This is a genomic window from Psychrobacter sp. Arc9, from assembly GCF_041431295.1.
Classification (GTDB): Bacteria; Pseudomonadota; Gammaproteobacteria; order Pseudomonadales; family Moraxellaceae; genus Psychrobacter.
In genome coordinates this window covers 1-57671 of record NZ_JASMRK010000014.1, presented here as the reverse complement: position 1 = coordinate 57671, position 57671 = coordinate 1, and the positions used below count along the sequence as shown (strand labels likewise).

46 protein-coding genes and 2 pseudogenes (1 of these 48 running past the window's edge) are annotated in these 57671 nt (G+C 43.9%); 28 read left to right on the top strand and 20 right to left on the bottom strand.

Translation table 11 applies throughout. The features are described 5' to 3' along the window. Positions 1-142, top strand: partial view of a beta-ketoacyl-ACP synthase II gene (gene fabF, locus QO187_RS09135; protein ID WP_102093935.1) — the end only. 1193 nt of this gene lie to the left of the window's left edge; 142 of the gene's 1335 nt are visible here — the last part of the coding sequence; the start codon falls outside the window, past its left edge; it ends in the stop codon at positions 140-142. 130 nt (positions 143-272) lie between these two features. Further along, positions 273-1118 carry a hypothetical protein gene (locus QO187_RS09130; RefSeq protein WP_371548108.1) on the top strand — a complete coding sequence of 282 codons (846 nt, stop codon included), beginning with the start codon at positions 273-275 and terminating at the stop codon, positions 1116-1118. A 138-nt stretch (positions 1119-1256) separates the two neighbouring features. Here the strand turns inward: QO187_RS09130 and QO187_RS09125 are convergent, their stop codons facing one another. From QO187_RS09125 to QO187_RS09105, 5 genes are all read right to left on the bottom strand, one after another. Continuing rightward, on the bottom strand, positions 1257-3074 hold the full coding sequence (locus QO187_RS09125; protein ID WP_371548106.1) for an aminopeptidase P family protein: 1818 nt from the start codon (positions 3072-3074) through the stop codon (positions 1257-1259). A 407-nt stretch (positions 3075-3481) separates the two neighbouring features. Next, entirely contained in the window at positions 3482-5050 is a 1569-nt protein-coding gene (locus QO187_RS09120) for a peptide MFS transporter (RefSeq protein WP_371548104.1), read from the bottom strand. A gap of 300 nt (positions 5051-5350) precedes the next feature. Continuing rightward, positions 5351-5794 carry a hypothetical protein gene (locus QO187_RS09115; protein WP_102093922.1) on the bottom strand — a complete coding sequence of 148 codons (444 nt, stop codon included), beginning with the start codon at positions 5792-5794 and terminating at the stop codon, positions 5351-5353. Between the two features lie 192 nt (positions 5795-5986). Further along, positions 5987-7561, bottom strand: coding sequence for an apolipoprotein N-acyltransferase (gene lnt / locus QO187_RS09110; RefSeq protein WP_371548102.1), 1575 nt, complete (start codon positions 7559-7561; stop codon positions 5987-5989). 275 nt (positions 7562-7836) lie between these two features. Then, complete coding sequence (locus QO187_RS09105) at positions 7837-8736, bottom strand: CBS domain-containing protein (RefSeq protein ID WP_057761902.1); 900 nt, start codon at positions 8734-8736, stop codon at positions 7837-7839. A gap of 288 nt (positions 8737-9024) precedes the next feature. Here QO187_RS09105 and QO187_RS09100 point away from each other — a divergent pair, with 288 nt between their 5' ends. Further along, positions 9025-10374, top strand: a complete 1350-nt coding sequence (locus QO187_RS09100) for a DUF4105 domain-containing protein (RefSeq protein ID WP_371548100.1) — start codon at positions 9025-9027, stop codon at positions 10372-10374. Positions 10375-10381: 7 nt separating this feature from the next. On the opposite strand, the gene QO187_RS09095 is transcribed toward QO187_RS09100, so the two are convergent. Then, complete coding sequence (locus tag QO187_RS09095) at positions 10382-10921, bottom strand: YcgN family cysteine cluster protein (RefSeq protein WP_371548117.1); 540 nt, start codon at positions 10919-10921, stop codon at positions 10382-10384. 235 nt (positions 10922-11156) lie between these two features. Between QO187_RS09095 and QO187_RS09090 the strand changes: the two genes are divergently transcribed. The 5 genes from QO187_RS09090 (at position 11157) to mutY (ending at position 18796) form a co-directional block, all read left to right on the top strand. Continuing rightward, the gene (locus QO187_RS09090; RefSeq protein ID WP_371548099.1) at positions 11157-11894 is read left to right on the top strand and encodes a dienelactone hydrolase family protein; all 738 of its coding nucleotides are present in this window, start codon (positions 11157-11159) and stop codon (positions 11892-11894) included. A 173-nt stretch (positions 11895-12067) separates the two neighbouring features. Further along, entirely contained in the window at positions 12068-15334 is a 3267-nt protein-coding gene (locus QO187_RS09085) for a DUF2339 domain-containing protein (protein ID WP_371548097.1), read from the top strand. Positions 15335-15477: 143 nt separating this feature from the next. Then, entirely contained in the window at positions 15478-16434 is a 957-nt protein-coding gene (gene ylqF / locus QO187_RS09080) for a ribosome biogenesis GTPase YlqF (protein ID WP_102092071.1), read from the top strand. 22 nt (positions 16435-16456) lie between these two features. Next, on the top strand, positions 16457-17395 hold the full coding sequence (locus QO187_RS09075) for a GIY-YIG nuclease family protein (RefSeq protein WP_160022141.1): 939 nt from the start codon (positions 16457-16459) through the stop codon (positions 17393-17395). 147 nt (positions 17396-17542) lie between these two features. Further along, the gene (gene mutY, locus QO187_RS09070) at positions 17543-18796 is read left to right on the top strand and encodes an A/G-specific adenine glycosylase (RefSeq protein ID WP_371548094.1); all 1254 of its coding nucleotides are present in this window, start codon (positions 17543-17545) and stop codon (positions 18794-18796) included. Between the two features lie 87 nt (positions 18797-18883). Here mutY and QO187_RS09065 read toward each other — a convergent pair whose 3' ends face one another. Together QO187_RS09065 and rapA are read right to left on the bottom strand one after the other, a co-directional pair. Continuing rightward, complete coding sequence (locus tag QO187_RS09065) at positions 18884-19786, bottom strand: acyl-CoA thioesterase II (RefSeq protein ID WP_057761915.1); 903 nt, start codon at positions 19784-19786, stop codon at positions 18884-18886. Between the two features lie 360 nt (positions 19787-20146). Then, positions 20147-23035: an RNA polymerase-associated protein RapA gene (rapA, locus tag QO187_RS09060; protein WP_371548092.1), complete on the bottom strand. Its 2889-nt coding sequence runs from the start codon at positions 23033-23035 to the stop codon at positions 20147-20149. Between the two features lie 435 nt (positions 23036-23470). On the opposite strand from rapA, the gene QO187_RS09055 reads away from it, so the two are divergent. Further along, positions 23471-24418, top strand: coding sequence for a D-2-hydroxyacid dehydrogenase (locus QO187_RS09055; RefSeq protein ID WP_102093908.1), 948 nt, complete (start codon positions 23471-23473; stop codon positions 24416-24418). Positions 24419-24429: 11 nt separating this feature from the next. On the opposite strand, the gene QO187_RS09050 is transcribed toward QO187_RS09055, so the two are convergent. Together QO187_RS09050 and QO187_RS09045 are read right to left on the bottom strand one after the other, a co-directional pair. Continuing rightward, a complete protein-coding gene (locus QO187_RS09050) occupies positions 24430-25932 on the bottom strand; it encodes a flavin-containing monooxygenase (RefSeq protein WP_371548115.1) in 1503 nt (500 codons plus the stop codon). Positions 25933-26149: 217 nt separating this feature from the next. Then, on the bottom strand, positions 26150-26863 hold the full coding sequence (locus QO187_RS09045) for an RluA family pseudouridine synthase (RefSeq protein ID WP_371548090.1): 714 nt from the start codon (positions 26861-26863) through the stop codon (positions 26150-26152). A 480-nt stretch (positions 26864-27343) separates the two neighbouring features. Here QO187_RS09045 and trxA point away from each other — a divergent pair, with 480 nt between their 5' ends. The 3 genes from trxA (at position 27344) to QO187_RS09030 (ending at position 30011) form a co-directional block, all read left to right on the top strand. Further along, complete coding sequence (trxA, locus tag QO187_RS09040; RefSeq protein ID WP_057761928.1) at positions 27344-27670, top strand: thioredoxin; 327 nt, start codon at positions 27344-27346, stop codon at positions 27668-27670. A 525-nt stretch (positions 27671-28195) separates the two neighbouring features. Next, entirely contained in the window at positions 28196-29464 is a 1269-nt protein-coding gene (rho, locus tag QO187_RS09035; RefSeq protein WP_055125334.1) for a transcription termination factor Rho, read from the top strand. 319 nt (positions 29465-29783) lie between these two features. Continuing rightward, positions 29784-30011: a hypothetical protein gene (locus QO187_RS09030; RefSeq protein WP_057761930.1), complete on the top strand. Its 228-nt coding sequence runs from the start codon at positions 29784-29786 to the stop codon at positions 30009-30011. A gap of 197 nt (positions 30012-30208) precedes the next feature. On the opposite strand, the gene QO187_RS09025 is transcribed toward QO187_RS09030, so the two are convergent. Next, complete coding sequence (locus QO187_RS09025) at positions 30209-31096, bottom strand: neutral zinc metallopeptidase (RefSeq protein ID WP_102092076.1); 888 nt, start codon at positions 31094-31096, stop codon at positions 30209-30211. A 544-nt stretch (positions 31097-31640) separates the two neighbouring features. Here QO187_RS09025 and QO187_RS09020 point away from each other — a divergent pair. Continuing rightward, on the top strand, positions 31641-31997 hold the full coding sequence (locus tag QO187_RS09020) for a hypothetical protein (RefSeq protein WP_057761933.1): 357 nt from the start codon (positions 31641-31643) through the stop codon (positions 31995-31997). Between the two features lie 246 nt (positions 31998-32243). Here QO187_RS09020 and QO187_RS09015 read toward each other — a convergent pair whose 3' ends face one another. From QO187_RS09015 to rpmI, 5 genes are all read right to left on the bottom strand, one after another. Then, on the bottom strand, positions 32244-32543 hold the full coding sequence (locus QO187_RS09015; protein ID WP_057761935.1) for an integration host factor subunit alpha: 300 nt from the start codon (positions 32541-32543) through the stop codon (positions 32244-32246). A 215-nt stretch (positions 32544-32758) separates the two neighbouring features. Further along, entirely contained in the window at positions 32759-35164 is a 2406-nt protein-coding gene (gene pheT, locus QO187_RS09010; protein WP_371548086.1) for a phenylalanine--tRNA ligase subunit beta, read from the bottom strand. 188 nt (positions 35165-35352) lie between these two features. Next, positions 35353-36408: a phenylalanine--tRNA ligase subunit alpha gene (gene pheS / locus QO187_RS09005; RefSeq protein WP_160022127.1), complete on the bottom strand. Its 1056-nt coding sequence runs from the start codon at positions 36406-36408 to the stop codon at positions 35353-35355. Positions 36409-36737: 329 nt separating this feature from the next. After that, a complete protein-coding gene (gene rplT / locus QO187_RS09000) occupies positions 36738-37094 on the bottom strand; it encodes a 50S ribosomal protein L20 (RefSeq protein WP_011281252.1) in 357 nt (118 codons plus the stop codon). 119 nt (positions 37095-37213) lie between these two features. After that, positions 37214-37411, bottom strand: coding sequence for a 50S ribosomal protein L35 (gene rpmI, locus QO187_RS08995; protein ID WP_057761939.1), 198 nt, complete (start codon positions 37409-37411; stop codon positions 37214-37216). Between the two features lie 435 nt (positions 37412-37846). On the opposite strand from rpmI, the gene QO187_RS08990 reads away from it, so the two are divergent. The 7 genes from QO187_RS08990 (at position 37847) to QO187_RS08960 (ending at position 44236) form a co-directional block, all read left to right on the top strand. Then, positions 37847-38290, top strand: coding sequence for a thioesterase family protein (locus tag QO187_RS08990; RefSeq protein WP_102093896.1), 444 nt, complete (start codon positions 37847-37849; stop codon positions 38288-38290). Positions 38291-38485: 195 nt separating this feature from the next. Then, positions 38486-39322, top strand: coding sequence for a bifunctional phosphoribosyl-AMP cyclohydrolase/phosphoribosyl-ATP diphosphatase HisIE (hisIE, locus tag QO187_RS08985; protein ID WP_201571993.1), 837 nt, complete (start codon positions 38486-38488; stop codon positions 39320-39322). A 205-nt stretch (positions 39323-39527) separates the two neighbouring features. After that, positions 39528-39767: a Sec-independent protein translocase subunit TatA gene (gene tatA, locus QO187_RS08980; RefSeq protein WP_201571991.1), complete on the top strand. Its 240-nt coding sequence runs from the start codon at positions 39528-39530 to the stop codon at positions 39765-39767. A 26-nt stretch (positions 39768-39793) separates the two neighbouring features. Next, positions 39794-40504, top strand: a complete 711-nt coding sequence (tatB, locus tag QO187_RS08975) for a Sec-independent protein translocase protein TatB (RefSeq protein ID WP_101204897.1) — start codon at positions 39794-39796, stop codon at positions 40502-40504. Positions 40505-40674: 170 nt separating this feature from the next. Then, complete coding sequence (gene tatC / locus QO187_RS08970; protein WP_371548113.1) at positions 40675-41412, top strand: twin-arginine translocase subunit TatC; 738 nt, start codon at positions 40675-40677, stop codon at positions 41410-41412. 216 nt (positions 41413-41628) lie between these two features. Then, entirely contained in the window at positions 41629-43128 is a 1500-nt protein-coding gene (locus QO187_RS08965) for a UvrD-helicase domain-containing protein (protein ID WP_057761950.1), read from the top strand. A gap of 73 nt (positions 43129-43201) precedes the next feature. Beyond that, the gene (locus QO187_RS08960; protein ID WP_371548082.1) at positions 43202-44236 is read left to right on the top strand and encodes a tRNA dihydrouridine synthase; all 1035 of its coding nucleotides are present in this window, start codon (positions 43202-43204) and stop codon (positions 44234-44236) included. Positions 44237-44453: 217 nt separating this feature from the next. On the opposite strand, the gene QO187_RS08955 is transcribed toward QO187_RS08960, so the two are convergent. Both QO187_RS08955 and QO187_RS08950 read right to left on the bottom strand, forming a co-directional pair. Further along, a complete protein-coding gene (locus QO187_RS08955; protein ID WP_371548080.1) occupies positions 44454-44882 on the bottom strand; it encodes an MAPEG family protein in 429 nt (142 codons plus the stop codon). Between the two features lie 11 nt (positions 44883-44893). Beyond that, positions 44894-45307 carry an OsmC family protein gene (locus QO187_RS08950; RefSeq protein WP_371548078.1) on the bottom strand — a complete coding sequence of 138 codons (414 nt, stop codon included), beginning with the start codon at positions 45305-45307 and terminating at the stop codon, positions 44894-44896. Positions 45308-45782: 475 nt separating this feature from the next. Here QO187_RS08950 and QO187_RS08945 point away from each other — a divergent pair, with 475 nt between their 5' ends. Beyond that, positions 45783-46301: an RNA pyrophosphohydrolase gene (locus tag QO187_RS08945; protein WP_057761956.1), complete on the top strand. Its 519-nt coding sequence runs from the start codon at positions 45783-45785 to the stop codon at positions 46299-46301. A gap of 97 nt (positions 46302-46398) precedes the next feature. Here the strand turns inward: QO187_RS08945 and QO187_RS08940 are convergent, their stop codons facing one another. Continuing rightward, a complete protein-coding gene (locus QO187_RS08940) occupies positions 46399-47274 on the bottom strand; it encodes an NRDE family protein (RefSeq protein ID WP_371548077.1) in 876 nt (291 codons plus the stop codon). Positions 47275-47382: 108 nt separating this feature from the next. Further along, positions 47383-49035, bottom strand: a complete 1653-nt coding sequence (locus tag QO187_RS08935; RefSeq protein WP_102092493.1) for a DUF4139 domain-containing protein — start codon at positions 49033-49035, stop codon at positions 47383-47385. Between the two features lie 460 nt (positions 49036-49495). Here QO187_RS08935 and urtA point away from each other — a divergent pair, with 460 nt between their 5' ends. From urtA to thyA, 7 genes and pseudogenes are all read left to right on the top strand, one after another. Further along, a complete protein-coding gene (gene urtA / locus QO187_RS08930; RefSeq protein ID WP_102092144.1) occupies positions 49496-50800 on the top strand; it encodes an urea ABC transporter substrate-binding protein in 1305 nt (434 codons plus the stop codon). A gap of 214 nt (positions 50801-51014) precedes the next feature. After that, entirely contained in the window at positions 51015-52841 is a 1827-nt protein-coding gene (urtB, locus tag QO187_RS08925; protein WP_371548075.1) for an urea ABC transporter permease subunit UrtB, read from the top strand. A gap of 10 nt (positions 52842-52851) precedes the next feature. After that, positions 52852-53922, top strand: coding sequence for an urea ABC transporter permease subunit UrtC (gene urtC / locus QO187_RS08920; RefSeq protein WP_102092492.1), 1071 nt, complete (start codon positions 52852-52854; stop codon positions 53920-53922). Between the two features lie 98 nt (positions 53923-54020). After that, a pseudogene (gene urtD, locus QO187_RS08915) lies at positions 54021-54776 on the top strand (urea ABC transporter ATP-binding protein UrtD); the annotation flags it as partial. Positions 54777-54854: 78 nt separating this feature from the next. Continuing rightward, positions 54855-55553 carry an urea ABC transporter ATP-binding subunit UrtE gene (gene urtE / locus QO187_RS08910; RefSeq protein WP_101204888.1) on the top strand — a complete coding sequence of 233 codons (699 nt, stop codon included), beginning with the start codon at positions 54855-54857 and terminating at the stop codon, positions 55551-55553. A gap of 304 nt (positions 55554-55857) precedes the next feature. After that, positions 55858-56742, top strand: coding sequence for a prolipoprotein diacylglyceryl transferase (gene lgt / locus QO187_RS08905; protein ID WP_371548072.1), 885 nt, complete (start codon positions 55858-55860; stop codon positions 56740-56742). Between the two features lie 148 nt (positions 56743-56890). After that, positions 56891-57520, top strand: a pseudogene (thyA, locus tag QO187_RS08900) (thymidylate synthase); the annotation flags it as partial. Positions 57521-57671: the final 151 nt, after the last annotated feature.

Below are 57671 nucleotides of genomic sequence, written 5' to 3'. Positions count from 1 at the left end.
TGTCGAGGACAACTGTAACCTTGATTATGTGGCTAATCAATCGCGCAAAGTTGATAACCTGCAGTATGCAGTATCCAACAGCTTTGGCTTTGGTGGTACCAATGGCTCATTGGTATTTGCTCGCTGGCCTGTCAATCAATAACAGCCACCCAACTACCTCGCAGCGCATGGTAATAAATGCGTTGTAACGTTGGTGTCAGATTTGCTACGTTTGTCCACTTGCAGCCCCTTATCGTACTTGCGTATGATAAGGGGTAATTTTTGGAACATTTATGGAAGATACCATGTCAAGCTACTCATTTTCCCATCAGTTTTATCAACGCTGGACGTGTGCACCTGAGCCAGTACGCGCAGCGATTACCCAAGAACTAAAAGACATCACTACCCTGCTGCAATCTGACACCTCATTTGAAGACTTTACTTTTAATACCCATGACTTAGATGCGCATGTAGACGAGCTATACGACAACTACAATGCAGAGCAAGCCATTGCGAAAGCGATCACAGACAAACAAGAGCAAGAAGACGCGGCCGCTGCAAAACAAAAGCTAGAAGACGAGCAGAAGAAAAAAGAAGCAGAAGAAGCCACACGTAAGGCAGAAACGACTCAAAAAGAACAAGAAAAAAATACGCAGTCAGCGTTAGAGACAGACAACGACAAAGAAATGGCTGCTACCGACGTAGCTAAAGTAAACACAGATAAAGTCGTGGCAGATAGCGCTGTTACTGACGATTTTGTTACTGATAACTCTAATGCAAAGACAGAAAAAGATGCATCAGAAGTCGTAAATACTGAAGGCAATGCTAGCGATAATAAAAGTGCTGATAACAAAACCATTGGCGAACAGGCACATGCGCTTAGCGATAACCACATTAAAGATATTAATAATAAAGCCAGTGCAGCGATTAATTTGGCCTTAAAAGATGCGAAGCTAGATGCAACACACCAACAGCTAATCCGCGAGCTAGAAACACAGGTCGATGACTATTTAAGCGAGCAAATGATGCTGATGTCTGAAAATCTAAAGTCTTGGCTACGTGCTGAGGTCACTCAACACTTTAGCGAGCAGAGTGACTCAACTACTAATAATGAAGCTGCTAAGAAAAGTATTCACTAACAGTGCGCCTTTTTCAGTATTAAACCTACAGTTAGAAACAGTCACTCAGTAGTAAGTATTAGATAACAAACACTAAAAAGCCCCGTAAATAATTTACGGGGCTTTTTAGTACTTTTAGTTAATGTTTTGAGCTTGGTATTAAATGGCTTTAGTACGTTCAGTCAACCATTCAAGCGCTGCACCTTCAACACGATCTTTTAGCTCTGCGAAGACTTGGCTATGATAGTCATTTAGCCAATCAATCTCAGTTTGGTCCAACAACGATGGCTCAATCAGACGCGTATCGATTGGGCAGTAAGTGATGGTCTCAAAGTTTAAGAAATCACCAAACTCTGTCTCAGTAGGCTTAGCAACTGGCGTATTTACTACCAAGTTCTCGATACGAATACCCCATTTGCCTTCGCGGTATAGACCTGGCTCGTTACTTGAAATCATACCTTCTTTCATTGCGCGCTCTTTTGGCGTGCTAGCGCTATAGGCGATGACTTGTGGGCCTTCATGTACATTTAAGAAATAACCAACGCCGTGACCTGTACCATGACCATAGTCCATCTGTGCTTGCCACAATGGCGCACGGCAAATAGCATCGATCAACGGTGAGGCGATACCATCAGGGAAATGGGCACGAGCTAGCGCAATGTGAGCTTTTAGCACAATCGTAAAGTCGCGTTTATGCTCAGCAGTAACTTGTCCAATACCAACTACGCGGGTAATATCAGTCGTACCGTTTTGATATTGTGCGCCTGAGTCAATCAGTAGCAATCCGCCTTCGCCCTCGGCCACATCAAGGTAGCTGAATTTTTCTGGTGTTGCGCGATAATGTGGTAATGCGCCATTTTCATTAAAGCCTGCGATGGTTGGGAAGCTTGGCGAGACATAATGCGGCTGACGACTGCGCACGTCTATCAGCATGCTATCAACATCTAGCTCACTCAAACGCTCGCCTGCCGCTAGACGCTGCTCAAATGTCGCAAAAAACTCAGCCAAAGCAGCACCATCTTGACGCATCGCTTCACGGACATGATCGATATCTGCATCTGACTTTACAGATTTGAGTAATGTACTAGGCGCCATTTGTTCAATAAAACCAACATCGTCTGCCATTTTTGAGAGCGTGCCTACTGCGACTTTGCTCGGATCTAACAATAATAAATCGTCTGGCGTCAATGCGCTCAATGCATCTTGCACAGCAGAATAGTCAGCCAATGTGATGCCGCTGTCTTTTAAACTCTGTGCAATATCTTCATTTACTTTATCAGTATCAACAAACAACGTTGCTTTGTCGGCATCAATCAACATATGTGATAAGAATACCGGATTATAATCGACATCAGCACCGCGCAAGTTCGTCAACCAAGCGATATCGTCTAGACTTGAGAGTAAATGATGGGTTGCACCTGCTTCTGCCATGCCTTCGCGTACTGCTGCAAGCTTTGAGGTGGCAGACTGAGCAAGGAATTGCTCATCGTGAGCATATAATTTGGCCGCTGGTAGTGCTGGACGATCTGTCCAAATCTCTGTCAGCACATCACGCTCAGTGATCAAAGTAATGTCATTAGCATCAAAAGCATTTAGCAGGCGGTCTTGCTCAGCGATAGATAGCACGTTGCCATCTACTGCTACGCTGTCCCCTTCTTGCAAATGCTCGGCTAGCCAATCGATATGATTTGGCTGACCTGGCGCAAGCTTTTCTAAAGTAATACCTGTGCCTTCTAACTGGTCAGCGGCATGTACCCAATAACGGCTATCCGTCCATAGACCTGCAAAATCAGCAGTCACAACCAGCGTGCCGACAGAACCGGTAAACCCTGACAGCCATAAGCGTGCTTGCCAGTACTCTGGTAGGTATTCAGATAAATGGGGATCAGCAGAGGGTACGATGATGGCGGTGAGATCTTGCGCGGCTAAGGCACTACGTAAGTTAGCAATACGTTCGTGAATGGCTTGTTTATTCATTGAATGTGTCCTTATAGAAATTATAAAAATATGATGATGGAGCGATCATTTAGAATCGTCTTGTTCTAATAGTCGTCTTATTTGAGTTGTTGATACCGCTTTAGTTTTAATAAGACATTTATTATCGATAGCAATTATTCAAGCAAACAGTCTACTTATTTAGCTATCTAATTATGTTTGTTTGGGTAATTACTTCTACTTATTAAGAATAAAAAATTGAGATTAATATTGCGTCACTGGGGTTCACAGAGCCCTATCATTAGATGTCTGGGCAGATAGTAAGCTTTCAATAGCTCGTGCCAAATATCTCACCAACTAAAACAATAAAACGTGCTACCAGTAATGGTAACACGTCTCATCATATGTCACTTGTGCTGTTGTTAATCACAAATGTACATCAGACTATTTTATTGCTTGGCCAGTTGTTTCTCACGCTCGCTTTCTTTGAGCATCTCATTGATAGGTTTTGCTAGTATCAATAATAGTACAGCGGTAACTACCAAGAAGATGGTCATGGTGGTAAATAGACCTGGTAAGCCTTCGATTTTATCAGCAGATACGTGCCCACCAAAGAAAGCAGCAACCAAGTTACCCATAGCGATAGAAGCAAAGAACAGTCCCATCATTTGACCTTGCATACCTTCTGGCGCCAATTTAGTCATGGCAGACAAACCAACTGGGCTTAATGCTAACTCACCTAGCGTCAATAATAATAAACTACCAACCAACCATAGTGGCGATGCCAAGCCAGCACCAGGCGCTAAAATGCTTTTTGAGGCGAAAATCATCAAGGCGAAACCTGCGGCTGCCAGTAGCATACCGAGTGCAAACTTAGCCATACTGCTAGGCTCAAGACCGCGGTTACCAAGCTTGACCCAGATAATACTAACGATAGGTGCCAATATTAAAATAAATAGTGGGTTCAATGACTGGAACCAGATACTCGGTATCTCAAATCCTAAAACATTCAGATCGGTATAACGATCGGCAAATAAGTTAAAAGATGTTGGCTGCTGCTCAAAACTTGACCAAAATAGCGTCGAGCCAATGATTAAAACAAAGCAAATTAATAAGCGTAGTTTGTCCGTCTTATCCAATCGCGGTGAGATAAACATAATAGCGAAATACAAGATGACGACCGCAGCAATGATATACGTCATATACTCTGCAACCATCTCAGGATTAAACGATATCATGCCAGTAGACACTAGTAGCACTGCGGCTACTAGCAACGCAACGAAACCACCAACCCAGCGACCGATGTTTTTGTAATGGTCGTTAGATTTTTCCCACTCAGCAGAAATACCTTTGGCGCGTGCATAACGCGTTAAGTTCTTTTGCGCGACAAAACGATAGATCAGTAATGAGACCAGCATACCCAAACCACCAACGCCAAAGCCGACATGCCACATGCCTTTTTCTTTGAATACGCCGACGATAAGTGCCGCTAATAACGCACCGATATTGATCCCCATATAAAATAAGGTGAAACCGCCATCACGGCGAGAGTCGCCTTTCGGGTACAAGGCACCAACCATCACTGAGATACAGGTCTTAAATAACCCTGAGCCCAAGACAATACAGATTAAACCAACAAAGAACAGCGTCATGCCAAACATCGCTGAAAGCGCGATACACAAGTGACCAAGGGCAATAATGATACTACCCCACCACAGCGCACGCTCTTGACCTAGCCAGTTATCTGCTAACCAGCCACCTGGTACTGCTGCTAAGTATAACGAACCCGCAAAAATACCATAAATAGCAGAAGCGGTGACTTCACTAAAGCCAAAACCGCCACTGCTCACTGTTGCCACCATAAATAAAACCAATAGTGGACGAATACTATAATAGGAGAACCGCTCCCACATTTCGGTAAAAAACAATGAGCGTAAGGGCGCAGGATGTCCCATAAAGCCATTGTCTAGAGCTTCTAACTCTGCTGCACTAGCCCCCGAATTTGTTTCTGTGCCCATAACTTTATTCCTTTAAAGATCATATTTGTAATGACCAAACCCCTGATTATCCAGATGGACGGTCATATAGGCGGAACATTGTTTCACTTGGTTATAATCAAGTAAAGAAAAAGTTGGTCAAAAATTACACAAATACTCATAAAAAAAAGCCCGCTCTCAATGGTTGAGAACGGGCTCTTTTTATGACTATTTAGAACTGTATCATTATGCTTATAGCACTGTTGATAGAGACTTCATAATAAGACTCATTTTATAATTAAGTAGCACTATTTTAGATCATTTACACAGTCATACTACAGCTTACTGTGCTGCGGTCTCTTCAGTAGCTTCACCAGCCTCTAAGTCACCATCCGCTTGCTCAGCTGTCAAATCAGCATCAGCAACAGCGGCTTGGTTTACAGTGCCAGAGGCAGTCGCTGTACCTGCTTCCGCAGTAACGACTGCACTATCTGCATCTGCCGCTGGTGTTGCATCTGCTGCAGTTTCAGGCGCTGTAGCATCTGACGCCTCTGCTGTTGTTGCAGCTTCTGCATCGGTTGGAGCCGCTTCTTCTTCAGTAGCAGTGGCTTCTGCTTCATCTGCCGCAGCCGACGCTTCAGTCGTCTCAGCAGTGATATGCTCGCCTGCTGGACGCAAAAATGCAGAAACACCAATAAGTAAGACAATACCTAGGAACATGGCAATGCCACCTAAAGCGAATAACAGCTCTTTTTTTGGATTGTTATTAACGATACCTTCTGACATACCTTATCCACCTTGCACAAAATATTTGAAATATTGACCTATTATATCGCAATTTATACTGATTTGTGAAAACCCTTAAGTATTTAAAGGGTTTATTATCCATAATTTAACTATTCATTTTTGGCACTTGTGACAGCTAACCACTTAATCAGTTATCTATTATTCGCTATCGACACATCTTACTTAATAATATTACTTAACCAAACGTACTGGAGACTTAGTACGTTTACCCAAATAGCTAAGTATCAGCAACAGTGCCATGATAAACAAAATAGGATATTGACCAAAACGCATGAATGGCGTGTTGCCAACTCGTGCCTGAATATCGCCGCGCAATACAGTACGCTCAAACTGCGGTGCACGCTCTACGATACGACCTTTATGGTCGATAATAGCTGTCACACCTGTGTTGGTCGCACGCATAAACCAGCGACCATTTTCTAACGCACGCATCTGTACCATTTGTAGATGCTGTAGCGGGCCTGCCGACGTACCAAACCACGCATCGTTTGAAATGGTTAATAGGAAATCTGTGCCAATCGCGTTTTTACGCGTGGTATCTGGGTACGCTACTTCGTAGCAGATGGCTGCACCTAGGTTGTGCCCTCGAACACGCAGCGGCGACTGCTGATCACTGCCGCGACTATAGCTCATGATATCTTGGCTACCTGCTAGATTAGGCAAAATATCGAGCACGCCTTGGAATGGAATATATTCCCCAAATGGCACCAGACGTTGCTTTTTATACAGCCCTTCTGCCTGTGCCCCTAGCGCTACCACGCTATTGTAGAACGGCGGATATTTATCTGTACTGGCATCAAACGCTGCTTCATCCTTATAAGGAATACCTGTCACCCATGTCGTGTCAGTCTCTTTGGCCATCGCGACCATTTCACTGATAAAACCCACAGCTTCTGTCTGAAACATAGGAATCGAAGATTCAGGCCACAGCACGATGTCACGTCCCCACTCGTCACGAGTCAACGTTGCATAGATTTTTAACGTTTCAATCTGATATTCGGTGAGCCATTTTAGATCTTGCGGGATATTACCCTGAATCAAAGATACCGATAGATCAGGGGTTCCTTTTGGTTTGGTCCACTGCGGATTGATCAACCATAGCGTGCTACTAATGATAAGCAATGCTATCGATGGAATCATATAGCCACCGCGGCGACGCAATAGCTCAACGATACTGGCAGCCAATAATACCGCTACAAAAGAAACCGCAAAGACGCCAGCTACAGGCGCGAGCGACGACAGCCAATACTGCTCAGTAAATGCATAACCGACGAATAGCCAAGGAAAACCAGTAAATAGCCACGTTTTCATCCACTCTTGAAGTATCCACAAGGCGGCAAAAGATAACGGCTGCTTGCCGACCACACGATTAAAGATGAGCGCCAAAAAGCCATGGAACAAGCCCATGCCTAGACCCATGAGCGCAATCATAATCAGCGCAAGCCATGCGGGCGTATCGCCATAAACGTGTATCGAGGTGTATAGCCAAAACGCGCCAACACACCACAGTCCCGTACCGTAGGCCTGACCTATTATAAAGGCGCGGCGACCTGTCATCGCTGGTACCAATAACACATATAAGATGGCAGGTGATACCAAGGCAATTGGCCAAATACCATAAGGCGCGAGCGCGAGTATAAAAGCTGCCCCTGCCAGCCAAGCTATTAGTACCGTCAACCCCATATGTAAACCTTTTGGCTTATCGGGGTTCAGACGTTTTTGCAAATCAACAGTAGACAGACGCATAGCAGTTATCCAAAACCATATTTTCTAAAATTTCTCAGCTAAGCGATGAGATAACACTCACGCAAAACCTGACTGCATAATGCTTTATGCAGGGCCACAAATAAAACCCACCCATGATACCAGTCAAAACCTACAAGTGGGTAAATTTGCGTAGCTAAAACCTCATTCTAAAGTTCAAAAGGCAGAAAGCAAAAAACACGATTTTTCATCGTGTTTTTTATTAATTTGCTAACAAGTTTTATTCATTGATCAACTATCATGACACTATACGCAAGCTAATGGCTGCCTATCAATATCTGTTGCTCGGCATTGGTTTTGGTCAGCTCTAGATTTTGGATAAATCGCCCTTCTACATCAGTAATGGTAATTTTCCAATCATCTATCACGACGCTCTCGCCTTCTAGATCACCAACGAAGCCAAGTGCTTGCATGACCAAACCGCCCATCGTATCGACATCGGTATCGTCAAAACGACTACCCAGCTCATCATTACAGTCTTCAATTACTGTAGATGCTTGGACACGCCATGTATTTGGCTTTTCTGGATCAGGGACGATGTTATTGATATCGCTGTCTTCATCAAAGTCATCATGCTCATCAACGATGTCGCCAACGATTTCTTCTAACAAATCTTCCATGGTGACGACACCACCAAAGTTACCAAACTCATCCACGACAATTGCCATATGTACTTGGGTGCGCTGCAATGAGCGTAACAAGGTATCAGAACGAGCCGTTTCACTAATATATAACGGCTGGCGCACCAAGTCTCTGAGACGCTTACTGTCAATTTTGTCTTCTTGGTTGCGAACCATATGTACCAGAATCGGAATCAAGTCTTTTGCCAACAAGATACCGATGACGGCATCATCATCTTGACTGTCAAAAACAGGATAGCGCGAGTGAGTGGTCTCAAGAATGATGTCCATCACTTCGGCAAGACTGGTGCTCTCGTGCAAGCCAATCACTTGCGGACGCGGCGTCATGATTTCGCGGACTTGTGTCGCAGGCAAATCTAGCACGCCTTCTAGCATATCGACCGTATCAGGCTCTAAAAACTGGCGCGAGTCTTGTACCAGACGAATCAATTCATCACGGGTTTCGGGGGCGGTCGATAGCCAGCGTTTTAAGCCGCGCATCGACCAACTACTCGGGCTGGGAGTGTCGTCAGACATGGTGGTGTGATTTAACCTCTTTAGTTAATAAAAATTAGAATAGTATTCAATAAAAAAACGAACAATACTCAATAAAAAAATAAGTAGAGCCTAGATGGGGATAAAAGTAGCAAATAAAACAGCTGGTTTGTTATTAATTACTGCATGAATAACAAACTAGCTAGTACAAATTAGCTTCACTTTATCGCAAGGCTCACCGACATTCAACGACAAATTCACTCAAATTGTATTGTCAGCGTGTTATAAACTTTGCTATGGTCAAAGCCTTTATTTATCAAAGCAAACCCTATGTCGCTACGTTCCGTTTTTTCTCGCTTACTCTCGTCGCGTTCACGCAGTCGACTGTCAGACAGTCGTGGCTTAGAGAGCCGTGGTTTAGAGAGTCTTGACTTAAAACGCGAAACATCAAAAAACAGCCCATCAGATAGCAATCAGCCAAAGCCTACATGGCACCAGCGTCTTGTGACTTTTTTAATTGCCGTTACGTTATTGTTATCAGCGCTATGGTTGTTACTCGCGATTTGGTATCAATACGGCGTCAGCTCAGTATTGACTTGGCTTGCGACAATAGCGATTGTAGGTATATTAGCTGCGCTGCTAAGTACGCGTTATTGGGATACTGTCACAAAAATATTGCAAAGTGACTCATTGTCTAATAAAAAATCAATCAGCAAAAATACAGCAACCAAACTACTTATCGGCATATATGGCACTGTTTGGCTTGTAGGTTTAGGTTGGTTTTTTTCTATCGAACCGAAACAAGATCGAGAATGGATGGCTGAAGTCGACCAGCGAGTCTCCTATGAGCGCGATGCGACCAACCCTGACTTGATTACCTTAACCAATATCCGTAACTTTGATTGGCAAACTGAAGAAGACGCTACCAAGCATTGGGATACCCGTACGATTGATTTGTCTAAACTCTCTGGCGTTGACGTGACTAACTCTTATTGGATGGGTCCGCTGATTGCTCATACCTTGGTTAGCTTTCGATTCGAAGATGATAGACCACTTGCCTTCTCATTTGAGATTCGTAAAGAAGACGGCGAGTCTTTTTCAGCGCTGGCTGGGTTTTTTCGACGTTATGAGCTGAGCCTGATTGCCGCAGAAGAGCGCGATATTATCTATACCCGTAGCAATGCGCGCGGCGAGCAGGTTTATCTGTTTCCTATTAGCAATTTGCAACAGCATGAAGTGAGGTCGCTATTTGAATCTTATCTGACTGCGGCTGATGATTTGAACGCTAAACCTGCTTGGTACAATACATTGCTCAGCAACTGTACCAATATTATCTTTTATATGGCGCGTATCGTCAGTGGCGATCGTTTGCCATGGGATTATCGGATTTGGGTCTCTGGTTGGTTACCGAACTATCTATATGATGTAGGCATGTTGGATGCGGCGCCCGAAAAGAACAACCAGCCTTGGTCAATGAATACGTGGTATGAGCGTACCCATATTAACCCGAAAGCAAAAGGCTTTGATAATCAGGCTAACCAACTAACTAGCGTTAGTAGAGATAAAAACAGCCGTAACTTTTCACAGCAGATTCGTCAAGATATTCCGATACCAGCATTGGCTAACTCGCAAGCCAGTGCTGAAGCGAAGGCTAGATCTACTGCTCAGGCATCTAACTAACTGTAGACTAAGGATTGACCCAGTTAACCACCCGTGTCTCCATTTCTTCATCAGACATACCGATTTCCGTGACACAGCGACCAGCAACGCCCACGTTGGCCGCTCGCATCTGTTGTTGTGTCAACACAGCATCCCCAGTCAATAATAAATGCCAACTTGGTAAGTCCTGCCCTTTATACAGACGTTTGTAGGCGCAGTGCGATGGTAGCCACATCATCTTGGGCAAGTTGTCCATAGTCAGCTGAATACAGTCTGGCACGTGCTCCTGACGCGTTGCATAGTGACTGCAATATCCCGTCGCGCAGTCCATCAACTGGCAGGTGACATCGGTATATTCGACCATCTCCTCATCCACATTGCCACTTTCATCTTCATCGATATACTTAATCAAGCAACAACTGCCGCAACCATCACACAGTGCTTCCCACTCGCTATGGTTTAGTTCTGTTAACGCAAATCGCGACCAAAACTGCGGACGTAGTGGCTCAGACTCATACTTAGAGTCAGAATCAGCATTAGAATCGACAACGGTACTATCAGGGAACAAACTCACCGATTGCGCAGGCGTGGCCGCTGCATCGAGACCTAAGTTCAAGTCTGATTGGTCATTATTTTTGTTTAACAAATTTATAGTCATAAAGTCGCAGTAGCATTTTGATAAAGAGCGTTACAGTATTATAGCTGTTTTTGCTAGACATGGGCGTTAAGGTAGTACGAGTTAGAAAAACGAACCATCACAATGACGAATAATTAAAACTCACAACATAAAAAAGGACAATAATATGTCAATTAAGACGTTTGAATTAATCAGTACTACCGAGAATGGTGTAGAACTTATCAGTTATGTAGCACTACCAGCAAACGCTTCAGATGAAAATCCAGCAGCAGGTATCTTAGTTGCACCAGAATGGTGGGGCGTAGTCGATCATCCAAAATCAGTGGTTGAGCGTTTGGCAGAGGCAGGTTATGCAGCAGTCGCTATGGACGTTTACGGTGAAGGCAAACTAACTACTGATGCAGCGCAGGCAAACATGTGGATGGAGCAAGTACTGGCTGATCAAGACATGCTGATGGCACGCTGCCGCTTAATTCTTAATGACTTCAGCGATCAGTTATCTGTCGATGGTGACAACCTAGGCGCAATCGGTTACTGCTTCGGTGGTAAAGTTGTACTAGATATGGCTCGCGAAGGCATGCCGCTAAAAGCGGTCGCCACGTTCCATGGTAACCCAACGCCAAAACAGCCAGCAGACAAAAACTTTGCAGCAAAAGTGTTGGTCGCTCATGGCCGTGATGACTCAATGGTATCAATGGATGCTATCGAAGGTCTAAAATCAGAGCTAGACGCAGCCGATGTTGATTACACTATCGACGTTTATGACAACGCTAAGCATGGCTTTACTAATCCGCATGCCGATGAGCGCGCAGCCAAAAATGAAGTAGATCTTGGCTACAATGAAGCCGCTGCTAAACAAAGCTGGGAAAACATGCTTGAGTTTATGAAAGCCAATTTAGCATAAGAAACGATTTGGTATAAAGATCATTAAAAAAGGGTAGCTTAATTATTAAGCTACCCTTTTATTTTGAGTGTCATTCTAGCATTTGTCTTTTAGCCCAGTAATCAGAGTAGTCTTGTGCTTCTTATTAAATCACGTCATTATCACTTTACTATAAACTGGATTGAGTGACGAAGATGTTGTATCTAATGGTGACCCAGTTGGGCTGGCTGGCTTTTACGATTTTATTGATCGTAGTGGTCGCGTTATATACTAGGATAGCTCGAAAAATCGAGCATCTACGCCGTGATGTAACGACGCTGCAAGCTGAGCTTGAGCAGCAAAGACATCGTATTATGACGCCTCCATCTGCACCTTTCGTCGATAAAAGCAATTATGCACGCAACACTGCTACTGACGATCATGATCTTAAAGACAATGCTCCTAAAAACAGTGACGCTAAAGACAGTGACGCTAAAGACCATGATGCTAAAGAAATAGCTTTTGACTCACAACACTCTTCTCCAGATAATCAGCTGCCTGTATCGCCACCCCCGCTTCCTACCGTTGCTTCAAACTCGACCATACAGACAGCGTCAAATATATCTAATGATAAACCTATAAACAATAACGCCTCGATAAATACGAAAAATACGGCGCCTACTGCACCGATTGAGCCTGATGAACGCTCATTGCCTATTGTGACCTCGCTCATTCACTCAATCAAAAACTGGTTTTTCGGTGGTAATTTGGTCGTACGAGTCGGCGTATTGGTACTATTGGTAGGCGTAGTGCTCCTGCTTCGCTTATTAAGCGAATATATCGAGATTTCTATTGCCACAAAGCTGATAGCAGTCGGTGTTACAGGGTTAGCATTGGCAGCACTTGGGTTAAAGCTGACCGCAAAACGCTTTTCATATGGGATTACGCTACAAGGTGCAGGCTTAGCGATTGCCTATCTAAGCACCTTTTTTGCTTACAGTGTTTATGAAATCATTCCTAGTATCCCAAGCTTTATCGGGCTTGGGTCATTGTCTGCCATTACCATTGCTCTCGCCGTACGTCAAAACGCTTTTCCATTAGCATTACTAGCATTATCGGGTGGATTTTTTGCACCGATTTTGACCAGCGAAGATACTGGCAGCTTGGTCACCTTATTTAGCTATTATCTACTGCTAAACGTCACCATTGCCGTCATTGCTCATTATCGACCGTGGAAAATATTAAATCTATTCGGTGTGACTGTGACATTTGGCTTGGCATACTATTGTGGTATCAGCGAAAACCTGAGCGCCGTCATTGAAACGCAGCGCTGGTCATTGGTAGCATTAGTAACCTTACACTGGCTGCTTTACTTGTTTGTCGTCATTCGTTATGCGCAGCAAATCATCACCTATAATGCGCTAAACAAAAAAGACCTCAGTCATGCTGATAATGTAGATGACACAAAACACTTGGACAAAGCCCATGTAGGCAGCTCCTATGTATTCCCCATTGATACGGGTTTACTGTTTTCAGTACCGCTACTGGCCTTTGGTTTATTTTCTGCCTTACTAAACGACATCTCTAACGCCCTCACGATTACCAGTGCCATTTTGGCTACGGTTTATCTTGGCTTAGGCTGGCTATTTATCCAGCGCAGTAAACGCTATGCTTTAATCACCGAAGGTATGCTGGCGTTAGGATTAGGATTTTTTGCACTCGTTATTCCGCTGGCGCTAGATGCTGAATGGATTGCTTTTGGTTGGTCTGTACAAGGATTGGCGCTAGTATGGTTTGGACGCCGCTCGCTGCGATCGTGGTCGGTGTTATTCGGCTTACTATTACAGATCGTCAGTATTGGTATGCTAGTGACGACAGCGATATTCTCTATCGAAGACTATCCCGTTTTGGCCTTTAGTATTTCAGCGCTCAGTTATCTAGCGACCGTCTTTATATTACGCGCTAGCAACTCCCCTGCCGCGCTGATTAATACGTTAGACGGTAGTAATAACCTTAATAGCCTTAACAATAAAGGTCCTACAAAATCCTCGGTCATACAATCTCAATCCTCAGTCATACAATCACAAACATTGGACGGCACATCAGATGTATTGACCGGCTATGCACGTGCGCTGGGTGTCAGTACGCAAGCTGCACAGCAATGGCTGACCTCAATCAATAGTCAGAGCCGCGTATTCAAATTCGTTTGGCACAGCCCTAGATTCATCAAATTTTTGACACTGACCGCGATGGCTTGGATGCTACAAGTACTGATGCTTGATTTGCATCATTGGTTTGATATCTGGCAATCAAGCACGACGGTAATTGCACTGGCAGCACTCATCAGCTTGATTGCTTATTGGGTCATCAATCGCTATCGTCCGTGGGCGGAAATTAGACAGCTTAGTCATGGATTATTGGCCCTGTTCTACTTCATGCTAATACTGCAACTGCCACAAAAGTTTGAGCGAAATTTAACATGGTCAACAACGGAATGGTTGGTGTTTGTAGGGTTAATAATCGGCTGGTTAGTCATGGGGCAGCTATGGCTAAAAACATGGTCTGATACATGGTCTGATACATGGTCTGATACATGGTCTGATAATAAGAATACCTCACGCTATACTGATGCAAGCTGGCTAGGTACGGGTATCTTACTCATTGCTGCCGCGGCGCATTATGGCCTACCAGACTCTGATGGCGTAATGGCTTTCTTGTTTTCAGCGGTACTCATATTGTCTGGGTTATGGTTCAACCATCGTTATCTTAGTCAAAATGAAGAAAATACCTCAACCAATAAAACTGTAGGACAAGATCTGCTGTATTGGTTTGATTGGCAGCAAGCAGTATTAGGATGCGCTGCCATTTTTGCTCTCATTGCTTTACTGTGGGTAGTTCTTACCAATTGGTCTTATGACGGTGTGATTTGGGGACTGTCTTATTTTCCATTGTTTAATCTATATGACATCACATCTTGGCTGACACTATCGGTTGGTTTTAGTCTGTATTACATCAGCCAACGCCGACACAATGAAACCATTACCGAGCCGAGTGCAGCTGCCAAATCTAAGCGCGTATTCACTGCTGAGAGTCTGTTAATTGTATTGGGACTGATCAGTTTTTGGTTGACTTCAAGCATGTTAGTCAGAACGCTACACGCCTTTATTGGCACGCCACTTTGGAATGACTATCAAGGCGGCGCATGGCAGAGCGAGCAAGTACAAACAGGGCTGACGATTCTATGGACGCTCTTGGCATTGGTCGCTACCATCAGGGCGAGTCGCTATTGGCAGCGTGCGCTTTGGTTTATGGGTATTGGGTTGTTAGGTATTGTCGTACTTAAGCTGGTCTTAGTCGATTTGTCACAGACTGAGGCAATTTGGCGAGTCATATCTTTCCTTGGCGCGGGCAGTTTGATTCTGCTCATTGGTTATTTGGCACCACTACCACCCTCGCACGATGAAATAACGGATAAGACGTAACCATAACCTGATCACGACCTCGCATCATGGTTAAGTGAAATTGTGCCGTGAGCAATGTGGTTCTGTAGTAAACTGGACACCATTAGAAAGTAAACATTGATTGTTTTACTTTTAGCATTTTTTATAAAAGGTTATGAAAGCAGATGGATAAGAGAGCAAGTATTCAGTGGTTCCCTGGGCACATGAACAAAGCCCGTAACGAAATCAAAGAAGTCATGCCGCAGATGGATTTGGTCATCGAGGTCATCGATGCGCGTATTCCATATAGTAGTGAAAACCCAATGGTCGCAGCACTACGCGGCGAAAAACCTGTTATCAAAATCCTGAACAAAGCTGACCTTGCCGATCCTGAATTAACTCAAGCATGGATGGATTATCTTGAGCAGCAAGATGGGGTCAAAGCCATTGCTTGCGACACCGAAAAAGCCAATGATGTCAAACGCATCATCGCCATCTGTAAACATCTAGTACCTAATAAAGTCGGGACTGGTCGTCAAATCAAAGCGATGATTATGGGTATTCCAAACGTTGGCAAATCAACGCTGATCAATACGCTAGCAGGACGCGCGGTAGCAAGAACCGGTGATGAGCCAGCCGTGACCAAATCGCAGCAGCTGATTAAACTCGACGATGACATCATGCTCTATGATACACCCGGTATGCTATGGCCAAAAGTTGAAAACGAAAACTCTGGTTATCGTTTAGCAGCAACAGGCGGTATTCGTGATACGGCTTTTGACTTCGCTGATGTGGCAAGCTATACCGCTGAATACTTGATGCAAGCCTATCCTGAGCTGCTAAAAACCCGCTACAAAATTGAAGAGCTGCCAAAGACTGACTGGGAGTTTTTTGAAGTGGCTGGACGTAATCGCGGCTGTGTACGCGCGGGCAATCAAGTCGATACTTATCGTATGTCTGAGATTCTCATTAACGAACTGCGTAGCGCGAAGATTGGTCGTATAACGTTAGAGACACCAGCGATGACTGAAGCTGAAGAAATCGTCGTCGCTGAACAACGACTCGCTGCTGAAGAGAAGAAAAAGGCGAAAGAGGAAGAAAAGCGCTTACGTCGTTTGAAAACGCGGAAGAATCGGAAGTAGACATCCAATAATATAAGCTACTATGAATCCTTTAATACCATCAGCTAAAACCATTCAAATTTATCTGCCAAAAGGTAACCCTCGTGGGTTGCGTTTGGCAGAGATGACTACGCGCACAGTAAGATTGATTGAAATCCCACGTATCCACATTGACGACTTTTTTGCGATGCCCGATGCCAATCAAGTTGGTTTGTATTTTTTGATTGGTGATACCGATAGTATAGAGAAGCCGTTACTCTATGTTGGACAAACTGGCGATCTTAAAAGACGTCTTAATCAACATGATGACAAAGATTTCTGGACACGGGCTTTTGTCATGCTCTCAACCAATAACTCTATGACACAAACCCATGCGCTATATATGGAACATAAAGCTATCGCAACTGCCATTGAGGTGGGTCGTTACGAACTAAAAAATGGAAATAATGGTAATAAACCGCATACACCTGACCCATTAAAGGCTGATTGCGAGGAATTATTCCACACCCTTGACGTTTTACTATCCACCTTGGGACAGCCTATTTTCGAATCCTTGGCTATTCATGATAGCCTTCATACCAACAAGACTTACGAAAACAAAACGACTAATTCCACCATTGCTAAAGTTGCTCAAATAATCGATGAAGCTCCAACGAAACCTATTCCAGCTCTGTTTTACTACAAGATAAAAGATGGTGATGCTAAAGGATACTATGACGACGATGGCTTTGTAATATTAGCAGGTTCTCTAATACGGCAAACACAAACTTCATCAGCTCCGCCATTCGTGACTAAATTAAAAGAGAGTCTGCTCAGTAGCGGCAAACTCGTAGCCGTAAACGATAAAAGCTATAAACTCACTGAAAACCATTTATTTAAAACACCCAGTGGAGCCAGTGCTCTAGTATCAGGACGTTCGACCAACGGATGGATTGAGTGGAAAAATAAATCGGGTGAGACTTTAGACAGTGTTTATCGATAAACTCTTACTTCTCTATAGTGATACTATCTATCCCCTTTATTTATAAACAATTAAGCCTCATATATTGGTAAATAGTTTTATCTATTTACCTTTTTTCCTGCCAACTCCAAATCCTATATATCCCTGTTCAACTTACAAGGAATACTCTTGCCTACTCAATTTTCTCAGTCACCTACTTCCCTAAACTCCTTCGCCCCACGCCTACTCGATTGGTTTGCCGAAAACGGTCGCCATGACTTACCTTGGCAACAGCACCAAACCGATATGCCCAACCCTTATATCGTTTGGTTATCAGAAGTCATGCTTCAGCAAACGCAGGTGATCACTGTATTACCTTACTTTGCGCGTTTTATGGAGTCATTTCCAACTGTGCAGGATTTGGCCGCAGCAGAATGGGATTTGGTTGCCGAGCATTGGGCAGGACTTGGCTATTATGCGCGTGCGCGTAATTTGCATAAAGGTGCCAAGCAGTTGGTCGAAGTAATCGATAAAACGGGCGAGTTTCCGCAGACGCTAGCAGGATGGGAAACGATTTCTGGCGTTGGGCCATCGACTGCTGGCGCGATTATGGCGATGGGATTGCATCATTATGGTGTCATCTGCGATGGTAATGTCAAACGAGTGCTGACACGTTGGGCCGCTATCGACGGCGACATCACTAAATCTGCTACCACCAAAGATTTATGGGCATTGGCAGAGCGACTGACACCGACAGAGAACTCAGGATTGTTTGCGCAAGCCATGATGGATATGGGCGCAACATTATGTACCCGTAGCAAGCCTGCCTGTCTGTTATGTCCATTGAAAGAAGACTGCCTAGCCCATGCGCAAGGGCGCGAGACTGATTATCCCGTCAAAGCAAAAAAGCAGCCCAAACCTAGTAAATTCAGTGATGCATTGCTAATCGAAAGTGCAGACAGTGAGATATTGTGGCTACAACGCCCTGACAACGGTATCTGGGGTGGACTGTGGAGCTTACCCTTACAGTTTATAGAAAAAATTGACGTTAAGACAAGTAGTAAAGCCACTGGTAAGACTGATGCTAAAAAACCAGCGAGCGATGATAAGCCAACTAATATACCAAGTGACGTCCGTAGTCATGAAAAAGTATACGAGACAGAATTTACCACTGCTGAGCAAATCATTAATGAATGGCTGATAAAAAATGAACTGGTGGCAAAATCATTCAGCAATACTTTACTCGATGACGACCCTATCAAGCATTCGCTGACGCATTTTCACTGGTATTTGACCCCGCGTAAATTGACGATTGATGCGACTCTGGTAACTGAGCTAAATCAGAAATTAGCAGCGGCTGAAATCGACTTTAAGTGGTTAACCGAACAAAAAGCGCAAGACAGCCTAGGGCTACCTCGCGCGATGGTTAAGATCTTAGAGTAAGAAATTGGAATAAAAAAAGCAACTCATTATTAATAACGAGTCGCTTTTTTATGATGACAATATAAAGGCAGCTGAGCCTACAGTACTCTAAGACTTTGGCACACGTAAACGCATGAGGCCTTCCTGTTGCACAGTAGCGACCAGTTTGCCATCTTGCCAAAACTGACCATGATTCAAGCCTTTCGCATTAGACGTGGTATCACTCCACATGTCATACAGCATCCATTTGTTCAAATCAAAATCACGATGGAAATGCATCGAGTGATCGATACTGGCAGCTTGTAGACCACTAGTCATAAAGCTAACACCATGTGACATTAGCCCTGTGCCAACCAAATAAAAGTCCGACGAAAATGCCAATAATGCTTGCTGAATAGCCACTGGCTGATTGCCCAATTCACGAATGCGTAGCCAGTTTGCTTGCTTGGGTTTCATAGGTTCTGGGCTAATCGGATTACGCGGCTTAACTGGCTTAATCTCGACATGACGGCGGCGCATAAATCTTGCTTTTAGCGCTTCTGGCACTTTTCCGACGTTTTCTTCTTTTAAATCTTGTTCTGTTAGCAAGTCTTCTGGCGGTGGATAGACAGGCATATCTTCTTGATACTCAAGCCCATCTTCCATCGGAGAGAACGAGGCAATCATTGAAAATATTACTTGCTCAACAGGCGGCTTACCACGTACTTCTTTGTACTGAATAGCGGTGACTTCACGTGCAGACAAGCTACGACCATCACGCAATCGACGGACTTGGTATATCACCGGTTGGTTAATATCACCACCACGCAAAAAATATCCATGCAGTGAGTGACAAGGTTTGTCTTTATCTAATGTATGAGCCGCTGCCATAATCGCTTGAGCGAGCACTTGCCCACCAAATATACGACTGCCCACATAGTCATGGCTTTTACCCTCAAATACATCAGGGGTAACTTCAATAAGCGCGATAGTAGCCAGCAGCTCATCAATCAGTTGTAGATTATCGGACATGACGATATGTTTCCTTATTTTTATCAAAAACGCTCAGCATCTGATGATATTGATGCCATATAGCCATCATATTTGAATGTAAAATAATGCGAGATCACTGGTTAAGATCTGTCGAAGGAGACCTTAAAATAAACATACAGACATCGTTAGCGATGTTATCACCGAATATTTATTTTCTATAGAAAAGGTAAACATCTTACCCAATATTGGTGGCTTTGACTAGTGACTGTCGGCTTACTCATAAGTATTGCTTATCAGTTTTTGTCAGACAAATCGCAACTAAAGAGCAAAGCAAGTAATCTCAACCATAAAAAAACGAGATGTATAACAACACCTCGTTTTTGACAAATACGTCGATGTTTATGGCTTAACTGCTACGAGTACACGAATAGAGTCCGGCACTAATGACAAGTTACCAAGTGCTTGCTCACCTTGAGCTTTAAGCTGCTCTAAACGCTCAATCTCTTCAGGACGTACGTTTGGATTGATAGTTTGCAGATGCTTGAGACGTTTGATCTCGCGCGACCATTGCTGACTAAAGCGGCTACTTGCTTGCTCACCAATCTCAGCGATTTGCGCGCGTGCGATATCTTCAGCTTCATAGTAACGCTGCTCAATAACATCGCTGCGTACCTTGATAACTTGGCGGGCACGATTTTTATCCAATCGCTCAACGTGCGGCATGATCATATCAGCACTGATACGAGCAGATAAGTCACTGCCCTGCTCACTGATGAATACGCGGATGTTTTGTGTGGTCAATGTAGCGGGCAAGTTAAGCAGCTTTGGTGCGATGGCTTCAACACGGAAGTTCACCTCTAGCAGTACCATGCCTTGCGGTACAGCGGCACTTTTGAGCATAGCAACTGTCGTATTACCAAAGGTGCTGGTGCTCGCTAGCTCATAAATTGCCCGCATCAATGGATGCTCGTGAGTGATAAACTCAATATCTTCACGCTGAAGCGCTTGCTCACGCTCAAAGGTCAGGGTCATACCGTCTTCATCACCAAGTGGCAAACCATCAATATAGTCACTGATCTCAGTGCTATTGATAGGTGCGATAACCCACGAGCCATCACGCTGGATATTGTGATCGATATTGGCAGACGCAAAGAAACGCTCAATAAAGTGCGGCAGCAAATTATTACCATCAAAGTCACGCATAGCATCGGCGATACGACCTGCGACACGCGGACGGCATGAGTTGTACTCTAGCAGACGGTCACGACCAGCTTGTAGCTGTGCTTCTAGTCCCAAACGTGTCTGTAGCGCCTCGTCAATGATGTCTTGCAAGATGACATTGTTTTCAGCGGTATCAGCACCTTCAAGCATTGGTTTTAGCTCTTGGATATATTGCTCTTGCACGCTTTGTGCGGTTGGCGATATCTGATTGAACATATTCAGCGCATCGTTATACCACTGATACAGACGCTCTTGCGCTGTACCCTGTACATAAGGCACATGTAGCATGATTTGCTGCGTCTGACCGATACGATCTAGACGGCCGATACGCTGCTCTAAGGTATCTGGGTTAGCAGGTAAATCCCATAGTATTAATTGGCTTGCAAACTGGAAGTTACGACCTTCTGAACCAATCTCCGAACACAGTAGTATCTGTGCGCCTTCACTATCTGCAAAGAATGCAGCTGCTTGGTCACGCTCAAGCAAAGTCATCTGCTCAGTAAAGATAGCTGTCTTAATGCCTGCATGCAGACGCAATACTGCTTCTAAACTCTCTACCGTCGCGCCACTACGAGCGATTAATAGCACTTTTTGATGCTTAAGCTCACCGCGTAAGATATCAATCAACCAAGAAACACGTGGATCATCTTCTAGCCAGCCACCGTCTGGTTGGTTTTCTTCGCCCCATAGCTGCTCACGCAACTTGCCATTGGTTTGATAGCTGTCTTTCCATGCTTCAGGAAGTGGCAATGGATATGGCTGACTACTACGGCCATAGAATCCTTTGACACTCTCACGAGTATTACGGAACAAAATACGACCTGTACCATGACGATCTAACAGCTCATTTAGTGCATGCGTTCGTAGTTTTTCATCTTCATTGATTGAGGATAGCTCTTCAATACTAATGTCTAGTAGGCTACTTAAAGCAGCGATTTGACCTTCATTCAATGGCTTTTCTTCTATTAAGACGCCAGCAACTGCTGCTGTTTCTGCAAAAGCTTCTTGACCATCGATAAACTCATCCAAATCATCAAAGCGATCTGGATCAAGTAGACGCAAACGGGCAAAGTGACTTTGCGCCCCAAGCTGCTCTGGCGTTGCTGTCAATAGCATCACGCCTGGCGTTTCTTCTGCGAAATCTGCAATCAAGTCATACTTATCATTGCCGCCCTGTGCTTCATCCCAATGCAGATGATGCGCTTCATCAACGACCAATAAATCAAACCCTGCATCCATCGCTTGGTCATATAAGTCTGGGTGATCGAGCAATAGATCCATACCACCAATGATACATTGCTCAGTGGCGAAGACGTTTTGTTCAGGATCGTGTTCTTTGATAGCCGCAGTACGTACTAGATCAAACAATGCAAAGTTTAGGTTAAAGCGACGACGCAGCTCAATCATCCATTGATACTGCAAACTATCGGGTACTAAAATCAATACACGCTCAGCTTTGCCTGTTAGCAACTGCTGATGAATAATCATGCCCGCTTCGATGGTTTTACCAAGGCCAACTTCATCAGCCAATAGTACACGCGGCGCGATACGCTTGCCAACTTCATGTGCGATATATAGCTGATGCTCGATGATATCGACACGTGCACCCATTAGGCCTTTTAGTGGATGGCCTGCTAGCGCTGACTGCATGCGCAAGATGTCTTGGCGCAGCTCATACCAGTCACCACGTTCAATACGGCCAGCAAGCAAGCGCTCAAGCGGCTTGGCCAACGTGATATTGGCAGCAAGACGGGTTTCCATGATGCCGCGCTCGTGCTCATCGACACCATATTTAAGTACGCCCATCACCTCATCAACAGCATTGACCGTATAGCTTTTGCCATCTTGATCGTAGATGCTATCGCCCACTTTAAACACCACGCGCGATAATGGCGCAGAGTTTTTTGCGTAGACGCGTGTCTCTTCACTTTGCGGAAATAAAATATGCACACATCGGTCGTCAACATCGATGACCACACCTAAGCCAAGCTCAGACTCCGTATCAGATAAATAACGTTGACCAACGGCGAATTCAGTACTGTGCAATGAAGCAATAGAGATAGTCATAAGGCGATGTCTTTTGTACTCAGATAATGAAATTTAGATAGCAATGGTAGATTGTGATAGCGGTAAGATTACAAAGAACATAAATCGTCAATAGACGCAAAATAAATGTCGTAATCTTAGTAGAGCCAGCAGCTCAGTCACACCATTATATAACGTTAGCGGGTAGATGAGTGCGTTAAGTTGAATTTTCAAGAGGCAGCTTGCGATAGCTATGATTTTATAAGTTATTTAATCGATACTATGTCAGACCAGTACACTATTATTAAATAATACAGATTATCCTATTTTATCAGCAGCTTATATCTATTCGATCGATATTTGGCCAATTCGTTTTTGACTAAAAATACCAACGTGCTACATTAAGTCGATAAGGATTCATGCGATAGCCATTTATTCGCTGATTATCTATAAGACAACAATAAGTAAGGACTAGCCATGCAAGCCGTTTTTTTAGACAAAGGTACTTTTTCTGAAGGTATTGACCTGCCTGCACCAAGGGGTGTGAGCGACTACATCACTTATAACGACACGCCAAAAGACACAGCTGTCATCATTGAACGTTGCAAAGATGCTGACATTATTATTACCAATAAAGTCCAGATTGGTGCAGAGGTGATAGAGCAATTGCCGAAACTTAAGCTGATCCAACTGACTGCCACTGGCATGAATAACGTCGATCAAGCCGCTTGCGATAAGCACGGTGTCGCGCTGTTCAATGTCGCTGGTTATGCGGTCAAAAGCGTTCCCGAACACACATTTATGCTCATGCTGACAGCGATGCGTGCTGGTATTCATTATCATCAGAAAGTCGCTGATGGCACGTGGCTGGCAAACGGCAATTTTTGCCTGCTGGATATTCCGCTGATAGATTTGGAAGATAAGACGCTAGGTATTATTGGTATCGGCACTATCGGCAAGCGCGTAACCGAAATCGCTCGTGCCTTTGGTATGACCGTACTGTGGGCAGAGCACCAAGGACGTGAGCCACGCAGCGACGACTATACCGAGTTTGATGAAGTGCTAGCGCGTGCGGATGTGATCAGCCTACACTGTCCATTGAATGAACAAACTGAGCATCTTATTAATAAAGATACTCTGGCGAAAATGGACAAACAACCGCTCATCGTCAACGTCGCACGTGGCGGCATCGTTGATAGCCAAGCATTAACTGACGCGATTAATAGTGAGCAAATCATCGGCTATGCTAGCGATGTGTTTGAACAAGAACCGATCGCTGATAATGACCCTTTGCTCAGTATCAGCGACCATCCGCGTGTTATCTTTAGTCCGCACAATGCATGGGGCAGCAAAAGCGCTCAGGAGACCTTGTGGCAGATGTTAAGTAAGCAAGTGGCCGATTTCATCGACAACCATCATCAATAATTACCAAGACGCTAACGGCTAAATCGTAACCAGTCGTCTTTTATCTTGCGATACTTAAGCATGATTCGATCGCTTAGATAGTTGTTGGTCACGAACCAAGGATAGCGATCGCCTTGCTTAGGTAGCTCGTCTTTGCCGCGTCTGACATATCCAGACGATAGCGAACCCATTACGGTATCTACTTGAGCACAGGCTGTCATATCTGCAGTCTGTGCTTGTGGCATGGCGACTTGATAACGGTTCTTATGCATATACCCCAGTAGCCTCACTACATACTGACAAGCCAAATCGATTTTTAGTGTCCATGAGGCATTGGTATAGCCAAACAGTGCAGCCATATTAGGTATGCCTTCTATCATGACTGCCTTATAAGTCATACGCGTGCCGATATCGACGGCCTGACCGTCGATATATACCGCGGCCCCACCCAACATCTGTAGCTTTAAGCCAGTCGCAGTAACGATGATATCAGCGTCGAGATGCTGGCCAGATTGCAGCATAATTCCCGTTGCCGTAAAGTGGCCGATTTGATCGGTCACTACTGTTGCGCGTTTGTCCTGCAGGGCTTTGAATAAATCACCGTCAGGCACCGCACATACTCGTTGATCCCATGGATTATAGTCAGGCATAAAATGCTTGCTGTCGACGTCGCTACCTTTTAACTCTTTTTTCACCCCACTTCTTAAGACTGCCTTCATCACCTTGGGTGCATGAGTCGCAACTTTGTACAGGCCTTGCTGCCTCAGCACATTACGCGCACGCAGTAGCGTATAGGCCTGCTCTTTTGATAATGGTGAAAACTTGCCTGATAGCCAGTCAATAGCATGGTCATCACCCGGTACGCTTGCCACATAGGTCGGCGTACGCTGCAGCATCGTGACATGACGCGCACACTGATCGCTGTCTTTATCTACTAGCGCAGGTAGCAACGTCATTGCTGTGGCACCGCTACCAATAACGACGACTTTTTTATCATCATAATTTAGATTATTCCAGTGCTGCGGATGAACGATTTGACCGTGAAAACCCTCCTCTCCATCAAAATGAGGGCGATAGCCTTGCTCATAATCATAATAACCAGTGGCACCTACGATAAACTTGGCAGTCTTAACAAACCTCTCACCGCTTGCATGGTTTTTAATAGTTGCTGACCACTGCTGATTCTCACTAGACCATGATATCTGCTGAACTTCATGCTGATAATGGATATGTTCGGTCACCCCAAACTCGCGTGCCGTATCAGCGATATAGCGTTTGATATCATCGCCTGCTGCAAGCATTCTATAATCAAGCCACGGCCTAAAGTTATAACCAAAGGTCAAGGCGTCAGAGTCAGAGCGAATCCCCGGATAGGTAAATAAATCCCATGTACCACCCAAATCAGCACGCTTTTCTAAGATAGCAAAGCGCTGTGGAGGTTTTTGCTTATTAGTCGATTTTGCCTGCTTTTGCTTTTTTGGAGCTTTATGACCGAATAGGCCTGTATGCTGCTGTTGCTGTAAACGGCAAGCCATACCAATACCTGCGATACCCGCACCGATAATCAATACTTCATAGTCGGCTACTTTGTCCGTCTTTGACTTTTTACCTTTAAAACGGTTTTTGATAGCCTGTTTGGTAGTGGTGATATCAAGCATACTTTCATCCTTGTATTTGCATGACTGGCATTTTATAGCTGGCTTTAGAGCCGTTTATCGCATCTATTAACAGTAAGCGGTAAAATCTAACGTTTTAAAATGGGCAGGGACTCTCCCAGTCCATCCAAGCACCCAGTACTGGATGCTTTAAACGCAATTGCTGTGCATGTAGGTTCAATCTTGGTGCTATCTCTAATGCAGCACCTTCAGCATAAATTGGATCGCCAATCATCACATGATCGACGTGCACCATATGTACGCGTAGCTGATGACTGCGTCCCGTGACTGGCTTTAGCATGACCCGAGTGACTGCCTCGCCATTACAGGTTTCGTGAGCCACAACTTCATACATCGTCAGTGCATGCTTCGACCAGTCGTGATCGACGATATGACGCGGTTTGGTACTTGGTTCATAGCGTACTGGCACTGATATCTCACCAGTTGCACCGACCTGCTCCCATTTACCAAAGACACGTGCTTGGTATTTCTTTTGCGGTAAACGCTCGATGAATTGCTTACTGATATTGGTTTGCGCTGCTGCATTTTTTGCAAAAATAAGCAGTCCCGAGGTATCCATATCTAAACGGTGTATCAATTTGACGGCTGGATTGACACGCTCAAGACGAGCAAGCAGACTGACTTTGAGTGTTTTACCATCGACGCTTAATAGGCCTGCAGGTTTATCAACCACCCAAATATCATCGTCTTCGTAAACCGTAATCTTTTGTGCAAAATTTTTAAAGAACTCAAGCGGATAAGCGCTTTCTTGGGCATTGAGGGCATTAACTTCTTCATCGGTAAAAGGCATAAATTTAACTACTTATGTAAATTGGTTTTAAGATAAGGATTTTTGGTGGTTAATCTTTTGGACATGATAGCTATATTTGGCACGATAGCCACTTTATGAGCAACGGTTATATGGACAAAAGGGCAAAACTTTGACTGATTTTTAACGTTATTAATATCGCTAGCTACTAATCACTAGCTACTATGTAAACGAGGTAAACATAAGACTTCTACCTTGCTGAGATACATACTTTGATAAGGATAATCGTATTAAATAACAGATTAGACACTCTTGTGCTGCACCGTTTCGATTTATTGTGCTAATACTAGTTGTTAAACAATTTAACCAGCCTGTATCTGTCAAATTAGGGCAAACATGTTAATATAATGGCACATTTTCACCCCTTCTAAACAATTCTTTGACCACCAACTGATTTATTATTAAACCAATATATAGGTTGATGAGTGGTGATAGAAGTAATAAAACAAGAGAGATAAAATTATGTCAGACCTTATTGTACATACTACCGACACAGACTTTGATCAAGACGTTCTACAATCAGACGTACCTGTACTAGTAGACTTCTGGGCTCCATGGTGTGGTCCTTGTAAAGCCATCGCCCCTATTTTAGAAGATCTAGCGACTGAGTACCAAGGTAAAGTTAAAATCGTCAAAGTAGACGTAGACAACAACCCACAAGCAGCCAGCCGTTTTGGTATTCGTAACATCCCAACGCTATTTGTATTCAAAGATGGCGAAAAAGTTGATTCAGTAATGGGCCTACAGCCAAAAGCTGAATTGGCTAAAGTACTAGACAAGCATTTATAAGTTACATTTGCTCGCTCTAGATTACCTTGAGCGGGTAAAATAAAATAACCGAAAAAGCCATTATCTAACCAAGATAGTGGCTTTTTTGCTTGTTTTTTGTGCAAAAAACTCGATAATATGACTTTTTTGGCAAAATTTATTGACAATGCTATTGTGAAGACCGTATAGTCTGCTGACAAGAGAAAACCAACTGTTTTCCTAAGTATCTTGTCGCTATTCTCCTCGTGTTTATCAACAAAAACACAATCGTCATTATAAACACCATTGCTGAACAAAATGACTAAACGCAATTACTGATATTGAGTTTTTGACGCAGACTCTTATGTAGCCTTTTTTATCCTTATTTCTTATTACCTTGCCTCCAATGATGGCAATGCGTACATAAGCAGACATATAAAACCAAAACTACATAAACTACAGCGCTGTGCACACACCCATATCATCATATTACCGTTATTTTAATCACTGTCGTGACTTGTGCTGCTAATGGCATCTCTCATCTGATCAATTGCTAATGACCTATCTATGAATCTTACTGAATTAAAGAAAAAATCAATCGCTGAGCTATTGGCTATCGCCAAAGAAATGGGTCTTGATAATATGGCGCGTAGCCGTAAACAGGACATTATCTTTGCTATTCTAAAAACCCATGCGCGTAACGGTGAAGCCATCTATGGTGACGGCGTACTTGAGGTTCTTCCTGATGGTTTTGGATTTTTGCGCTCATCAGAAGGCTCATATTTAGCCGGTCCTGATGATATTTATGTCAGCCCTAGCCAAATTCGCCGTTTCAGTCTAAAAACTGGTGACAGTATCGCTGGTACGATTCGTCCACCAAAAGATTCTGAGCGTTATTTTGCATTATTAAAAGTTGGCGAAATTAACTTTGATACGCCAGATCGCTCACGTCATAAGCTTATCTTTGAGAACCTGACGCCCCTATTCCCAACTGAGCATTTAAAACTTGAGCTTGGTAACGGAACCACTGAAGATTTGACTGGTCGTATCATCGACCTAATCGCTCCGATTGGTAAAGGTCAGCGTTCTATCATCGTCGCACCGCCAAAAGCGGGTAAAACGATGTTGCTACAAACCATCGCGCAATCAATCACTCGTAATAACCCTGAATGTTATTTAATCGTACTATTGATTGATGAGCGTCCAGAAGAAGTCACTGAGATGGTACGTACAGTACGCGGTGAAGTGGTCGCTTCTACCTTTGATGAGCCGCCACAGCGTCACGTACAAGTTGCTGAAATGGTCATCGAAAAGGCCAAACGTTTGGTCGAGCATAAGCAAGACGTGGTGATTTTACTTGATTCAATTACGCGTCTAGCGCGTGCTTATAACACGGTCATTCCATCGTCAGGTAAAGTGTTGACGGGTGGTCTGGATGCCAATGCTCTAGAACGTCCAAAACGTTTCTTTGGTGCTGCGCGTAACGTGGAAGAAGGTGGTAGTTTGACTATTATTGCCAGTGCATTGATTGATACTGGTAGTAAGATGGATAGCGTTATTTTTGAAGAATTTAAGGGAACGGGTAACCAAGAGATTACGCTTGAGCGTGACTTGGCTGAAAAACGTGTATTCCCTGCGATTAATATCAAAAAATCTGGTACGCGCCGCGAAGAGCGTCTATTGGACGAAGACAAACTGCGTAAAGTATGGATCTTACGCAAACTACTTCAACCGATGGATGGCGTACAAGCCACTGAGTTCTTGTTGGATCGCCTAAAAGAAGCGAAGACCAATGATGAATTCTTTGAGCAAATGAAGCGTAAATCACAAAACTAATTCTTAGTTAGTTTGCTAGACATATTCAGCTTTGATTCAATATTAAGACTACCTATAGGTAGTCTTTTTTATGACAGCATCAAAATATTAATAGTTAGACCCATTAGGACGTAATCTGCACTGTCGTTCACAGGCATTGCTGATGATACAGTACGGCAACATCGCTTACATCTCGTTTGCAAAGTTTAGCGTTTTTACTACGACTATATTATTAGTGACCGACTATTATGACAGACAGTAGGAATATACTTGAAAATATCATGGACATAGTATGTTAAAGGTATTGTATTTTAAACTTGATGACTTAATAGGTGATAATATGAAATTTGCTAAAACGATCGCAATGACTGCAATTACTAGCTCAGCCCTAATCATGACTGGTTGTAACTCTTATAGTGGTATGAGCAACACCGCTAAAGGTGCTACTGCTGGCGCAGCAGCTGGTGCTCTTATTAAAAGCAAAGGCGACAGCAAAGATATCGCTCGTGGCGCATTGGCTGGTGCAGCGATTGGCGGTGCTGGTGGTTATGTTCTTGACAACAACTAAATCTTTCTACGCTGATATTATTTGACAATTGATTGAGTAATATCAGATAAAAGATAATAAAAAAGCCTGCAACGAATTGCAGGCTTTTTTTATGTCTCAATTTTTATTATAAGTCCATGCACTAAACTTATAATAAAAAATATCAGTATTAGAAATACATCATTAGTCAAATACACGATTATTAATAACTATATCCATTAAAGTGCGCCGCTGAACGTATCGCAAGATTGTACATTACCGCTTTCTAGACCACGGGTAAACCATTCGACACGTTGTTGACTGGTACCATGAGTAAAGTTATCGGGCACTACTGCACCACCACTCGCTTTCGCCAGACGATCATCACCGATTTGACTAGCAGCATTCACCGCTTCATCAAGATCACCAGCCTCTAAAAACTGTACACGTTCTTGATTGCGCTGTGCCCATACACCAGCAAAACAATCCGCTTGCAACTCTTGCAATACTGATAGCTTGTTAGACTGTGCTTGCGTCACTTGCTGACGAGCTTCATTGACTTGTTGGCTAATGCCCAATAGCGTCTGAACATGATGACCTACCTCATGCGCTATCACATAGGCCTGTGCGAAATCGCCAGCCTTGCCTTGGTTCTCTTCACCACCAGAGCCTTGCTGATCGCCTGAAATACCAAGATTCTGACGCATCTCTACAAAGAATGACGTATCCAAATAAACAGTCTGATCCCCTGGACAATAAAATGGACCTGTTGCAGAGCTAGCACTACCACATGCCGAGCTAACCTGACCATTAAACAAAATCAATGACGGCTCTTGATAAGTGCTACCAGCTTCGTTAAAGATTTGATGCCAGACTTCTTCTGTATCTGCTAGTACAACTTTCACAAACTGCGTGTCTCGGTCTGTGCTGGTTGCCAGCTCGGTAGATGACTCACTGCCACCACCTGTAACCGCTTGACCTGTCTGTAATGCGGTCATTGGGTTTACTCCAAATACCAACCATAAAATGCCAGCGATGATAATACCGCCAATACCACCGCCGATCATCTTACCGCCACCTGTGCTAGAGCGCACATTCGAGCTGCCTCGTCTACCTTGCCATTTCATAATTCTCTTCCTCAAATATAGATTGATTCATTATTTCTATTAATCACTATCTCTATTAGCCACTACTTCTATTAATCATTACTTATGTTATATATTATTTAGCCAGTCAATTTACGCTATGACCTAGTCTACTATCCTAAAAGCAAGTAGAAACCTATAAAATTGCTAACTTAACTAGGATTTATGTAATATAGGACCATAATCGGACTATTTAATTCAATTCTTACCCATACAAACGGGGCTAATATCGACAATTTTAGATAAGAAACAGGAACCAGAAAAGCTCTCCATCCTTCTCATGTCTTTGATTATACGTCGATTAATCTAGCCTCTTGTATTAAAAAGTATATCGGATAGAGAAAGTAAAATATTATTTTAAATATTATTGTTACTTAATTGTACAGGCTATTTCTATTTACTTAGAAAACCTATAGAATGCGTGGAAGCTGAGTAGCTGTGACTAAGGCTAGTTGAATTCTGAGAAATCTCGGATTTCGACCTTTGTTGCTGCTACTGCTCATTTCATTTTTCCGGAGAAAACCATATGAAACTTAAATTACTTGCTCTAGCTGGTATCATGACTGCAACTATGGGCCTTACTGCCTGTGATAGCAGCAAAGAAAACGCTGCTGAAGATTTATCTGACGCGCAAGAAGAAGTGCAAGACGCTTCTGAAGAGCTAAACGAAGCTGCTGCTGAAGGCGAAATGACTGCTGATGCTGACGCTGCTGTTGCTGGCGCTGAAGCTGACATCGCTGATGCACAAGCTGCAACTGCTACTGACGAAATGGACGCTGAAGTTCCTGTAGACGGCGATACCACTAGCGTAGACGTAGCTAGCGAAACTGATACTGCTGCTGTTGAAGCTTCTGACGAAGTAGTAGTTGAAGAAGCTCAGTAATTTATTGTTCATACAATAGATAAACTGTAGTAAAAAAAAGAGAGCCTATGCTCTCTTTTTTTATGTCTATCATTTATGATTTTAGTAGGTTTCTACTTTATAGATAACCCTAATATGCGATGCGTGCTGCAATATCGAAATATATAGATGTACGCAAAAATAACTAAGTGCAAATACGCACTAGCATTCTTATAAACTCACGATAAAACAGACACACTATCGTTCAGCGCAGTGCCAAACTAGGTATTAGCTATCAAACAAACGCTCGTCAACCTTCTGACGAAATTTCTGCCCTGTCTTGAAAGTAACCACACGGCGCGCGGATACTGCCACAGGCTCTCCTGTTTTAGGGTTACGGCCTGGACGGCTATTTTTGTCTTTAAGCTCAAAGTTGCCAAAGCCTGAAAGCTTGACCTCTTTGCCATCAATCAAACTCTCTGACAGCTCATCAAAAAAGTTCTCCACCAGACAGCGGCCTTCTTGGCGTGTTAGGTTTAGGTGACTCATCAAATGCTCAATCATGTCAGATTTGGTTAAGGTGCTCACAGTACGACTCCTATGCTATGTCGTGATGTCGAATATCATGGTTTAGCGGTATGAGGGTTAAGGCTAGCTATTATAAAGGTTTTTTGAGCATTTTTTAACAAAGTCTTCATTAAAATCCTTTATTAATAACCACTTAACTTATTCTATGAATAGCAATGCTCCGTAGCCTCATGGTAAAAAGACTACAGAGCATTGGGTATAATAAATAGTAGATGTTAGCTGTCGCGCAGCTGTACAGAATGCTGGTCAGTTAGCGCTTGTACCACTTTATCTGTGGCAGTCTTGACGGCTTCGTCAGACAACGTTTGCGTACTGTCTTGCCATATCAATGCAAACGCTAGTGAGCGCTGGCCTGCTGGTACTTTGTCACCTTGATAAACATCAAATAACCAAAGATCAGTCAACAAATTACCTGCTGCAGTTCGCACCGTTGTCTCTAGTGCCTGCAAACTGATGTCACTGTCTACCAAGATAGCAATATCGCGGCGTACTTGTGGGAACTTGTTTGGTGTCGTGATAGCATGCTGCTCACGTGCAATCGTCAATAGCGGTGCCAGTGACAATTGAGCGACCCATGTAGTAGGCAGATCTAATTGCTTAGCAGTATTTGGGTGCAACTGACCCAACCAACCAACATATACATCATCGATATATAACTCAGCGCTTTGTCCTGGATGCAGGAAGCTCAGCGTACTACGCTCATAGCGGATACGTGCGCTATCGATTTGTGCTGGTAATAGCTGCTCAATATCATGCTTTAGGTCATAAAAATCTAAGGCGCGGTTTTGATAAGCTTGCTCGCTCCATATATCACCAACTGCGACTAAAGCAATACTTGGCGTTTGTACTAAGTCACTAATACTTTGTCCAACAAAGCTAAGACCTGTCTCAAAGAAGCGTACACGTGGCTGCTGACGATTCAAGTTATATTGCACGCAAGGCAGTAGGCTCGATAGCAAAGTACGACGCATAACGGCTAAATCACTAGAGATAGGGTTTGCTAGTGCCAACACCTCTCCTAGCGCTTCGTCGTCAAGCAATGCTTCTAGTTTTGCATCACTAAAGCTAAAGCTGATCGCTTCCATATAGCCGTTGTCGACTAATGATAGCTTCATCTCATGGGTCAAATCTGCAGTATCATCATAATCCATACTGACTTGCAAATGTGGCAGGACACTTGGAATATTGTCATAGCCATAGATACGAGCAATCTCTTCGATTAAATCCTCGCGGATACTCATATCAAAACGATAAGATGGCGGCTTGCAAACTAGTGAATCGCTCTGCTGCTCTACATCAAAACCCAATTGGGTCAAGATACGTACCATCTCAGATGGCTCAATATCAATCCCAATGACATCACGAACTTTCGCGATTGGCAATGTAATTGGCGCGCGCGCTGGCAAATGCTCAAGGTTTTCAGCCGTGACTATTTGTCCAGCTTCACCGCCAGTGATACTGGTGATTAAATCACAAGCTCGTGCCAACGCCAATGCTGGCAATTCAAAATCGACCCCACGCTCAAAACGCTGCGAGGCATCGGTGTGCAATCCAAAACGGCGTGCGCGTGCAGCGATAGCCAGTTGATTAAAGAAAGCGCTTTCTACCACGATATTGGTCGTACTATCGGTGACACTGCTACGCTGACCACCCATGATACCAGCCAGTGCCAAGGCACCTTTATCATCAGCAATCACAAGTTCATCACCGGTCAAGGTAACGGTTTGCTCATTCAGCAAAGTAATGGTTTCATCAGGCTTTGCCAAACGTACAACGATATCACCTTCGATCGTGTCTGCGTCAAACGCATGTAACGGTTGACCTAATTCCATCAATACATAGTTGGTCACATCGACCAAGAAGTTGTGTGAACGTAGTCCTGACTGTACCAGTGCATCTTGCATCCATTTCGGAGTATCGATGCTACGATCAATATTGTGAATCGACTGCAACAGATAGCGAGGGCACGCTTCCTTTGCATCGACTGTCACAGCGGGCGTTGCACCATTATCAGAAGCGACTACATTGTCAGGAATCTCTGGCAACTGTACAGGCAAGTCATTGATGACTGAAATCTCGCGAGCGATACCACGTACGCTAAAGCAATCACCACGGTTTGGGGTGATTGAGATATCCAATACTTGATTATCTAGACCTAGATATTCACGAATATCCGTACCAACTGGTGCATCTTCAGGCAACTCAAGCAAACCATCTATATCATCGACTAAATCAATTTCAGAAGCACCGCATAGCATGCCGTTTGAGGCCACACCGCGTAGCTTACTCTTTTTGATTTTAAACCCTTTCTTATCATCGCTTGGCAATACCGCACCAACGGTAGCGACAGGCGCTTTCATACCGACGGTCACGTTAGGAGCACCGCAGACAATTTGTAATGGCTCAGCGTCACCGATATTTACTTGAGTAACACGTAGTTTATCTGCATCAGGATGCTGCTCAATGCTGATGACTTCACCGACAACCACACCGCTAAAAGCACGGGCAACCGCATAGCGATCATCAATCTCAAGACCTGCCATAGTCAACTGTTCGGCTAACTGTTCGCTAGTATTTGTAGGGTTTACCCACTGACGTAGCCACTGTTCGCTAATTTTCATAAATATCTCGGATCAGAATTTTATAATAAAGATGTTGGAGTAAAGCTTGGCGAATTCACTTGCTATAGTCAATCTTATATAAGTTAGATACAGCGTCAGGCTCGCTCAGTCTACGATTTGTAGCACTTTCACTCGCCTTCCTTGGATCTAAATTATCTTGAACTAACTATATAGGTATAAGGAAAACTCTAGCCAAATTGCTTTAAGAAGCGCACGTCATTTTGGAAAAATAAGCGCAAGTCATCAATACCGTAATACAACATTGCAAAGCGCTCGATACCCATACCAAAAGCAAAGCCTGTGTATTTGTCGCTATCGATACCGCAGTTGGTTAGCACTTGTGGATGTACCATACCGCAGCCCATCACTTCAAGCCATTTGCCATTATCATCTAAGATATCCACTTCTGCTGAAGGCTCAGTGAATGGGAAAAACGACGGACGGAAACGTACGGTCAGCTCTTTGGCAAAAAATGCTTCTAGAAACTCACTAATCAAACCTTTTAGCTCAGCAAAAGTGCTCGACTCGGTGACCATAAGGCCTTCTAGCTGATGGAACATTGGCGAGTGGGTTTGGTCTGAGTCATTACGATAAACACGGCCTGGGCAAATGATGCGAATCGGCGGCTCATTTTTTTCCATGGTACGAATCTGAACAGGACTAGTGTGCGTACGCAGTAGATAATGCGCATCGAAATAAAAGGTGTCATGCATCGCGCGCGCAGGATGGTGCGACGGGATATTTAACGCTTCAAAATTATAGTAGTCGCTCTCGACTTCGGGGCCAGTTGCGACATTGAAACCTGCTTGAATAAAATACTGCTGCATACGCTGAGTAATCATAGTTACTGGATGCAGATGACCCTTTTGGCCACCACGAGCAGGCAAAGTGATATCAATGCTTTCGCTTTCTAGCTTGGCATTGAGCGCTGCAACTTCTAGTTGCTGCTGTTGGTCTGTCAGTGCTTGCTGAATGCGGCTACGTACTTGATGCAACCAGCCGCCATAAGTTTTTTTATCATCAGCATCGAGCTTGCCCATCTGCTTTGACCAGCCCGTTAACGGACTCTTTTTACCAGTCAATTGCACACGAAAATCTTGCAGTGTACGCGCATCAGTTACTTGTAGGATTAGAGCTTCAGCAGCATTTGCAAATTCGGTAAGCTGAGCTTCGTTAAGCTCATTAAGCTCTGAAGACAAGGTCGGTAGCGCCGACAAGTCGTTGGTGGCAGCAGGGTTAGTCATAAGACGCATTCTTCCTGATTTAAACGGACTATTAATAATAGTGATTTATAATTGTAGGGATTTGACCAAATATTGCAAACCATTTACCCACTCATTTTCAACCAAAGGCGTGTGATATAAATGGCTTGAATATTTAGACAATAAAAAGTGCAACTTTACTAAAAACGTTTTACATTTTTGCGGTATAAAACTGGCTGTAAAATAATCTACTATAAAAAAAGCCACCGACCAGCGGTAGCTTTTATTAATATCGTACTATTAATCAATATTATTGCTATCCATTTAAGCAAACACTCAAACAAGCAGAATACTTAAAGGATAATTAATATTTAGGCTAATTCCGCTTTTGCTTTTTCAACTAAGGCGGTGAAAGTCGCTGCATCATGCATAGCGATGTCTGCTAGAACGCGACGATCGATTGCGATGTTTGCTTTTTTCATGCCATTGATGAAGCGGCTATAGCTTAAGCCGTTTAAGCGTGCACCAGCATTGATACGTGCGATCCAAAGACGACGGAAAGTACGTTTCTTGTTGCGACGGTCACGATAAGCATATTGACCAGCTTTGGTCACTGCTTGTACCGCTACGCGGTAAACACGTGAACGGGCACCGTAGTAGCCTTTTGCGCGCTTTAAGATTTTTTTGTGACGGCGATTTGCCTGTACACCACGTTTTACACGGGCCATAATTTACTCCAAGATTTTTTAATCACTGTTAAGCGAGTGATGATGCCGTTAAATAACAAACATCATTGTCAGATTGCAAAGTCAAATATTTTCAATCAAAGATAGATGACGGTAGGCTATTAAATGTATGGGCACATACGACGAACTGCTGCTTCGTCAGACTTGTGCACCAACTTAAGACCACGCAATTGGCGAATACGCTTAGCTGATTTCTTGGTCAAAATATGGCTTTTGAATGCTTGCTTACGCTTGAAGCCATTCGCTGTTTTTTTGAAGCGTTTAGCTGCGCCGCTTCTGGTTTTCATCTTAACTTTCATGATGATTTGCCTCTTTTTCTGTTTTAGAACCTGGTCGTCAAATAGTCATACTGAATAATCGTTATATAAATAACCACTAAACCTCTATTTGCCTCGAGGTGGGAGGCGCTATTTTAGCAGATAGTGCCTTGTTTTGCCAAGTAAAGTTTTGGCGAGGTTTTAGTAGACAATATAGACAAGTAATCAGCATCAAATAAGCGATAGCAGCTCTCCTAAAAACGCTAATAAAACGGCTGATTTTTATCCAAATAGATTGAATGTCAGCCTAAGCTGTGCTTAAGTAGAGACTGAGCTATATTTTCATATAAACACTATTAAAACCACCTTATTCACTATGAATGTTTACGCTGTAATGTATAGCTACAACGATAACAGTGCTACTAACCTACAGCATGATAAATAGAATAATCTTTGGCCATCACTCTAGGAGACAGTGTGTCAAAACAAGAGTTAGTATTCGACGACGACTTGTTTGTTTTTGAGACAGTGATGCGTGTACGTCATACGGAAGCCGACGCAGGACAGCACATGACGGTCGAATCTCTGACAGCGCTATTGTCCGAAGCACGGTTAAGGTTTCTATACGCTAAAGGTGTCAAAGAAATCAACGCAGATCATCAAGGCTTGATTATTGATAAATTGCAGCTAGATATTGTAAGCCGTATCCGCGTACGAGAAGAGCTGCTATTTGAAGTTGGTGTTGAGCCAATATATGATAATGGCGGTAATATAATCCTAAAGGTCACGCGGATGCACACGGGCGAGATAGTAGCAAAAGCACGCCAGCATTTTAGAGGTTACGACTTTAACCTCAATAAAGTGACTAAGCTTGATAATACGATTAAAGAAGCGTTGTATCCGCATTTATTTAGACTGTAGAATCGCTTATTATCAATAGTATGCTGTTCATTTAGATTTAGCATAATTGCACTCTATAGCGCATTTAGCTGACATCATATTGCTAGCTGTCAGCATATTGCAGAGCATTTCAGATAATCTCCCCGCTTTAATCATAAGTAGTATAATTGCTTATCACTCTTTTTCACTTTCTACCTATAAGACGACAAATACATTATGACTTTACCTGCTTGGCTGACTGCCGTAACTTTTAATGATGATGGTTTGATTCCTGCAATTGCTCAAGATCATCAGACAGGTCGTATTTTGATGATGGCGTGGATGAATGCAGAAGCATTGCAGCTAACCGCGCAAACCCAAACAGCGGTTTATTTTTCACGCTCACGTGCCAAGTTGTGGCATAAAGGTGAGTCATCAGGTCATACGCAAACTGTGCATGATATTCGTCTAGACTGTGATGCAGATGTGATTGTGCTTAGTGTCACTCAGGCTGGCGGCATTGCTTGCCATACGGGACGTGAATCTTGCTTTTATCAGCGGTTGGATTTATCAGGTCAAACGCCTGAATGGCAAACTGTCGATAAAGTATTGAAAGACCCTGCGGATATTTATCATTCTCATGACTCTACTAGCGAAACTCTTGAAATTGAAAACACTGGTTCGAATACTGACTCTGATACTATCCAAGCACAAGTCGATAAAGCCTCTGTATTGCAGCAGCTCGATAGCGTATTAGCAGAGCGCAAACAAGCCGATGCCAACAGCTCTTATGTGGCCAGTCTGTATGCCAAAGGATTAAATAAGATATTAGAGAAAGTCGGTGAAGAGAGTACAGAAAGTATCATCGCTGCCAAAGATTTTGCTAACTGTGATGAGATTGCAGACAAAGCAAGCTACGATGAAGCGCGTCATGAGCTGATCTATGAAGTCGCAGATGTCTGGTTCCATACCTTGGTTGGACTGGCATGGTTTGATATAGAGTCGGATGCTGTGTTAAATGAGCTAGGCAGACGTTTTGGGTTATCAGGTATCGAGGAGAAAGCCGCTAGATAAGCCTAAATAAAAAATAAACGTCTATTTTATTTGATTATTGTTGCTTTCACCTATTTGTAATAAGTGCAGGTTATAATATAGCTCTGTTTTATCTCGCATTATATGTCGATGCTTTTTGTTTGCTAGTTGGACCTTTTTGCAAACTCAAAGCAGGCATATAAAGACTGAAAACTAAGTCGCAAAACCAGGTCACAAGGATACCGTTATGGGTAGTTTTTCTATTACACATTGGCTGATACTATTGGTCGTTGTCGTTGTCGTGTTTGGCACCTCAAAACTCAGAAATGCTGGTAAAGATTTGGGCGGTGCTGTCAAAGGCTTTAAAGAAGCTGTCAAAGATGAAAATACAGAGCATGCCAAAAAACACGCGGTTCTTGACCACGATGCAACGGCACACACTGAAGAGCGCTCAACCAGCAAGGTTGATGATAAGCATAACGTATAGCATCTAAACAGTGACATCGGACCATTATGTTTGATATCGGGTTTTCTGAACTACTTCTCTTTGGCGTTATCGCCCTAATCGTACTGGGCCCAGAAAAACTGCCACAGGCAGCGCGCACGGCTGGGCAATGGTATGCCAAAATTCGCCGTACAGTCTCAACATTGCAGTCTGAAATAGAGGCTGAGCTTGACTTGGCTGAGACGCGTCAGCAAATGCAAAAAGAACTCGCCAAAATTCGCCAGACCGAAGCTGAGATGAGGCGTGAAATGGCTGAAATGCGCGGCAATATGAAAGCTTTTGAAAGCTCACATAGTCCTGCTTCGATAGCTTCTGAAGCATCTACGAATGCTGAAAATAGTAAGGGTGACGAAGCTCATGAAAATAACCGCACACAAAAGCAGCAACCAGCCACGCCAAAAGCATTCGACTATGCTTATGCCACTGAAGAGCAGCCAGATACATTAGAAAATGGTCACTTATCGAAGCGCGGTCACAGCGGTGACGATGTGGATGATGCAAATGTAGGTGATGCAAATATAGGTGACAACGCCAAGGCAGCGCCAGTTGTTCAGACCATCACTACCCGTCCATGGGAAAATATGTGGTTTCGACTTGGTGCTTATGACAAAGCACGTCGGCTCCCAATGCCGCCATATGTGCCAAACTATAAAGCGGACGCTCTACTCAACAGTCCTGCCAACATGCAGACTTCTGACCATAAGCAGGAGACTGATTGATGTCATTATTCAAGCGCAAAAAAAGTCGTCAAGAGAAAATCGCCGTTACTGACCCAAATGTCATTGATCAAGAAGCTATTGATCAAAAAACCCTCAATAAAGGTGCTGAAGCAACGACCAATACCACTCAAGATAAAAAATCAGAGGATATTTTAAGCCCTTTGGCTGATATGCCTATTACCGAGCATTTGATTGAGCTGCGTCGGCATTTGATCAAAATATGTGTGGCAGTACTGATAATATTTTTAGGTTTGGTCGGTTATTCGCGCGAGCTATATAACTTATTGTCTGACCCGTTGGTGGCACAGTTACCCGCCAATTCGACCATGATTGCCACCGATATCACGTCAAACTTTATGGCACCGATACGTCTGACCGTATTCGTAGCCGCGTTTTTGGCGATGCCCTACATTCTTTATCAAATTTGGTCATTTGTAGCGCCCGGTCTGTATAAAAAAGAAAAGAAAATCGCTATTCCAGTGCTGCTATCCTCTATATTTTTGTTTTATGCTGGCGTGGCTTTTTCTTACTTTATTGTGCTCAAAGGGGTCTTAAAGTTCTTTATCATGTTTGCCCCGCAAAACGTACTACCCATGACGGATATCGACAGCTATCTCAGTTTTGCCTTAAAATTATTTATGGTATTCGGCTTAACGTTTGAGATTCCAGTTGTCACTTTGCTATTGATATTGGCAGGTATTGTCTCCATTCAGAGCTTAGAAGAAAAACGTCGTTATATCATTGTAGGCTGTTTTGCTGTGGCTGCCGTTGTCACGCCGCCAGATGGTGTATCGATGCTCATGCTAGCGATTCCGATGTGGTTGTTGTTTGAGCTTGGTTTGTTTTTGGCGAAGATTTTGATCAAAGAAGAGCCCAGTCCTACTCTCGTGTCGTCAGACAAAGAATAAAACACTTATCAGTCTAATCTAGACTAAAATAAAGTTATTGATTACATATAGCTATGCGTTAAACTACCATTACACCGTTTTATTCTTGCCTCATTAGTAAGCTGATTGCTTATTATCACGTTTTAGCATCACCATCATCTATAAGCCATTGTTTACCCAGTGGCTTTTTTTGCCCCTTTTATTTTTAATCAATTTTTGTATTTAGGTAGCTTTATTATGTCCGCATCTATGCCAGCTTATATGAGCGATCCCACTGACGAGCAGCTGAGCGCGCTGAATATGGCGATGGATCACAAGTCGTTTAAAGTGGTCGCTTATGCGGGCGCCGGTAAGACAACGACGCTCAAGCTAATCGGTGAGCGCTTACGTGGCCGCGGACTGTATCTAGCCTTTAACAAAGCGATCGCCAATGATGCTCGTTCAAAGTTTCCGCCGCATGTAGAGTGTCGTACTTTTCACTCATTAGCTTATCGTCATGTCGCTCGTGATATTACTGCCAAGCTGTCGTTGCCGCGCTTTTCACCTAAGCGTCTCGGTGATGATTTAGGACTACAGCCTGTACAAGTACGTCGACAAATGGATGGGGTTAATAAATACATTACGCTGACACCCGCACGATTGTCTCGGTTCGTCAGCGATGCGGTAAGTAATTTTTGCAGCACGCATGCCAGCTACCCTGCGCCAAGGCACATACTCTTCCCAAGTTGGCTCGATGACTCAGATGCAGAGCAGCTGCGCGAGATGCTCTACCCCGCTGTTGAGCAGCGCTGGTTACAGTCGATTGATGCGCGTCACCCTGCTGGTATTGGCCATGATATTTATCTCAAGCTTTGGGCGTTGTCTAAGCCCAGTATTCCAGCGGACTTTATCTTATTTGATGAAGCCCAAGATGCCGATCCCTTGATGATGGGTATCTTGACTCAGCAGTCGAGACAAGTCATCTATGTGGGCGATGCACACCAGCAGATTTATGAATGGCGCGGTGCGGTCAATGCGATGAAAAAACTGCCGCTACCGCAGACATTATTGACACAGTCTTTTCGCTTTGGCGAGCCGATTGCAGAAGTGGCCAATACCTTATTAAAAGCGCTACAAGAAGACGTACCGCTAAAGGGTAATCCAAACAAGCAATCCTCTACCGATAAGGGCATGGTACACAGTAAGAAAGATGCTATTTTGTGCCGTACCAATGCTGCTGCTATGTCGCAACTGTTGACAGGATTAAAACACGGGCATCGCGTGGCGCTACAAGCGGATACCGACCGTATGCTCAAATTCTGTCAGGCAGCCGAAAACTTAAAAAATGGTAAATCGGCTTACGGTGTACCTGAGCTGGCTTATTTTTATAATTGGGGTGATGTGCAAGAGTACGCCGAAACCAATGAGGGTAGCGACCTCAAAACACTGGTCAAACTGGTCGATGACCACGGTACAAATGTACTAAGCCAAGCGGTCAATAGTCTGACTAGCATTGAAAACGCTGACTATGTCATCTCTACTGCTCATAAAGCCAAAGGGCTTGAATGGGGAAAAGTACAACTAGATGATGATTTTTACTACGATGTGACAACCAATGCAGTCAAGATCAGTCCAGAAGAGCTGCGTTTGCTTTATGTTGCTTGCACGCGTGCGCAAAGCAATTTGGATATTCATAATATTAAAGACTTGATATCAGGATTACAGACGGGCAAAAAAGTGATTTTTGGTAATACTTAATTACCCTACACCTTTGTCAGCCTCAAGTTTTATTCAATCTCTTATAACGACCCTTTAGCAGTGAATCACCAGCATGAATAATAGCCAGCAACTTCAAACGCGTCAAAATACTATTAATCAGTTATTTGCATCTCCCGTGCGTTTGCTCGCGCCTATGGAGGGCTTAACCGATCCATTAATGCGCCAAATCTTAACCCAAATTGCGTCTGACTTGGGGTGTCCTTATGATTGGTCGGTCAGTGAGTTTATTCGCATCACTCAGCACGTCTTACCTGCGCATGTGTTTTATAAATATGTGCCTGAGCTACATCATGATGCCAAAACGGCCTCTGGTACGCCCATTCATGTACAGATTTTGGGTAGCGAAGCACAGCTTATGGCCGAAAACGCCGCGTACGCTTGTGAGCTCGGTGCGCCTGCTATCGACATCAACTTTGGATGTCCTGCAAAAACGGTCAATAGTCATCGCGGTGGTTCAGTACTGCTGGATGAACCTGAAACAATGTATCAGATTATCAGTGCCGTACGCCAAGCCGTTCCCGCCCATATACCAGTATCAGCTAAGATTCGTCTGGGCTATACCGACACTAGCCGAATGGATGATATTCGCGGTGCAATTAACGATAGCGGCGCCGACTGGCTGACCATTCATGCACGTACTAAAACCCAAGGCTATAAGCCGCCTGCCTATTGGGACAAAATCCAGAGCTTTAATGCGCTCGATATTCCAGTCATTGCCAATGGAGAAATTTGGAACATTGAACATGCGCAGAACTGTATGACACAAGCAGGTACACCGCATTTGATGTTAGGTCGCGGCGCAGTAACGCGTCCTGATCTAGTGGCACAGGTTGATAATGATACTGAAAAAAGTACTAACAGCGTAGAGAATACGGCTACATTATTATGGCAAGATTTGATTGCCCATCAGATTAAGTTTTTGGAAGGTGAGGCAAAGAACGACGTGGTATTGGTTGGACGCTATAAGCAATGGCTAGGTATGCTCACCAAAGGCTATGTTGAGGCGCAAACAGTGTGGGAAGGTATTAAACGAGAGAAAAATAAAGCGGTCATTGTTAGCGCCCTACAAGCAAGCGTACGAGATTAATCACCTGCTTGTATTTGAGCGTTTTGGCGGTTACGGGTATTTTTACTAGGGTGTGTCCTCATTTCAAAAATGGAGATAAAAATGAGATAAATTGCCGTCAAACGAGAAAAATAGCGTAGGTAATATCGAGATACTAGCAAGCGATTTAACGCTGTTTGGCAAAATTTAGCCATTTTTAATCCGTTTAGATAACTGTCGTTTGAATTGAGGACATGCCCTAGACGCTGACTCGTATCGCTAAATAAAATAGCATTAGACAACATGCCATTGATAGTACCCAGAGGATAGAGCGGAACATTGCCAAATTAGTAATATACGCCACACAAAAACCAATTCGTATCATCACATACAGCCAAGCCAATACGTTGATAATCGACTGCGGTACAAAGAACAGCATAGCGACTATCACTGCTGCCAAAAACACTGGCAAGGTTTCATAACTGTTTTGCTGTGCTGCATTAGCACGTGCTGCCATGCCTGTCGCATTTTGAAAAAATTCCCGAGGATGTGCATTATTTCTGATTCTAAAGCCACCAGATACTTTTGCAACGATTGACACCGCCCATGGCAGTAGGCTTGCTACCACCATAGCCAAAATGGCTGACGCCACTTTGTCAGTTACCAACTCAAAAAATGCACTTATCATTATATAAGTCCCTAGCCTGCAACCACTTCAAAGTCATGGGTGATATTGACCCCACCTGCTACTAACATACGGCTGGCAGAACAGTATTTTTCTGCTGATAACTGGATGGCTTTTTCGACTTGTTTTTCTTTGACATCTTGACCAGTGACAACGAAATGCATATGAATATCAGTATAGACCGCTGGTATAGTTTCAGCGCGCTGGGCGGTTAGCTCACAACGTACATCCGTCACTGCTTGGCGTGATTTTTGTAAAATCTCTACGACATCATAACTGGCGCAACCACCTAGTCCTAGCAAAATCAGCTCCATTGGGCTTGAGCCTTTTTCTTTATCAGCATCGATTTGTACATTATGTCCTGATGGTGACACACCCATAAAGGCTTTATTCTCTTGCCATATGACGCTTGCTTTTGATTCTGACATTGTAGATGTTCCTTATTTTAAATGGCGTATTGCCTATTATTATTGTGTGAATGATATATTGCCCAGCTAGTGTAGCATAAGCCAAAGCAAGATTTTATAGGCTCATTGTTTTGCTACTAGCTCACCAGTGAAATCTGTGCTTTTACCACTTTATACATATAGAAATAGTGGAGTTCGATAGTTTACTAAATAATCGTATGTTCATCCGCCTATTACTACTCATCAACACTTGCCTAAAAATGCCGTATAAAAACCTACAAAAGTTTGCTTGTAAATAGTTGATTTTAAAAGGTAAAACTCGTGAAACATTTTATAGCAAAATACTGTTACACATTTTGCTTGTTTCTTGGTTTAATAAAGGTAATGAATCTTGTTTTGAGCGGATATCGATAACAATCACCTTATAATAATTACGATTGCTGTCACGGTTTCAAGTCAAAACAAGCTATTTTTAAACAAATTAAAAGGTTTAGTCATGATAGATGCAGACGGCTTTCGCGCCAACGTCGGCATCATCTTGGCAAATACACAAGGGCAGGTTCTGTGGGCAAAACGTATTGGTCACAACGCTTGGCAATTTCCGCAGGGTGGTATCGACCGCGGGGAGACGCCGATGGATGCAATGTATCGCGAGCTCTGGGAAGAGGTCGGCTTACATCCGCGTCACGTAGACTTATTGGCAGTCACGCAAGACTGGTTGCGCTATCGTTTGCCAAAACGTTATGTACGTCATGGTCAGCATCCCTTATGTATTGGGCAAAAACAAAAATGGTTTTTGCTACGCTTAGATGAGCCAAATACTCAACATATCCGCTTTGATGAAGGGAAACCTGAATTTGACCATTGGCAATGGGTCAGCTACTGGTATCCACTCGGACAAGTGATTCACTTTAAACGAGGCGTTTATCGTCGTGCCTTGCAAGAATTGGTACGCGAACTCCCCCTAAAACAAGAGCTGATCATTCCTGAGCAAAATAATCACTTGCTGATGTAATGAGTCACTTAATAGTACGATGCAAAACACCCACGATAGTAGCTAGAATGTTAGCAATTACCGTGGGTGTTTTTTTATTATCTATTAACGGTCATTGTCAGTGATTACGATTATGATTGCCAAACTCACGGCTAATCATATTAGCAATACAATCTGCATCGCTCTCTTTGCGCAACGTTAAGATGCTTTGAGTGCGGGTACCATAAGTAGGTTTGCTAGTTTCAGTATCGCCAAAAGCGACAGGTTCAATATAAACAGACGATAACATCTGCTCTACTTCAAAAGCGACAGGTTCAATATAAACAGACGATAACATCTGCTCTACTTCAAATGCCACGCCAGTAACAGGCAGTTTATCTTCTGGTGCTTTGGTACTATCTGACAAGACATTGAAAGCCGCCGCTTGCCAGTACGCAGGCGTGCAATCTTCTGCAATCAATGGCAGCACCTCTTGACGTAGTCGCCCGCGCAACCGCTCTGTCTTAAACCAACTGTCCTCTGGTTGACCATTAGAGATAACATGTAGACCTGAATACAATGGCGTGGGGGCATGACCACGATTATTGACGATCACAGCTTGCGCAGTGTCACCAATGATCAGATTAAAACCCGCATAATCTTGCAAATCAATCTGCCGTGCAAAATCCATCGGACTTAGAGTCCCTGTCAAGAATTCAGTGACCAGCGCGCCCCGCGATCGCTCATCACTGCTTGCCTGTACACCGTCACGAAAGTTCAATACCGCAGCCCAACGACCATTCTGTTCATAATACTCTGCACTCTGCGCTGGTGACACTTGCTGATGAATGCCTAACCACGTACCACCGCTTTGTTTATCGCGTCCAGCATAGATAGGTTGGTCAGACCACTGGTGGAGCGGCTCAGTTGGGCGCTGCAAAAACTCATCACGATTAGACAGTAGCACCAGTGGTAACTCATCAAATAATTGCCAAGCAATAGCGACAATACACATAGCTTTCCTTTTATAATAATTTTCGTTATGCGGGTAATTCTTAATAGAGGCAAAGATATTATTTCAGACTTTACCTATTGATAAGCTAGCTTTTATAGATAGTAATTATTAATTGCCAGTCAGTAATTTATTGGCAGGATAACTAATCTGGGAGGTTGAACGTATTACTTGTGATTGCTTACTTGGTAAGTTAAATTCCCACGCTACCATGCCTTGATTGTCATTCCAATCTCGCTCAGTTACAGGCGGCGTATGCGTCACAGCAACCTTTAAACTATCGTCACGACTGATAGGCTCACTGCCCAGTACTTGTAAGCGTACGCTACGATTGTGCTGATTGGTAAACTGATAGGCCTTGGTAGTCGTCAGTGTTTGCGTACGGTTTAGCACACCTTTTTCACCTTGCTTATCTTCGTTGGTCAGCTCTTTCACGAGCATATTTGAGTCACGACCAAATCCAATCCCCTGCTCTTTTAGCACTTGATAATTATAACGTGACTGACCTACATAGTTGTCATCACGGTACAACTGTAGCGAACCATCGACCCAGTCCGGCGTTAAAAACGGTGCTGACGCATACCAGTAGGCAGCAGTCTCAACACTTGGCGTACTGCGAATCCAGAGCTTACTATTACCTGCCTGCTCCCCAATCACTGTGCGTACCCGTCTCCCATCACTCGGAATACTGACCAACTGCGGTAAACGATACTCGATGATGCCATTTTTATTTTGGCTACTGACCGTAAAATTAGGTAGCGGCGCCATAGCTGCCCCTGCTCCTTTATTATAAGCAGGCTCTTCCATCATAACAGGGGACGCATCCATCATAGGTAGCTCACGTCTTACTCGAGCATCTTCGCTCTCTTCATACAATGACAGACGCTGCACATACGGCAATTGCCCCGTCGTACTTTGATTAGGATTAACGGTACTAAGTGTCAGTGGTACGTTTGTCCAGTTCTCACCAGTTTGCTGAGCAATAATCGCAGAAGCTGTGATACTTAACTGCTCACTGTTTGTATTTAGGCGAGCTTGATACGCAGGCTCCCAACCTGCACCTTGCACTTGATAATGCAACTTAACGCTACTTGGCGAGCGACTTGCCGTACGTACACTCACCTGTGTCACCTTGTTAAAGGTCGATGTCGCGCTGCCTGCCATCAGTTGATTCAGTGCGTCTTGGGCACGCGCTTGTCGCTGTTGAATCTCTAGAATTCTTTGGTTAATACTGGTCGCTTGAGTTTCTATATCGCGGGCATTATTGGCAATCGTACTGTCTGTATTAACTTGCGTGGCTTTGGTCAAATTCTGCAAGTAGGCCTTTGCTAACCGTGCTGCTTCTAATTCCGCATTAATACTAGCTAGAGTATTTTGCTGCGTCTGTACCTTGGCATCACCTTGATACTGACACTGGGCTGCCTGCTCACCTGTCAGCTCTTCGATACTGACTTCCCCAACGCTAACATTATTCGTCGCTTGTACACTTAGACTTTCTTTATCCATATAAGGTGACAAGCACGAAAACACCACCGTTTGCTCACCGCTACCTGTAATAGGCAATGCGCGAGTTACGCTCGCCAGCCCTTGATAAATAGTCACTTGCTCGACGCTACTGGTGGCCGCTTGTGCCGAAGACAATCCCAAAATGGCACTACTACTAAGTACAAATGGCAGGATAGCAAATTTAGTTATTTGATTAAGCGGCGGTAATACGCTGCCATGGCCTGTTGAGACAGGCGAATCCGTTAATTGTGCGTTCATACATCATTCCTTAGCAGTACAATCCATCATGGCAGCTACGCATTGGCTCAACGCGCAAAATAGTAACTATCTTAGAGAGATTACCGTAGCCGTTTTACAGGTCTTTGGCAATAAATGCTTTTGGCAGACAGCATTTTTAGTAAAAATCGCCTTATCGATAAATCTCTTAATATGGTAGCTCTTCAATTTTAAAAATTTGGTTTTCTGTATTGCACCATTTTTTTGTTCATCTCCCCTTTATGGTGCAGTTTATTAGCCATCCTGCACTAAATTAATGAATATATTAATCAGAACCTAATTATTGCTCAATTATTACTCGATTATTGGCTTTTTTAACTTGGCACGGAACTTGAACTCTTAATAACTGTTCAGGAGCCATACTTTATCTTTTGTGTCTATTTAGGAGATGTCCATGTTTTCGTTACCAACTTTAGCCAATCCTCAATTTGTTGAGACTCATATGCACGGCAAAATCAAATCACGCTTCTCATTATTAGCGATTGCTGTCGTTGGTAGCTTGAGTCTCGCGGGCTGTCAAAAGCCTGCCGAAACCGCGACAGCCACAGAGACAACAGCCGAAACAAATACAGAGACAACGACTACCCCTGCCGCTGATGGCGACACGATCAAAGTGGGCATCTTACATTCGCTATCTGGCACCATGGCCATCTCTGAAACTTCTCTAAAAGACACGGCACTCATGACCATTGATGAGATCAATGCCAATGGCGGTGTACTCGGTAAGCAACTAGAACCAGTAGTCGTCGACCCTGCTTCTGATTGGCCGTTGTTTGCCGAAAAAGCCCGCCAGCTACTCACTCAAGACAAAGTAGATGTCATCTTTGGTGGTTGGACATCAGTATCACGCAAATCCGTATTACCTGTGGTTGAAGAGTTGAACGGATTGATGTTCTATCCAGTGCAGTACGAAGGCCAAGAGCAATCAGAAAATATTTTTTACACGGGTGCTGCACCAAATCAGCAAGCCATTCCGGCGGTAGAGTACTTAATGAGTGAAGAAGGCGGCGGTGCAGAGCGCTTCGTATTGCTAGGTACTGATTATGTCTATCCACGCACCACCAACCAGATTTTAAAGGCATTTTTGAAATCGAAAGGCGTGGCTGATGCAGACATCATGGAAGAATACACGCCATTTGGTTTCAGCAATTATCAAACCATCGTATCTAACGTCAAAAAATTCTCAACGGGCAAAAAGACCGCGGTTATCTCGACCATCAATGGCGACTCAAACGTTCCGTTCTATCGTGAACTAGCGAACCAAGGTATCAAAGCGTCAGATATTCCGGTCATGGCATTCTCAGTCGGTGAAGAAGAGCTACGCGGTATCGATACCAGTCTGCTACAAGGTCATTTGGCGGCATGGAACTACTTTATGTCGATCAAAAACCCAACCAACAGCGCATTTACCAAACGCTATAAGCAATATGCATTAGACCAAAAATTACCGAATGCTGAAAAAGTCGTGACCAATGATCCAATGGAAGCTACCTATGTGGGTATCAACATGTGGAAGCAAGCTGTCGAAAAAGCAGGTACGACTGATGTCGACAAAGTGCGTATCAGCATGGCGGGACAAACGTTTGATGCACCTTCTGGCTACACGCTAAAAATGGATGAAGAAAACCATCACCTATGGAAGCCTGTCATGATTGGTCAAATTCGTGCCGACGGACAGTTTGATACGATTTTCAAAACGCCAGAAGTTATCCAAGCCCAGCCATGGAGCGAGTACATTCCTAAATAGGCTATCCCTAAATAAATCAGTACTGAAAAGCACGTATATAGTAACTGAAAAGTAGGCGGATGGATAAACGATACCAATAACCGTCCTAACGCCTACTTTTCACACTTATTCTTAACTTTTAAATAACACCAAACCTTATCAACTCTTCTATCGCTTAAAACGCTAAGCAGTAAAAGCTAAAGGTTTGTTGTCTGTGAAAAACAGGGAGCCGCACATGCAGCACCATACTTTACGCCCGTTTGTAGGGCAAACATCGTCCGAAAATGGTAACAACCCACAAGCATCAGTCAGTGAAGTCATGCAGTATGTGGCACGTTTTTCAATTCATGCGCCTCTGCGATTACTTGCATTGATGGCATTATGCATAACAATTTTCACCACCACAGCGTATGCGGATCATAATGGTCAGATACATGACCACGATACGGATACCGCTCATAGTGAGCAATCTTTGCTCACACCTGTCAACGTAGCCACTTCTACTCAAGCCAGCACCTCAAATATTTCAACAGCAACTACAAGCTCAGGTGATGCCATTCAACAATTCGTGGCAGGTGATTTTAGTAAGCGTCAAGCTATGCTAAGTGATTGGCCAGGATCCGTTGAGAGTTTAGATAGTTTGGTTGAATTCATTGCCAATGATGAGCTGTATCAAGGTAATGGTGGACAAACGTATCTACTGAATAAAGAAGATCAGCTGTTTACTTATCCTGATAAAAAAGAGACGGACGATTGGCCAAGTGATTTATCACAAATCACCCTAACCAATGCGCTGCGCTCGGCGCTGATTTTTGGACAAGCCAAGGTCAAGCTAGCATCTGACAAGCCAGCACAGCGCCTACAAGCTGTGGAGATTTTGGCCGACAATATTGACCAAGTAGATCCAGCCATTATTACAACAGCAGCGGAAAATGAAGACAGCGCTAAAGTTAAAAAAGCACTAACTGCATTACAGGCTCGTATAGATTTCAAAAACGGCGACCTACCCACTCAGATTGCAGCTGTGCACCTACTCGCAGATAGTGATAACCCTCAAGTTTTGGTCGATATTGAATCTGCCCTCGCAGCTGATAACTTAGATGCCTCGCTTAAAGCTGCACTTATCGATGCTGAATCTAGCGTGTCACGGCGTATCGAAATCAGCACATGGACGGGTCATATCTTCACCGGTATGAGTACCGCCAGTATTTTACTGCTCGCCGCGCTTGGTCTCGCCATTACCTTTGGCTTGCTTGGCGTGATTAATATGGCGCACGGTGAGCTGATTATGATTGGCGCTTATACCACATATATGGTGCAAAATTTCTTTCAAGCTTATATGCCAGATATGGCAGGTTGGTATTTGCTTGCCGCTATTCCAGCCGCTTTTTTAGTCAGCGCTGTCATCGGTATGATTATTGAACGCATTGTGATTCGCCCACTATATGGTCGTGAGCTAGAGACTTTACTAGCGACCTTTGGCGTGAGCTTAATATTGATGCAACTGGTACGGATGATTTTTGGTGCGCAGAACGTTGAAGTCAGTAACGTGGCGTGGCTCAGCGGCGCATATCAGGTGTCCTCAAGTCTCGTACTGCCTTATAACCGTATTGCCATTATTGGCTTTACCGTCATTGTCGTGGCACTACTGGTGTACTTACTCAACAAAACGCGCTTTGGATTGTTTATAAGAGCCGTTACCCAAAACCGCCAAATGGCACGTGCTGTCGGTATCCCCTCTGCACGTATCGATATGATGGCATTTGGGTTGGGCTCTGGACTGGCTGGTATGGCTGGCTGCGCCCTTGCCCAAGTCGGCAACGTGGGTCCTGATCTGGGACAAACCTATATCATTGATACGTTTTTGGTCGTCGTCGTTGGCGGTGTCGGACAAGTATGGGGCGCAGTATTGGCCGCCTTGGGACTTGGTATTAGCGGCACGGTACTTGAGATTGGTATCGGTGCGGTATTGGCAAAGATTGTGTTGTTGGTTCTTGTGATTCTGTTTATTCAGAAACGGCCACAAGGTTTATTTGCACTCAAAGGCCGCTTTGTCGAATAAGGAGACTCCTATGATACTGACCAAATTATTGTCTGATACGCCGCGTAGTGCTGTTTTAATTGGCTTATGTTTTGCCGTACTACTCATACTGCCTTGGCTACATCTGATGCCAGAGACTTCAGCCTTTCACCTTTCAGCCTACTGGATTACCCTAATTGGCAAAATAATGGCTTTAGCCATGGTGGCTTTGGCACTAGATCTCGTCTGGGGCTATGCCGGTATTTTGAGCTTGGGACATGGCCTGTACTTTGCTTTGGGTGGTTATGCGTTTGGCATGTACCTAACACGTGAGACAGCAGGCGACGCGCTTCCTGATTTTATGCGTTTCTTGAGCTGGACTGAAATGCCCTGGTATTGGGCTGGCACGCAGCACTTTTGGTGGGCAGTCGCACTAGTCGTATTAGTACCTGGATTAGTTGCGTTTATATTTGGTTTCTTTGCCTTTCGCTCCAAAATCAAAGGCGTTTATTTTTCTATCATCACCCAAGCTATGGTCTATGCAGCAGCCTTGCTGTTCTTCCGTAATGAGACAGGCTTTGGCGGCAACAATGGCTTCACTGGTTTTACCACCTTACTCGGCTATGACATTACCGCTGCCTCTACACGCTCAATGCTGTGCTTTGTCACCGCCTTAGCATTGTTAATCTCTTATATGGGTTTGCGTCATTTAATGAACCAACCTTATGGTCGCGTACTTGGTGCGATTCGTGACAGCGAAAACCGCTTGCAGTATTTGGGCTACCGTACTCTGTGGTACAAGCTATCTGCTTGGGTATTATCCGCTGTCATTGCTGGTATCGCAGGTGCGCTATACGTACCGCAAATAGGCATTATCAATCCGAGTGAAATGAACCCAGTGAACTCGATTGAGATAGCCGTTTGGGTAGCGACTGGTGGTAGAGGAAGCTTAATTGGCGCTATCTTAGGTACTGGTGTGGTGAATGCTGTGAAAACCTACTTTACGGTCGCCTACCCTGAATTTTGGCTATTGATATTAGGTGGACTGTTCGTCGTAGTGACGTTGTTTTTACCCAATGGCATTATGGGCTTGTTCGATCGATTCAAAAAGGAGAAACAATAATGCTAAACGATAAGTCCTCATCGACTGAACAATCGACCAAAGCGCTATCCGAATATGATCATACTGATGGACGTGACGGTCTCAGTCACCCAAAAAAATCAGGCGTCGATTTTAGCCATGGTATCGCTCTGTACTTAGAAGATGTGAGCGTTTGGTTTGACTCGTTTCGCGCACTTAACAATCTATCGCTCTATATCGAAGAAGGCGAGCTACGCTGTATCATCGGCCCTAACGGCGCGGGTAAAACCACATTGATGGATGTCATTACGGGTAAAACCCGCCCTACCGAAGGCAGCGTGTTTTTTGGTCAAACTCACAACCTTGCCAGCTTATCTACCGAACAAATCGCTGAAGCGGGTATCGGCCGTAAGTTTCAAAAACCTACTGTCTTTGAAAATTTTACCGTCATGGATAATCTGTTACTTGCCGCGCCAAAAGACAAACGTGTGGTCAAAAGCTTATTTAACAAACTCGATGCCGATACTCGCGATACCCTCGACGCTACCTTACAACAAATTCGCCTGACTGACAAAATCAATAAGCCCGCTGGTTTGCTTTCACATGGGCAAAAACAATGGTTAGAGATTGGCATGCTGCTGATGCAGAGTCCCAAACTGATTCTGCTTGATGAGCCAGTGGCAGGTATGACCGATGCAGAAACTGAGCATACCGCCGAGCTGTGTCTACGCCTTAAAAAGAACCATACATTAGTAGTGGTCGAACATGATATGACCTTTATCGATGCCATCAGTGAAAAGGTCACGGTATTGGCACAAGGGGCGATTTTGGCCGAAGGTACGTTAGCTGAAGTGCAAGCCAATGAAGCAGTGATTGAGTCCTACTTAGGTCGATAGCTGAACAAATTTTCTGGACGAGCCAAACGAATATTCCCTTTAAAATATTAGAAAATTTTTAGAGTTTAGGAGACAGCCATGTTACAAGTGAACGATATCAACCAGTATTACGGCGGCAGTCATATTTTACGAGACGTCTCATTTACAGCGCCTGTAGGCGCGTGCAGCGTGGTACTTGGACGTAACGGCGTGGGCAAAACTACGCTACTTAAATGCCTAATGGGGATACTACCGATTAAATCAGGAGAGATTTTACTTAATGATAAAGACATCAGCAAGATGTCTCCCGAGCAACGTGTCCGAGCAGGTTTAGCTTATGTACCACAAGGACGCGATATTTTTTCGACACTGACGGTCGAAGAAAATATTTTGATCGGCATGGCAAAATTCTCACGCAGTAAAGCAAAACACGTACCCAAGCATTTATACGATATTTTCCCGGTACTCGATGAAATGAAACATCGTCGTGGCGGTGATTTGTCTGGTGGTCAGCAGCAGCAGCTTGCTATCGCCCGTGCCCTAGCCTCTGAGCCGACTGTGTTAATTTTAGACGAGCCAACTGAAGGTATACAGCCTTCTATCATCAAAGATATTGGCCGCGTCCTGCGCGACTTAGCGGATAAAGGTGATATGGCCATTGTGCTGGTTGAGCAATTCTATGAGTTTGCCGAAGAGCTTGCTGACAATTACACGGTACTATCACGTGGTAAGGTAGTCTCACAAGGCGCAGGCGATACGATGGTCGAAAATAACGTACAAGATCTGGTCGCCATCTAATTTCTTTTAATAATAGATGTAATAATACAAATTGGTAGTGAACGCTCGATAATGCTAAAAATAGCACTTTTATCCTAAGCTGCTAGCTACCAAGATTACATATCATCACGAAAACACTCCTTAATTAAAGTCACTTTTTTCACCTCACTTCTTATTTTTTTGACTCTTAGCCTATACATTCTCTACCATCTCAAAAACTCAAATTACTCATACACTCTGATTGTCACCAGAGCAATTATGTATGCCCAGCGAACGAAATTTGCTATTATAGTCAGCATTTTATTATCAATATTATGATGCCTTTATGATGATTCATCCTCAGTACGATCCTGTAGCATTAGCAGTTGGACCTGTCGAAGTCCATTGGTATGGGCTGATGTATTTGTTGGCATTTGCCGCCGCTTACGGACTGGCATGGTACCGCAGTACCAAGCGTGAAGGCTGGACGACAGATATGGTCTCTGACCTAGTGTTTTTTGGCGCACTTGGTGTGATATTAGGTGGCCGTGTCGGCTATGTATTATTTTATCAGTTCGGTGAACTGCTCCAAAACCCTGCCTATCTGTTCAAGGTCTGGGAAGGCGGTATGTCATTCCATGGCGGCCTGATTGGTGTCATGTTGGGTATGCTGTATTTTGCCCGCAAATATAAAAAGACACCTTTCCAAGTGCTCGATTTTGTCGTTCCCTGCGTACCAACTGGTTTATTGTTCGGACGTATTGGTAACTACATCAATGCCGAACTATGGGGCCGCGTCTCTGACGGTGGCTATAACTGGTTGACCTACTTCCCGCAGGCCGCTAGTGTTGATATGCAGCAGCTACAAGCTAACCCTGCGCTACAAGACCTTATGACTGAAGTCAACGGTCAGTACCTGTTGCCTCGTCACCCGTCGCAACTGTATGAAGCCCTTGCAGAAGGTCTGCTGTTATTTCTATTCTTGTGGTGGTACTCATCAAAGCCCCGTCCTCGTATGGCAGTGACCGGTGTCTTTATGCTTGGTTATGGCTTTAGCCGTTTCATCATTGAGTTCTTCCGCCAGCCAGACATCGACCAAGGATTCATCTTGCTAGGTTGGATGACCAAAGGTCAGATACTAAGCGCCCCAATGATAATTATCGGTCTGTTCTTGATCGGTTACGCTTACAAACGCGGCATCTACGACTGGGGTAAGCATGCTGCTTATTAAGCCTGCCTTTTTGTGATAAAGGCTGATGACTTAAAATAGGGTATGCTATCAAAACGCTTATCCTAGCAATACTTTCAATAATGACAGTGTATATATCGACTATTCATCTAGCCTGTATGTGCTGTCAGCAGTAACTAAAGAGCATTTTATGATAAATGGCACCCAAAGTAATAACGAGCAAGGCTATTTAGATTTGCTACGCCACGTTCTCGACAATGGCAGCGAAAAAGGCGATCGTACTGGTACTGGTACGCTTAGCCATTTTGGCGCGCAGCTACGCTTTGACTTAGCAGATGGCTTTCCACTGCTAACGACCAAAAAGGTTCACTTTAAATCTATCGCTTATGAGCTATTGTGGTTTTTAAGTGGCAGTACTCATGTTGACTATCTGCAACAGAATAACGTTCGTATTTGGAATGAGTGGGCAACAGCAGAGCAAACCGCACGTTTTAACAGACCTGCTGGCGATTTGGGTCCTATCTATGGTCATCAATGGCGTAACTATGGCGCGACCAAAAATGAAGATGCCAGTTATAACGCTGATGGCGTCGATCAAATCGCACAAGTCGTTGAACAGATAAAGACTAATCCGAATTCACGCCGTTTGATTGTTTCTGGCTGGAATCCATGTGAGGCAGAGCAAGTAGCCCTACCACCATGTCATACGTTATTTCAGTTCTTTGTCGCAGACAATAAGCTGTCGTGCCAGTTGTATCAACGTTCGGCTGACTTATTCCTATTATTCCCCTATAATGATAATTCACAGTATGAATTATTAGCAGCCTAGGAACATCTCATTCCTCTATACTTATAGTGAACATCAGGTCAATGCATAATATGATATACAATTTAACCCCACTCTCAACTTCGAAAGTGATTGAAAAAAGAAGAGCACCTCACTAATCTATTGTTTTCGACCAAGAATACAA

Excerpts from the sequence above, each read along its gene's own strand:
- QO187_RS09030 (WP_057761930.1), top strand. The coding sequence starts at position 29,784 with ATGAAATTTGCTAAAACGATCGCAATGACTGCAATTACTAGCTCAGCC.
- lnt (WP_371548102.1), bottom strand. The coding sequence starts at position 7,561 with ATGCGTCTGTCTACTGTTGATTTGCAAAAACGTCTGAACCCCGATAAG.
- tatC (WP_371548113.1), top strand. The coding sequence starts at position 40,675 with ATGCCTATTACCGAGCATTTGATTGAGCTGCGTCGGCATTTGATCAAA.
- QO187_RS09045 (WP_371548090.1), bottom strand. The coding sequence starts at position 26,863 with ATGCCTTTTACCGATGAAGAAGTTAATGCCCTCAATGCCCAAGAAAGC.
- urtE (WP_101204888.1), top strand. The coding sequence starts at position 54,855 with ATGTTACAAGTGAACGATATCAACCAGTATTACGGCGGCAGTCATATT.
- QO187_RS09055 (WP_102093908.1), top strand. The coding sequence starts at position 23,471 with ATGCAAGCCGTTTTTTTAGACAAAGGTACTTTTTCTGAAGGTATTGAC.
- rho (WP_055125334.1), top strand. The coding sequence starts at position 28,196 with ATGAATCTTACTGAATTAAAGAAAAAATCAATCGCTGAGCTATTGGCT.
- ylqF (WP_102092071.1), top strand. The coding sequence starts at position 15,478 with ATGGATAAGAGAGCAAGTATTCAGTGGTTCCCTGGGCACATGAACAAA.
- QO187_RS08935 (WP_102092493.1), bottom strand. The coding sequence starts at position 49,035 with ATGAACGCACAATTAACGGATTCGCCTGTCTCAACAGGCCATGGCAGC.
- QO187_RS09025 (WP_102092076.1), bottom strand. The coding sequence starts at position 31,096 with ATGAAATGGCAAGGTAGACGAGGCAGCTCGAATGTGCGCTCTAGCACA.
- QO187_RS09020 (WP_057761933.1), top strand. The coding sequence starts at position 31,641 with ATGAAACTTAAATTACTTGCTCTAGCTGGTATCATGACTGCAACTATG.
- rapA (WP_371548092.1), bottom strand. The coding sequence starts at position 23,035 with ATGACTATCTCTATTGCTTCATTGCACAGTACTGAATTCGCCGTTGGT.
- pheT (WP_371548086.1), bottom strand. The coding sequence starts at position 35,164 with ATGAAAATTAGCGAACAGTGGCTACGTCAGTGGGTAAACCCTACAAAT.
- QO187_RS09115 (WP_102093922.1), bottom strand. The coding sequence starts at position 5,794 with ATGTCAGAAGGTATCGTTAATAACAATCCAAAAAAAGAGCTGTTATTC.
- tatB (WP_101204897.1), top strand. The coding sequence starts at position 39,794 with ATGTTTGATATCGGGTTTTCTGAACTACTTCTCTTTGGCGTTATCGCC.
- lgt (WP_371548072.1), top strand. The coding sequence starts at position 55,858 with ATGATGATTCATCCTCAGTACGATCCTGTAGCATTAGCAGTTGGACCT.
- QO187_RS09050 (WP_371548115.1), bottom strand. The coding sequence starts at position 25,932 with ATGGCTTGCCGTTTACAGCAACAGCAGCATACAGGCCTATTCGGTCAT.
- QO187_RS09120 (WP_371548104.1), bottom strand. The coding sequence starts at position 5,050 with ATGGGCACAGAAACAAATTCGGGGGCTAGTGCAGCAGAGTTAGAAGCT.
- urtA (WP_102092144.1), top strand. The coding sequence starts at position 49,496 with ATGCACGGCAAAATCAAATCACGCTTCTCATTATTAGCGATTGCTGTC.
- hisIE (WP_201571993.1), top strand. The coding sequence starts at position 38,486 with ATGACTTTACCTGCTTGGCTGACTGCCGTAACTTTTAATGATGATGGT.
- QO187_RS09065 (WP_057761915.1), bottom strand. The coding sequence starts at position 19,786 with ATGTCCGATAATCTACAACTGATTGATGAGCTGCTGGCTACTATCGCG.
- trxA (WP_057761928.1), top strand. The coding sequence starts at position 27,344 with ATGTCAGACCTTATTGTACATACTACCGACACAGACTTTGATCAAGAC.
- pheS (WP_160022127.1), bottom strand. The coding sequence starts at position 36,408 with ATGACTAACCCTGCTGCCACCAACGACTTGTCGGCGCTACCGACCTTG.
- QO187_RS09125 (WP_371548106.1), bottom strand. The coding sequence starts at position 3,074 with ATGAATAAACAAGCCATTCACGAACGTATTGCTAACTTACGTAGTGCC.
- QO187_RS09090 (WP_371548099.1), top strand. The coding sequence starts at position 11,157 with ATGTCAATTAAGACGTTTGAATTAATCAGTACTACCGAGAATGGTGTA.
- QO187_RS08940 (WP_371548077.1), bottom strand. The coding sequence starts at position 47,274 with ATGTGTATTGTCGCTATTGCTTGGCAATTATTTGATGAGTTACCACTG.
- QO187_RS09085 (WP_371548097.1), top strand. The coding sequence starts at position 12,068 with ATGTTGTATCTAATGGTGACCCAGTTGGGCTGGCTGGCTTTTACGATT.
- rpmI (WP_057761939.1), bottom strand. The coding sequence starts at position 37,411 with ATGAAAGTTAAGATGAAAACCAGAAGCGGCGCAGCTAAACGCTTCAAA.
- QO187_RS08960 (WP_371548082.1), top strand. The coding sequence starts at position 43,202 with ATGAATAATAGCCAGCAACTTCAAACGCGTCAAAATACTATTAATCAG.
- QO187_RS08950 (WP_371548078.1), bottom strand. The coding sequence starts at position 45,307 with ATGTCAGAATCAAAAGCAAGCGTCATATGGCAAGAGAATAAAGCCTTT.
- QO187_RS08945 (WP_057761956.1), top strand. The coding sequence starts at position 45,783 with ATGATAGATGCAGACGGCTTTCGCGCCAACGTCGGCATCATCTTGGCA.
- urtC (WP_102092492.1), top strand. The coding sequence starts at position 52,852 with ATGATACTGACCAAATTATTGTCTGATACGCCGCGTAGTGCTGTTTTA.
- tatA (WP_201571991.1), top strand. The coding sequence starts at position 39,528 with ATGGGTAGTTTTTCTATTACACATTGGCTGATACTATTGGTCGTTGTC.
- rplT (WP_011281252.1), bottom strand. The coding sequence starts at position 37,094 with ATGGCCCGTGTAAAACGTGGTGTACAGGCAAATCGCCGTCACAAAAAA.
- QO187_RS08955 (WP_371548080.1), bottom strand. The coding sequence starts at position 44,882 with ATGATAAGTGCATTTTTTGAGTTGGTAACTGACAAAGTGGCGTCAGCC.
- QO187_RS09100 (WP_371548100.1), top strand. The coding sequence starts at position 9,025 with ATGTCGCTACGTTCCGTTTTTTCTCGCTTACTCTCGTCGCGTTCACGC.
- QO187_RS09075 (WP_160022141.1), top strand. The coding sequence starts at position 16,457 with ATGAATCCTTTAATACCATCAGCTAAAACCATTCAAATTTATCTGCCA.
- QO187_RS09130 (WP_371548108.1), top strand. The coding sequence starts at position 273 with ATGGAAGATACCATGTCAAGCTACTCATTTTCCCATCAGTTTTATCAA.
- urtB (WP_371548075.1), top strand. The coding sequence starts at position 51,015 with ATGCAGCACCATACTTTACGCCCGTTTGTAGGGCAAACATCGTCCGAA.
- QO187_RS09105 (WP_057761902.1), bottom strand. The coding sequence starts at position 8,736 with ATGTCTGACGACACTCCCAGCCCGAGTAGTTGGTCGATGCGCGGCTTA.
- QO187_RS08965 (WP_057761950.1), top strand. The coding sequence starts at position 41,629 with ATGTCCGCATCTATGCCAGCTTATATGAGCGATCCCACTGACGAGCAG.